52 protein-coding genes and 1 pseudogene are annotated in these 53,129 nt (G+C 72.5%); 22 read left to right on the forward strand and 31 right to left on the reverse strand.

Annotated features, from left to right (window positions below):
- Positions 1 to 192, reverse strand: a 192-nt coding sequence (locus tag AAT21_RS38845) for a hypothetical protein (RefSeq protein WP_235438760.1), incomplete at its 3' end; no start/stop codon positions are given.
- Positions 193 to 517: 325 nt separating this feature from the next.
- Here AAT21_RS38845 and AAT21_RS12295 point away from each other — a divergent pair.
- Entirely contained in the window at positions 518 to 1,348 is an 831-nt protein-coding gene (locus AAT21_RS12295; protein WP_046777303.1) for an SAM-dependent methyltransferase, read from the forward strand.
- Positions 1,349 to 1,446: 98 nt separating this feature from the next.
- A complete protein-coding gene (locus AAT21_RS12300; RefSeq protein ID WP_046777304.1) occupies positions 1,447 to 3,588 on the forward strand; it encodes a putative bifunctional diguanylate cyclase/phosphodiesterase in 2,142 nt (713 codons plus the stop codon).
- An 87-nt stretch (positions 3,589 to 3,675) separates the two neighbouring features.
- Here the strand turns inward: AAT21_RS12300 and AAT21_RS12305 are convergent, their stop codons facing one another.
- A complete protein-coding gene (locus AAT21_RS12305; protein ID WP_046776653.1) occupies positions 3,676 to 4,554 on the reverse strand; it encodes a LysR family transcriptional regulator in 879 nt (292 codons plus the stop codon).
- A gap of 72 nt (positions 4,555 to 4,626) precedes the next feature.
- On the opposite strand from AAT21_RS12305, the gene AAT21_RS12310 reads away from it, so the two are divergent.
- From AAT21_RS12310 to AAT21_RS12325, 4 genes are all read left to right on the forward strand, one after another.
- Positions 4,627 to 5,361, forward strand: a complete 735-nt coding sequence (locus tag AAT21_RS12310; protein WP_046776654.1) for a succinate dehydrogenase — start codon at positions 4,627 to 4,629, stop codon at positions 5,359 to 5,361.
- A 2-nt stretch (positions 5,362 to 5,363) separates the two neighbouring features.
- Positions 5,364 to 7,313 (forward strand): fumarate reductase/succinate dehydrogenase flavoprotein subunit, encoded by a 1,950-nt coding sequence (locus AAT21_RS12315; protein ID WP_046776655.1) that lies wholly within the window; start codon positions 5,364 to 5,366, stop codon positions 7,311 to 7,313.
- Complete coding sequence (locus AAT21_RS12320; RefSeq protein WP_030840231.1) at positions 7,310 to 8,056, forward strand: succinate dehydrogenase/fumarate reductase iron-sulfur subunit; 747 nt, start codon at positions 7,310 to 7,312, stop codon at positions 8,054 to 8,056. The genes AAT21_RS12315 and AAT21_RS12320 overlap by 4 nt, the downstream gene beginning before the upstream one ends.
- A 172-nt stretch (positions 8,057 to 8,228) precedes the next feature.
- Positions 8,229 to 8,879 carry a hypothetical protein gene (locus AAT21_RS12325; protein ID WP_235438761.1) on the forward strand — a complete coding sequence of 217 codons (651 nt, stop codon included), beginning with the start codon at positions 8,229 to 8,231 and terminating at the stop codon, positions 8,877 to 8,879.
- A gap of 54 nt (positions 8,880 to 8,933) precedes the next feature.
- Here the strand turns inward: AAT21_RS12325 and AAT21_RS12330 are convergent, their stop codons facing one another.
- Together AAT21_RS12330 and AAT21_RS12335 are read right to left on the reverse strand one after the other, a co-directional pair.
- Positions 8,934 to 11,357 carry an excinuclease ABC subunit UvrA gene (locus AAT21_RS12330; protein WP_046776656.1) on the reverse strand — a complete coding sequence of 808 codons (2,424 nt, stop codon included), beginning with the start codon at positions 11,355 to 11,357 and terminating at the stop codon, positions 8,934 to 8,936.
- 33 nt (positions 11,358 to 11,390) lie between these two features.
- Positions 11,391 to 12,386 (reverse strand): MsnO8 family LLM class oxidoreductase, encoded by a 996-nt coding sequence (locus tag AAT21_RS12335; protein WP_046776657.1) that lies wholly within the window; start codon positions 12,384 to 12,386, stop codon positions 11,391 to 11,393.
- Positions 12,387 to 12,502: 116 nt separating this feature from the next.
- On the opposite strand from AAT21_RS12335, the gene AAT21_RS12340 reads away from it, so the two are divergent.
- Positions 12,503 to 13,000 (forward strand): phosphatase domain-containing protein, encoded by a 498-nt coding sequence (locus tag AAT21_RS12340; protein ID WP_046776658.1) that lies wholly within the window; start codon positions 12,503 to 12,505, stop codon positions 12,998 to 13,000.
- A gap of 47 nt (positions 13,001 to 13,047) precedes the next feature.
- Here AAT21_RS12340 and AAT21_RS12345 read toward each other — a convergent pair whose 3' ends face one another.
- Positions 13,048 to 13,263: a dodecin gene (locus AAT21_RS12345; RefSeq protein ID WP_046776659.1), complete on the reverse strand. Its 216-nt coding sequence runs from the start codon at positions 13,261 to 13,263 to the stop codon at positions 13,048 to 13,050.
- Positions 13,264 to 13,426: 163 nt separating this feature from the next.
- Here AAT21_RS12345 and AAT21_RS12350 point away from each other — a divergent pair, with 163 nt between their 5' ends.
- The 3 genes from AAT21_RS12350 to AAT21_RS35400 all read left to right on the forward strand — a co-directional run bounded on the left by AAT21_RS12350 (position 13,427) and on the right by AAT21_RS35400 (position 16,736).
- Positions 13,427 to 14,689: an extracellular solute-binding protein gene (locus tag AAT21_RS12350; RefSeq protein WP_046776660.1), complete on the forward strand. Its 1,263-nt coding sequence runs from the start codon at positions 13,427 to 13,429 to the stop codon at positions 14,687 to 14,689.
- A gap of 290 nt (positions 14,690 to 14,979) precedes the next feature.
- Positions 14,980 to 15,798 (forward strand): GNAT family N-acetyltransferase, encoded by an 819-nt coding sequence (locus tag AAT21_RS12355; protein WP_046777306.1) that lies wholly within the window; start codon positions 14,980 to 14,982, stop codon positions 15,796 to 15,798.
- Positions 15,795 to 16,736 carry a lysophospholipid acyltransferase family protein gene (locus AAT21_RS35400; protein ID WP_157879670.1) on the forward strand — a complete coding sequence of 314 codons (942 nt, stop codon included), beginning with the start codon at positions 15,795 to 15,797 and terminating at the stop codon, positions 16,734 to 16,736. Before AAT21_RS12355 ends, AAT21_RS35400 begins: the two co-directional genes overlap by 4 nt.
- Here the strand turns inward: AAT21_RS35400 and egtD are convergent.
- From egtD to egtA, 4 genes are read right to left on the reverse strand one after another with little or no spacing between them, the layout of a single operon-like run.
- Complete coding sequence (gene egtD / locus AAT21_RS12365; protein WP_046776661.1) at positions 16,619 to 17,593, reverse strand: L-histidine N(alpha)-methyltransferase; 975 nt, start codon at positions 17,591 to 17,593, stop codon at positions 16,619 to 16,621. The two genes, AAT21_RS35400 and egtD, sit on opposite strands and share 118 nt — an antisense overlap.
- Positions 17,590 to 18,348 (reverse strand): ergothioneine biosynthesis protein EgtC, encoded by a 759-nt coding sequence (gene egtC, locus AAT21_RS12370; protein WP_046776662.1) that lies wholly within the window; start codon positions 18,346 to 18,348, stop codon positions 17,590 to 17,592. Before egtC ends, egtD begins: the two co-directional genes overlap by 4 nt.
- Positions 18,348 to 19,652 carry an ergothioneine biosynthesis protein EgtB gene (gene egtB / locus AAT21_RS12375; protein WP_046776663.1) on the reverse strand — a complete coding sequence of 435 codons (1,305 nt, stop codon included), beginning with the start codon at positions 19,650 to 19,652 and terminating at the stop codon, positions 18,348 to 18,350. Before egtB ends, egtC begins: the two co-directional genes overlap by 1 nt.
- Positions 19,649 to 21,019: an ergothioneine biosynthesis glutamate--cysteine ligase EgtA gene (gene egtA, locus AAT21_RS12380; protein ID WP_079025582.1), complete on the reverse strand. Its 1,371-nt coding sequence runs from the start codon at positions 21,017 to 21,019 to the stop codon at positions 19,649 to 19,651. Before egtA ends, egtB begins: the two co-directional genes overlap by 4 nt.
- Before the next feature lie 107 nt (positions 21,020 to 21,126).
- Here egtA and AAT21_RS12385 point away from each other — a divergent pair, with 107 nt between their 5' ends.
- Entirely contained in the window at positions 21,127 to 21,981 is an 855-nt protein-coding gene (locus tag AAT21_RS12385) for a TIGR02452 family protein (protein ID WP_046776664.1), read from the forward strand.
- A gap of 36 nt (positions 21,982 to 22,017) precedes the next feature.
- On the opposite strand, the gene AAT21_RS12390 is transcribed toward AAT21_RS12385, so the two are convergent.
- The 4 genes from AAT21_RS12390 to AAT21_RS12405 all read right to left on the reverse strand — a co-directional run bounded on the left by AAT21_RS12390 (position 22,018) and on the right by AAT21_RS12405 (position 25,287).
- Positions 22,018 to 22,482, reverse strand: coding sequence for a type II toxin-antitoxin system PemK/MazF family toxin (locus tag AAT21_RS12390; protein WP_046776665.1), 465 nt, complete (start codon positions 22,480 to 22,482; stop codon positions 22,018 to 22,020).
- Positions 22,483 to 22,678: 196 nt separating this feature from the next.
- On the reverse strand, positions 22,679 to 23,995 hold the full coding sequence (locus AAT21_RS12395) for an AI-2E family transporter (protein ID WP_046776666.1): 1,317 nt from the start codon (positions 23,993 to 23,995) through the stop codon (positions 22,679 to 22,681).
- A 522-nt stretch (positions 23,996 to 24,517) separates the two neighbouring features.
- Positions 24,518 to 24,706, reverse strand: a complete 189-nt coding sequence (locus AAT21_RS12400) for a hypothetical protein (RefSeq protein WP_046776667.1) — start codon at positions 24,704 to 24,706, stop codon at positions 24,518 to 24,520.
- 5 nt (positions 24,707 to 24,711) lie between these two features.
- The gene (locus tag AAT21_RS12405) at positions 24,712 to 25,287 is read right to left on the reverse strand and encodes a DUF5994 family protein (RefSeq protein ID WP_046776668.1); all 576 of its coding nucleotides are present in this window, start codon (positions 25,285 to 25,287) and stop codon (positions 24,712 to 24,714) included.
- Between the two features lie 347 nt (positions 25,288 to 25,634).
- Between AAT21_RS12405 and AAT21_RS12410 the strand changes: the two genes are divergently transcribed.
- The gene (locus AAT21_RS12410) at positions 25,635 to 26,051 is read left to right on the forward strand and encodes a DUF5994 family protein (RefSeq protein ID WP_327152732.1); all 417 of its coding nucleotides are present in this window, start codon (positions 25,635 to 25,637) and stop codon (positions 26,049 to 26,051) included.
- A 197-nt stretch (positions 26,052 to 26,248) separates the two neighbouring features.
- Here the strand turns inward: AAT21_RS12410 and AAT21_RS35405 are convergent, their stop codons facing one another.
- Complete coding sequence (locus AAT21_RS35405) at positions 26,249 to 26,455, reverse strand: hypothetical protein (RefSeq protein ID WP_079025583.1); 207 nt, start codon at positions 26,453 to 26,455, stop codon at positions 26,249 to 26,251.
- 306 nt (positions 26,456 to 26,761) lie between these two features.
- On the opposite strand from AAT21_RS35405, the gene AAT21_RS12420 reads away from it, so the two are divergent.
- Positions 26,762 to 27,664 carry a helix-turn-helix domain-containing protein gene (locus tag AAT21_RS12420; RefSeq protein ID WP_046776670.1) on the forward strand — a complete coding sequence of 301 codons (903 nt, stop codon included), beginning with the start codon at positions 26,762 to 26,764 and terminating at the stop codon, positions 27,662 to 27,664.
- Positions 27,665 to 27,690: 26 nt separating this feature from the next.
- On the opposite strand, the gene AAT21_RS12425 is transcribed toward AAT21_RS12420, so the two are convergent.
- The 8 genes and pseudogenes from AAT21_RS12425 to AAT21_RS12460 form a co-directional block, all read right to left on the reverse strand.
- Positions 27,691 to 28,923 (reverse strand): HTTM domain-containing protein, encoded by a 1,233-nt coding sequence (locus AAT21_RS12425; protein WP_107081247.1) that lies wholly within the window; start codon positions 28,921 to 28,923, stop codon positions 27,691 to 27,693.
- On the reverse strand, positions 28,913 to 29,653 hold the full coding sequence (locus AAT21_RS12430) for a DUF5819 family protein (protein ID WP_046776671.1): 741 nt from the start codon (positions 29,651 to 29,653) through the stop codon (positions 28,913 to 28,915). The genes AAT21_RS12425 and AAT21_RS12430 overlap by 11 nt, the downstream gene beginning before the upstream one ends.
- Positions 29,654 to 29,763: 110 nt before the next feature.
- Positions 29,764 to 31,065 carry an ice-binding family protein gene (locus AAT21_RS12435; protein ID WP_046776672.1) on the reverse strand — a complete coding sequence of 434 codons (1,302 nt, stop codon included), beginning with the start codon at positions 31,063 to 31,065 and terminating at the stop codon, positions 29,764 to 29,766.
- A 503-nt stretch (positions 31,066 to 31,568) separates the two neighbouring features.
- Positions 31,569 to 32,152, reverse strand: a pseudogene (locus tag AAT21_RS12440) (O-methyltransferase); the annotation flags it as partial.
- Between the two features lie 27 nt (positions 32,153 to 32,179).
- On the reverse strand, positions 32,180 to 32,620 hold the full coding sequence (locus tag AAT21_RS12445) for a DUF7144 family membrane protein (RefSeq protein ID WP_046776673.1): 441 nt from the start codon (positions 32,618 to 32,620) through the stop codon (positions 32,180 to 32,182).
- A gap of 163 nt (positions 32,621 to 32,783) precedes the next feature.
- A complete protein-coding gene (locus AAT21_RS12450) occupies positions 32,784 to 34,229 on the reverse strand; it encodes an amidase (protein ID WP_079025584.1) in 1,446 nt (481 codons plus the stop codon).
- Between the two features lie 68 nt (positions 34,230 to 34,297).
- Positions 34,298 to 34,966 carry a hypothetical protein gene (locus AAT21_RS34415; protein ID WP_157879671.1) on the reverse strand — a complete coding sequence of 223 codons (669 nt, stop codon included), beginning with the start codon at positions 34,964 to 34,966 and terminating at the stop codon, positions 34,298 to 34,300.
- A 321-nt stretch (positions 34,967 to 35,287) separates the two neighbouring features.
- Positions 35,288 to 36,070, reverse strand: coding sequence for a DUF4190 domain-containing protein (locus AAT21_RS12460; protein ID WP_046777312.1), 783 nt, complete (start codon positions 36,068 to 36,070; stop codon positions 35,288 to 35,290).
- Positions 36,071 to 36,502: 432 nt separating this feature from the next.
- On the opposite strand from AAT21_RS12460, the gene AAT21_RS12465 reads away from it, so the two are divergent.
- The 5 genes from AAT21_RS12465 (at position 36,503) to AAT21_RS12485 (ending at position 42,693) form a co-directional block, all read left to right on the forward strand.
- Complete coding sequence (locus AAT21_RS12465) at positions 36,503 to 37,522, forward strand: LacI family DNA-binding transcriptional regulator (protein ID WP_046776675.1); 1,020 nt, start codon at positions 36,503 to 36,505, stop codon at positions 37,520 to 37,522.
- Between the two features lie 304 nt (positions 37,523 to 37,826).
- Positions 37,827 to 39,026: a thiolase family protein gene (locus AAT21_RS12470; protein WP_046776676.1), complete on the forward strand. Its 1,200-nt coding sequence runs from the start codon at positions 37,827 to 37,829 to the stop codon at positions 39,024 to 39,026.
- A gap of 188 nt (positions 39,027 to 39,214) precedes the next feature.
- Complete coding sequence (locus AAT21_RS12475) at positions 39,215 to 40,654, forward strand: aldehyde dehydrogenase family protein (RefSeq protein WP_046776677.1); 1,440 nt, start codon at positions 39,215 to 39,217, stop codon at positions 40,652 to 40,654.
- Between the two features lie 156 nt (positions 40,655 to 40,810).
- A complete protein-coding gene (locus AAT21_RS12480) occupies positions 40,811 to 41,218 on the forward strand; it encodes a thioredoxin family protein (protein ID WP_046776678.1) in 408 nt (135 codons plus the stop codon).
- 41 nt (positions 41,219 to 41,259) lie between these two features.
- Positions 41,260 to 42,693, forward strand: coding sequence for a dihydrolipoyl dehydrogenase family protein (locus AAT21_RS12485; protein WP_046776679.1), 1,434 nt, complete (start codon positions 41,260 to 41,262; stop codon positions 42,691 to 42,693).
- A 150-nt stretch (positions 42,694 to 42,843) separates the two neighbouring features.
- On the opposite strand, the gene AAT21_RS12490 is transcribed toward AAT21_RS12485, so the two are convergent.
- Positions 42,844 to 43,044: a DUF5988 family protein gene (locus tag AAT21_RS12490; protein ID WP_046776680.1), complete on the reverse strand. Its 201-nt coding sequence runs from the start codon at positions 43,042 to 43,044 to the stop codon at positions 42,844 to 42,846.
- A gap of 176 nt (positions 43,045 to 43,220) precedes the next feature.
- Here AAT21_RS12490 and AAT21_RS38330 point away from each other — a divergent pair, with 176 nt between their 5' ends.
- From AAT21_RS38330 to AAT21_RS39655, 3 genes are all read left to right on the forward strand, one after another.
- Positions 43,221 to 43,760, forward strand: a complete 540-nt coding sequence (locus AAT21_RS38330) for a neocarzinostatin apoprotein domain-containing protein (RefSeq protein WP_046776681.1) — start codon at positions 43,221 to 43,223, stop codon at positions 43,758 to 43,760.
- A 73-nt stretch (positions 43,761 to 43,833) separates the two neighbouring features.
- A complete protein-coding gene (locus AAT21_RS12500) occupies positions 43,834 to 45,570 on the forward strand; it encodes an immunoglobulin domain-containing family protein (protein WP_052757733.1) in 1,737 nt (578 codons plus the stop codon).
- An 86-nt stretch (positions 45,571 to 45,656) separates the two neighbouring features.
- Positions 45,657 to 45,779, forward strand: coding sequence for a hypothetical protein (locus AAT21_RS39655; RefSeq protein ID WP_268768170.1), 123 nt, complete (start codon positions 45,657 to 45,659; stop codon positions 45,777 to 45,779).
- Here the strand turns inward: AAT21_RS39655 and AAT21_RS35410 are convergent.
- The 7 genes from AAT21_RS35410 to AAT21_RS12535 all read right to left on the reverse strand — a co-directional run bounded on the left by AAT21_RS35410 (position 45,752) and on the right by AAT21_RS12535 (position 50,576).
- On the reverse strand, positions 45,752 to 46,090 hold the full coding sequence (locus tag AAT21_RS35410) for a DUF2087 domain-containing protein (protein WP_079025699.1): 339 nt from the start codon (positions 46,088 to 46,090) through the stop codon (positions 45,752 to 45,754). The two genes, AAT21_RS39655 and AAT21_RS35410, sit on opposite strands and share 28 nt — an antisense overlap.
- Before the next feature lie 118 nt (positions 46,091 to 46,208).
- The gene (locus AAT21_RS12510) at positions 46,209 to 46,859 is read right to left on the reverse strand and encodes a hypothetical protein (protein ID WP_046776682.1); all 651 of its coding nucleotides are present in this window, start codon (positions 46,857 to 46,859) and stop codon (positions 46,209 to 46,211) included.
- On the reverse strand, positions 46,856 to 47,434 hold the full coding sequence (locus tag AAT21_RS39660) for a DUF6114 domain-containing protein (RefSeq protein WP_268768171.1): 579 nt from the start codon (positions 47,432 to 47,434) through the stop codon (positions 46,856 to 46,858). Before AAT21_RS39660 ends, AAT21_RS12510 begins: the two co-directional genes overlap by 4 nt.
- Entirely contained in the window at positions 47,425 to 48,054 is a 630-nt protein-coding gene (locus AAT21_RS12520; RefSeq protein WP_046776684.1) for a DUF6230 family protein, read from the reverse strand. The genes AAT21_RS39660 and AAT21_RS12520 overlap by 10 nt, the downstream gene beginning before the upstream one ends.
- 108 nt (positions 48,055 to 48,162) lie before the next feature.
- Complete coding sequence (locus tag AAT21_RS12525; protein ID WP_235438762.1) at positions 48,163 to 48,936, reverse strand: MerR family transcriptional regulator; 774 nt, start codon at positions 48,934 to 48,936, stop codon at positions 48,163 to 48,165.
- Between the two features lie 28 nt (positions 48,937 to 48,964).
- A complete protein-coding gene (locus tag AAT21_RS12530) occupies positions 48,965 to 50,176 on the reverse strand; it encodes a methyltransferase (RefSeq protein ID WP_046776686.1) in 1,212 nt (403 codons plus the stop codon).
- Between the two features lie 49 nt (positions 50,177 to 50,225).
- Entirely contained in the window at positions 50,226 to 50,576 is a 351-nt protein-coding gene (locus tag AAT21_RS12535; RefSeq protein WP_046776687.1) for a tetratricopeptide repeat protein, read from the reverse strand.
- Positions 50,577 to 50,680: 104 nt separating this feature from the next.
- Here AAT21_RS12535 and AAT21_RS12540 point away from each other — a divergent pair, with 104 nt between their 5' ends.
- Positions 50,681 to 51,646, forward strand: a complete 966-nt coding sequence (locus tag AAT21_RS12540; RefSeq protein ID WP_046776688.1) for a pirin family protein — start codon at positions 50,681 to 50,683, stop codon at positions 51,644 to 51,646.
- 580 nt (positions 51,647 to 52,226) lie between these two features.
- On the opposite strand, the gene AAT21_RS12545 is transcribed toward AAT21_RS12540, so the two are convergent.
- Positions 52,227 to 52,658 (reverse strand): NUDIX hydrolase, encoded by a 432-nt coding sequence (locus tag AAT21_RS12545; protein ID WP_235438763.1) that lies wholly within the window; start codon positions 52,656 to 52,658, stop codon positions 52,227 to 52,229.
- Between the last annotated feature and the right edge of the window lie 471 nt (positions 52,659 to 53,129).

Raw genomic sequence — 53,129 nt, forward strand, 5'->3', positions numbered from 1 at the left:
GTGATGTCCCCCCCCCCGGCCGCGTCCGCGGCCGTCGCCGGAGGCCGCCGCGACCACGGCGGCGACGTTCACGCCGTCACCGGGATCGGTCGTCGCGTAGGCGCTGCTATCAGCCACGGCCGGCGTGACGGACAGCGCCGCCCACAGCAGGACCGGGACCGCCAGCAGGCGCCTGGCACAGGCTCTGTTCACCCGGGGAGCATGGAGCCGTGCGCCCCCGCGCACGCGAGGCTCGGCCCCGGTTCGCCTGAACGGGTGGAGTGCCCACCGGATAGGTTTGAGCCAGCAGCGGAGCGGTTGCGATGCGGTCCGATCACCCACCGGTCAATTCCCAAAAGGGATTTGTCGGTACCGGTCTTTTGCTGCGCCGGGCCGCCGGGCGCCTTTGGTGTGTGACGAAGAACGGATCACCAATTTCCGCTTTTGCTCGCCCTGTTGGTCAATGATCAGTACATTCGGCTCGGACAGGAGTCCGACCCCGCGCGGACCGCCGCCGGAACAACGCTTGGAGATCCCGATGGAGCGCCCCGCCTGGGCCCCGCCAGGCATCGACATATCGGTGCCGAGCGTGTCCCGCATCTACGATTACTACCTCGGCGGGTCCCACAATTTCGAGGTCGACCGCCAGGCGGCCCGACGCGCCATGGAATTCATGCCGGGCCTGCCCAAGATCATGCAGGCCAACCGGGCGTTCATGCGCCGCGCCGTCCGGCACGCCGTCGCCGAGGGCGTCACGCAGTTCCTCGACATCGGCTCCGGCATCCCCACCTTCGGCAACGTCCACGAGATCGCCCAGGCCGCCAGCCCCGCCGCCCGCGTCGTCTACGTCGACCACGACCCGGTGGCCGTGGCGCACAGCCATGCCGTCCTCGTGGACGACGAGTACACCGGCGTCGTCGCCGCGGACCTCCGCAAGCCCAAGGAGATCCTGGCCGCCCCCGAGGTCGGACAGCTCCTCGACCTCGACCGCCCGGTCGCCCTGCTGCTCGTCGCCGTCCTGCACTTCCTCGAGGACGCCGACCGCCCGTACGAGGCCGTGGCCGAACTGCGCGACGCGCTGGCCCCCGGCAGCCTGCTGATCCTCACGCACGCCTCCTACGAGGGCATCCCGCTCACGGAGGAGGTCGCGAGCGGCACTGTCGGCGTCTACCGCAACATCCGCAACCCCCTGGTCATGCGGACCGGGGAACAGATCAGCGGCTTCTTCGAAGGGTTCGAGATGGTGGAGCCCGGGCTGGTCTCCATGCCCGACTGGCGCCCGGACCGCGCCGAGGGCGGGGAGGACGGCGAGGCACCGGAGGATCCCTACGCGTTCTCGGGCTACGCAGGTGTGGGACGCAAGGCGTGAGACTTCCGGCACAGACGGCGGGCGCGCCGAACACCGTCGCGGCGCCCGCAGCCGCGCCCGCACCGCACGCGCAACCCGCGGCGGGGCCCGACGGCGGCATCGAGGACCGGATCGCCCGCTTCGCGACGATCTGGGGCCGGGCGATCTTCCCGGTCACCGCGACCTCGCTGACCCGGCCGGAGTTCGAACGGCACCTGGTGCCGCTCACCCGGACGCTCACCGAGGCGCTGCACGCCCGGCCCTTCGACGCCGCCGTCGCCCAGCGGGTGGGGGCGGATCTGGTCGCCGTGCACTGCACCGACCCCGAGGCCCTCGCCGGCACCCTCGGCGTGATCGAGTCCTACCTGGTCCTCTACTGCGGACCGGACGGGCTCAAGGGCTCCGGCGTGGAGGCCACCGCCGAATACCACTCGCGCTGCGCCCGGCTCCAGCACGCGATCGCCGCCGGATACGCCCGGGCCCTGCGCGAGCGCACCCTCAGCGAGCAGGAGGCCATCGCGCGCTCCGCGCTGACCGCCCGAACCGACGCCCAGCAGGCCCTGCACGCCAGCGAGGAACGCTTCCGGGCGGTCTTCGAGGGCGCGGCCGTCGGCATCGGCATCGCCGACCTCGACGGGAACGTCCTGGAGGTCAACGACACGCTGCTGCAGATGTTCGGCGGCCTGGAGGGGCACGTCCGCAGCCGCAACGTCAGCGAGTGGGGCCACCCCGACGACACCCCGCACGTGTGGCGGATGTACGGCGAGCTGGTGCGCGGCGAACGCGAGAGCTACCGCGTGGAGAAGCCGTACTACCGCCACGACGGGACCGTGCTCTGGACCAACCTGACGGTGTCGCTGCTGCGCGACGCCGAGGGCAAGCCGCAGTACCAGCTGGCGCTGATGGAGGACACCACCGAACGCCGGCTGCTGAACCTGCGCCTGCGCTACGAGGCCACCCACGACGCCCTCACCGGACTGCCGAACCGGACGCTGTTCTTCGAGCGCCTGGAGAAGGCCCTCAGCGGGTCCGGGGGCGACCGCTACGGCCTGTGCTACCTGGACCTCGACGGCTTCAAGGCGGTCAACGACAGCCTCGGGCACTCGGCGGGGGACCGGCTCCTGGTGGAGGTCGCCGACCGGCTGCAGAGCTGCGCGACCGGCCCCGGCGAGGTCGTCGCCCGGCTCGGCGGCGACGAGTTCGTCGCGCTGACCACCGGCCCCGACACCGAGCAGCAGGTCACCGATCTCGCGGTCCGCATCCTGACGGCCCTGTCGACGCCGATCCGGCTGGAGGGCCGGGAGCTGTCGGTACGGGGCAGCATCGGCATCGTCGAGGGCCGGGCCAAGGAGCGCACCCCGGCCGAGGTCCTGCGCAGCGCCGACATCACGATGTACCGGGCCAAGGCGGCGGGCGGCAACCGCTTCGAGTTCGCCGACGCCGAGGCCGACGCCCGCGCGATCACCCGGCACGGCCTGACCAACGCCCTGCCGGCGGCGCTGGAGCGCGGCGAGTTCTTCATCGAGTACCAGCCGCTGGTCCACATGCGCGACGGCACCGTGCACGGTGCCGAGGCGCTGGTGCGCTGGTCCCACCCGCAGTACGGGGTGCTCGGCCCCGACCGCTTCATCCCGCTCGCCGAACGGACCGGGCTGATCGTGCCCCTCGGCCGGTGGGTCCTGGAGGAGGCCGTCCGCCAGGCCCGCGTCTGGCAGCGCGAGCACGGAGGCGCGGCTCTGCGGATCAACGTCAACCTCTCGCCGACCCAGCTGCACCACCCGGGCCTGGTCGCCGACACCGTGGCGGTGCTGGAGAAGTCCGGCCTCGCCCCGGGCGCGCTGTGCCTGGAAGTCACCGAATCGGCCCTGATCGGCGCGGACGACGAACTGCTGGAGCCGCTGCGCCGCCTGGCCGAACTCGGCGTGGACATCGCCCTCGACGATTTCGGCACCGGCTACTCCAACCTGGCCAATCTGCGGCGCCTGCCGGTCAGCGTCCTCAAGCTCGACCGCTCCTTCACCCGGGGGATGCAGCAGCAGCCCGCGGACCCGGTCGACGTGAAGATCGTGGAGGGGATCGTCGCGCTGGCCCACAGCCTCGAACTCGCCGTCACCGTCGAGGGCGTGGAGACCGGGGCACAGGCCGCCCAGCTGCGCGCGCTCGGCTGCGACACCGCCCAGGGCTGGTACTACGCCCGCCCCGGGGCCCCGGACCGCATCCACGCCCTGTCCCTCTCGGACGCGGTGCCCACCCCTTCCTGACGCTGCCCGGGCTCGTGGCGGCCCGGGCCGGGCCGTCCCGGCGGCGCCCGCCTGCGGGGCTCCCGGGTGCGCAGCCCCGGGGCCCGGTCAGGCCATCAGCATCCGCTGCAGCTCGCGCGCCGCGCGCGGGGGAGCGACGTCGGTGCGGTGGGCCAGCGCGATCGTCCGGCGCAGCGGCGATCCGGCCAGCGGCGTCGTCCGCAGCCCCGGGCCCGCGCCCGCCACCACCATCGCCGGGACCACCGCGACGCCCAGCCCCGCCCGCGCGAAGCCGAGCACCGCGTCCATCTCGCCGCCCTCCACCGTGAACGCCGGCTCGAAGCCCTCCGCCCGGCAGGCCGCCACGGTCAGCTCCCGCAGGTCGTAGCCGTGCCGGAACATCACCATCGGCTCGTCGCGCAGCCCCGCGATGGTCAGCTCCCGGCCGCCGCCGGGCGCCGGGAGCCGCGTCGAGGACACCACGACCAGGTCCTCCGTCAGCAGCTCCACCGTTGTCAGGGCCGGCGCCGAGGGCGGGAGCGGCAGGGCGATCAGCGCCAGGTCCAGCGCCCCGCGCGCCAGCTCCCGCACGAGGTCGAGCGAACCGCTCTCCTCGATCAGCAGCTCGATCCCCGGATGCGCCGTGTGGAAGGCCCGCAGCACGCCGGGCAGCAGGCCCGTGCACACGCTCGGGGTCGCCCCCAGCCGGATCCGCCCGCGCCGCAGCTGCGCCAGCTCCTGCACCTCCAGACGCGCCGTGTCCGCGTCCGCCAGGATCCGCCGGGCCAGCGGCAGCAGCGCCTCACCCGCGTCGGTCAGCGTGATGTTGCCGCGGGCGCGGCTGAAGAGCTCGGCCCCCAGCTCCCGCTCCAGCGCCTTGATCTGCTGGGAGAGCGACGGCTGGGCCACATGCACCCGCTCCGCGGCCCGGGTGAAGTGCCGGGTCTCGGCGACGGCGACGAAATAGAGGAGCTGCTGGAACTGCATAGGTCATGTCTATCAAGATGACCGACATCATGTCTTGGACCTTTCGGGTCCTCCGTCCCTACCGTCGATGCCATGGCTCTGGCAACGCGCACCCGGACGAGCGCCCCCTCGCACGGCCCCCACGGCCCCCAAGGCTCCCGCAGTCCCTCGTTCTGGCGCTCCACCATCGGAAAGAAGACCGTCATGGCGGTCTCCGGGCTGATCATGCTCGGTTACCTCGTCGTGCACATGCTCGGCAACCTCAAGATCTTCTTCGGGGCGGACGAGTTCAACGGCTACGCGCACTGGCTGCGCACCCTCGGCTCGCCCTTCCTCCACTACGAGTGGGCCCTCTGGCTCGTCCGGGTGCTCCTCCTCGCCGCCGTCGTCGCCCACGCCGTCTCCGCCTACCAGCTCAGCCGGCTCGACATCAAGGCCCGCCCGGTCAAGTACGTCCACAAGCGCCGCCGTGCGAGCTACGCCACCCGCACCATGCGCTGGGGCGGCATCATCCTCGGCCTGTTCATCGTCTGGCACCTGCTCGACCTCACCACGCTCACCGTCAACGAGCGTGCCTGGGCCGGCCACCCGTACGAGAACGTCCTCGCCACCTTCTCCACCTGGTACGGGAACACGATCTACATCGTGGCGATGGCCGCACTCGGCCTGCACGTCCGGCACGGCTTCTGGAGCGCCGCCCAGACCCTCGGCGCGGGCAGCGCCCGTCGCGAGCGGACGCTGAAGGCCTTCGCGAACGGCCTGGCCGTCGTCCTCTTCGCGGGCTTCGTGTCCGTCCCCGTCGCCGTCATGACCGGAATGGTGAACTGACCGTGAGCAGCTACGCGCACCACACCACCGGCGAGCCCATCGCCGACACCAAGGCCCCCGAGGGCCCCATCGCGGACCGCTGGGACCGGCGCCGCTTCGAGGCGAAGCTCGTCAACCCCGCCAACCGCCGCAAGCACACCGTCATCGTCGTCGGTACCGGCCTGGCGGGCGGATCGGCCGGCGCGACCCTCGCCGAGCAGGGTTACCACGTCGTCCAGTTCTGCTTCTCCGACTCCCCGCGCCGGGCCCACTCCATCGCCGCGCAGGGCGGCATCAACGCCGCCAAGAACTACCGCAACGACGGCGACTCGGTGCACCGCCTCTTCTACGACACCGTCAAGGGCGGCGACTTCCGCGCCCGCGAGTCCAACGTGCACCGCCTCGCCCAGATCTCCGTCGAGATCATCGACCAGTGCGTGGCCCAGGGCGTCCCCTTCGCCCGCGAGTACGGCGGTCTCCTCGACACCCGCTCCTTCGGCGGCGTCCAGGTCTCCCGCACCTTCTACGCCCGCGGTCAGACCGGGCAGCAGCTCCTCCTCGGCGCCTACCAGGCCCTCTCCCGGCAGATCGCCGCGGGCAACGTCGAGATGCACGCCCGCACCGAGATGCTCGACCTGATCGTCGTCGACGGCGTGGCCCGCGGCATCGTCGCCCGCGACCTGATCACCGGCGAGCTCTCCACCCACTACGCCGACGCCGTCGTCCTGGCGAGCGGCGGCTACGGCAACGTCTTCTACCTCTCCACCAACGCCATGAACTCCAACGCCACCGCCGTCTGGCGGGCGCACCGGCGCGGCGCCTGGTTCGCCAACCCCTGCTTCACCCAGATCCACCCCACCTGCATCCCGCGCACCGGCGACCACCAGTCCAAACTCACCCTGATGAGCGAGTCCCTGCGCAACGACGGCCGCATCTGGGTCCCCAGGGCCAAGGGCGACACCCGCCCCGCCGCCGACATCCCCGAGGCGGAGCGCGACTACTACCTGGAGCGGATCTACCCCTCCTTCGGCAACCTCGTGCCCCGCGACATCGCCTCCCGCGCCGCCAAGAACGTCTGCGACGAGGGCCGCGGCGTCGGCCCCGGCGGGCAGGGCGTCTACCTCGACTTCGCAGACGCCATCCGCCGCATGGGCCGCGACAAGGTCGCCGAGAAGTACGGCAACCTCTTCGAGATGTACGAGCGGATCACCGCGGAGAACCCGTACGAGGTCCCCATGCGGATCTACCCCGCCGTGCACTACACGATGGGCGGACTCTGGGTCGACTACGACCTCCAGACCACCGTCCCCGGCCTGTTCGCGATCGGCGAGGCCAACTTCTCCGACCACGGCGCCAACCGCCTCGGCGCCTCCGCCCTCATGCAGGGCCTCGCCGACGGCTACTTCGTGCTCCCCTCCACCATCAACGACTACCTCGCCCGCCACCCGCACCGGGACACCGTCGACGACGCCCACCCCGAGGCACAGGCCGTCGTAGGCGAGACCCGCGAGCGGCTGGAGAAGCTGCTCGCCGTCGACGGCGACCGCACCCCCGACTCCTTCCACCGCGAGATCGGCGAACTCATGTGGGAGTACTGCGGGATGGCCCGCAGCGAGCAGGGCCTGCGCAAGGCGCTGGACCGCATCCCGCAGATCCGCGAGGAGTTCTGGCGCCGCATCAAGGTCCCCGGCACCGGCGACGAGTTCAACCAGTCGCTGGAGAAGGCCAACCGCATCGTCGACTACCTCGAACTCGCCGAACTGATGTGTCTCGACGCGCTCCACCGCTCCGAGTCCTGCGGCGGCCACTTCCGCGAGGAGTCCCAGACCCCGGACGGCGAGGCGGCACGCCGGGACGAGGCCTTCGCCTACGCCGCGGCCTGGGAGTTCACCGCCACCGGCACCGCCCCCGTCCTGCACAAGGAAGACCTCGTCTTCGAGTACGTCCACCCCACCCAGCGGAGCTACGCATGAAGCTCACCCTGCGCGTCTGGCGCCAGCGCGGCGCCGACGCCCCCGGCCACATGGCCTCGTACGAGGTCGACGGGATCTCCGAGGACATGTCCTTCCTGGAGATGCTCGACACCCTCAACGAGGACCTCATCCTGCGCGGTGAGGACCCGGTCGCCTTTGACCACGACTGCCGCGAGGGCATCTGCGGAGCCTGCAGCCTCGTCATCAACGGCGACGCCCACGGCCCCGAGCGCACCACCACCTGCCAGCTCCACATGCGGTCCTTCGCCGACGGCGACACCATCGACGTCGAGCCCTGGCGGGCCGCAGCCTTCCCCGTGGTCAAGGACCTGGTCGTCGACCGGGGTGCCTTCGACCGGATCATCCAGGCCGGCGGCTACATCACCGCACCCACCGGTTCGGCCCCCGAGGCGCACGCCACCGCCGTACCCAAGGCCGACGCCGACTTCGCCTTCGAGCACGCCGAGTGCATCGGCTGTGGCGCGTGCGTGGCGGCCTGCCCCAACGGCTCGGCGATGCTCTTCACCTCGGCCAAGGTCAACCACCTCAACGTCCTCCCGCAGGGCTCGCCCGAGCGCGAGACCCGCGTGCTGGACATGGTGGCCCGCATGGACGAGGAGGGCTTCGGCGGCTGCACCCTGACCGGCGAATGCGCCACGGCCTGCCCGAAGGGCATCCCGCTGCCGTCGATCGCCGCGATGAACAAGGAATGGCTGCGGGCGGTCCGCAAGGGCCCCCGCTGACCCGCCCGCCCAGCAGCCCGCGGCACAGCCCGCCCCACAGCCCGGCACAGCCCGCCCCACAGCCCGGCGCAGGGCCCCGCCGTCCCGGGGCCCCTGCGCCGATCGGCTGACCGGCCCCGGCGCCGCCGTGCCGCGCCCCGGCGGCGCCCGGGCCATGGGAGACAGTGGCCCCATGCCAGCACTCCCCGCCGGGACCGGACCACGCCGCAGAGCCGTACTGGCCGCCGCCCTCGCGCCCCTGGCCGCGGCGGGCTGCTCCGGCGGGGAAGACCCCCGCCCGCCGGCGCCCGGGCAGCAGCCCGCCGCCAAGGACGCCCTGATCATGGTGGTCCGGCACGCGGAGAAGCCGTACGCCGGGGACACCGGCCGGGACGAGGACGGCGAGGACGACCCCGGCTCGCTCGCCGGGCGCGGCTGGCGCCGGGCCGAGGAACTCCCGAGGCTCTTCCCGCCGGCGAAACGGTCCTCCCTGCCCCGCCCCGCGGCCGTGTTCGCCGCCGGAGGCAAGGCCCCCGCCCCCGCCCGGTGCCGCCAGACCGTGAAAGCCCTGGCCGCCGCCCTGCGCACCCCGGTACGCGCCGAGTTCGCCGTCGGCGCCGAAGCGGCCCTCGCCCACGCCCTGCTCGCCGGGCCCATGCCCGTGCTCGTCTGCTGGGAGCACACCGGGATCCCCCGCCTGGTGCGCGCCCTCGGCGCCGACCGGGTCCTCGGCCTCCCCGCGGCCTGGCCGGACCGCTACGACCTGGTCTGGCAGTTCACGCGCCGCGGCGGGCAGTGGAGCTTCCGCGAGCTGCCCCAGCAGCTCCTGTCCGGCGACGCCTGACCCTCACGGGTACCGGTACAGCGCGTTCCCGGCGGCGTCCAGGACGCACGCACCCTATCCGGCCGCCGCGGGGCCGTTCGCGAGAGCCCGGGCCAGATACGGCGCCGTACGGCTCACCGGCGACCCGGCCACCTCCTGCGGCGTGCCCGCGGCCACGATCCGGCCGCCGTCCGCACCGCCGCCCGGACCCAGGTCGATCACCCAGTCCGCGCCCGCCACCACGTCCATGTCGTGCTCGACGACCACCACCGAGTGCCCGGCGTCCACCAGCCCGTGCAACTGCCGCAAAAGCACCCGCACATCGGCCGGGTGCAGACCCGTCGTCGGCTCGTCCAGCAGGTACAGCGTGTGGTCCCGGCGCACCCGCTGCAGCTCCGTCGCCAGCTTGATCCGCTGCGCCTCCCCGCCCGACAGCTCGGTGGCCGGCTGCCCCAGCCGCAGGTAGCCCAGCCCGATCTCCTCCAGCGCCCGCAGGCTGCGGGCCGCCGCCGGGACGTCCGCGAAGAACCGGGCCGCGGACTCCACGGTCAGTGCCAGCACCTCCGCGATGTCCAGGCCCCGGTACCGGACCTCCAGCGTCCCGGCGTTGTACCGCGCGCCGCCGCAGTCCGGGCACGGCGCGTACGTACTGGGCAGGAACAGCAGCTCCACCGAGACGAAGCCCTCGCCCTGGCACGTCTCGCACCGGCCGCCCGCCACGTTGAAGGAGAACCGGCCCGCCTTCCAGCCGCGCGCCCTCGCCTCCGGAGCCTGCGTGAAGAGCCTGCGCACCACGTCGAACAGCCCCGTGTACGTCGCCAGGTTGGACCGGGGCGTCCGGCCGATCGGTTTCTGGTCCACCTCCACGAGCCGCCGTACGGGGAATCCCGGGCCGGCGATCCACTCGTCCACCTGCCGGGCGAGCACCTGACCCACCAGCGTGGACTTGCCCGACCCGGACACCCCGGTCACCGCGGTGAACACCCCGAGCGGGAACCGTGCGTCGAGATCCCGCAGGTTGTGGCGGTCCACCCCGCCCAGATGCACCTCCCCGGCCGGTGTGCGCACCGTCCGGGCGGGGCCCGCCGGCTCCCGCGCCGCGAACAGGTACCGGGCCGTCGCCGAGTCCGTGACATCGGCCAGGGCCGCGGGCGGCCCGCTGTGCAGCACCCGCCCGCCGCGCTCGCCGGCCAGCGGCCCCACATCCACCAGCCAGTCCGCGTGCCGCACCACGTCCAGATGGTGCTCGACGACGAAGACGGTGTTCCCGGCCTCCTTCAGCCGGTCCAGTACGCCGAGCAGCGCCTCGGTGTCGGCCGGATGCAGCCCCGCCGACGGCTCGTCCAGCACGTACACCACCCCGAACAGCCCCGAGCGCAGCTGCGTCGCCAGCCGCAGCCGCTGCAGCTCGCCCGTGGACAGGGTCGGCGCGGTCCGGTCCAGGCTCAGGTAGCCGAGTCCCAGCTCCGTGACGGGCGCGATCCGCGCGCGCAGGTCGTCGGCGAGGACCCGTGCCGCCTCACCGTCCGGGGGAGTGGCGGCGAGGACGGCGTCCAGGTCCGTCAGCGCCAGCGCCGCCAGCTCCGCGACGGTCCGCCCGGCGAAGGTGACGGCGAGGGCCTCGGGGCGCAGCCGGCGCCCCTCGCACACCGGGCACGGCGCATCGGCGAGGAACTTCTCGGCGCGCGCCCGCAGGGTGGCGCTCTTGCTGTCGGAGAACGTCCGCATCACGTAGCGGTGGGCGCTCATGTACGTGCCCTGGTAGGGCCGTTGGATCCGGTCCGCGTCGCGTACCGGGTGCACGGTGACGACCGGCTGCTCCTCGGTGAACAGGATCCACTCGCGGTCCTTCGCGGGCAGCTCCCGCCACGGCCGGTCCATGTCGTGGCCGAGCGTCTCCAGGATGTCGCGCAGGTTCTTGCCCTGCCAGGCGCCCGGCCAGGCGGCGATCGCGCCCTCGCGGATCGACAGACCGGGGTCGGGGACCAGGAGTTCCTCGCTGGTGCGGTGGATCCGGCCGAGTCCGTGGCAGGAAGGGCAGGCGCCCGCGGCGGTGTTGGGTGAGAAGGCGTCCGAGTCCAGCCGCGGCGCGCCGGGCGGATACGTGCCGGCCCGGGAGAACAGCATCCGCAGGGAGTTGGACAGCAGGGTCACCGTGCCGACCGAGGAGCGCGAGCCGGGGGAGGAGCGCCGCTGCTCCAGCGAGACCGCCGGCGGCAGACCGGTGACGGAATCCACCTTCGGTGCGCCGACCTGGTGAATCAGACGGCGGGCGTACGGGGCCACCGACTCGAAGTAGCGGCGCTGGGCCTCGGCGTACAGCGTGCCGAAGGCGAGCGAGCTCTTCCCGGAACCGGACACTCCGGTGAACACGGTGAGCGCGTCGCGCGGGATGTCCACGTCCACACCGCGCAGATTGTGCTCGCGGGCGCCGCGCACCCGTACGTACGGGTCGTGGCCGTGGCCGTGGTCGGTCCGGGGTTCGGTGGACTGGTGCATTCGTCCCACTTTACGGCCCGCCGTGGGTCCTCCTCACGGCCGCAGGCCCGTGATCCGGGCCAGCCGGGCATAGGAGTCCAGCAGGGCGGCCCGGTCGTACGTCGAGGTGGTGACCAGCAGTTCGTCCGCGCCGGTCTGCTCCGCGACCCGGGACAGTTCCGCGGCCACCTGCTCCTGCGTCCCGTGGATGTGGCCCGTGAGGGCGCCCTCGTACAGTTCCCGCTCCTTCGGGCTCATCTCCAGGGCCTCGACCTCCTCGGCCGGGCGGAGCGGCGGGAAGCTGCCCCGGGTGCGGGAGTACGCGAGGGACCAGGCCTCCGGGAGCAGGATGCGCCGGGCCTCCTCGGCGGTGGCCGCGACGGCCACCGTCCCCGAGACCACGACGTACGGGTCCGTGCCCGCGGCGGAGGGCCGGAACTCCTCGCGGTACCTCTCCACGATCCCGGCGACACGGTCGCGGCTGCGCAGGTCGCCCACCACCAGCGGCAGTCCCGCCCGGGCGGCGATGGCGGCGCCCTCGCCGGTGGCCAGCACGTATGCCGGTATCCGCAGGCCTTCGGCGGGGCGGGCGTGCACCTCGGGATGCGCCTGCTGGGTGCCGTCGAGCCAGCCGAGGAGCTCGGCCAGCTGTTCCTCGAAGCGGTCGGCGTCCCCGGTGTCCCGGCCCAGAGCCCGGCGGATGCCGTTCGTGAAGCCGACCGAGCGGCCGAGCCCCATGTCGATCCGGCCGGGGAAGAGCGATTCCAGCACCCCGAACTGCTCCGCGACCACGAGGGGCCGGTGGTTGGGCAGCATGACCCCGCCCGTGCCGACCCGGATCCGGTCCGTCGCCCCGGCCACGGCCGCGGCCAGTACGACCGGGGCCGAGCCCGCGACACCGGGCACGCTGTGGTGCTCGGAGACCCAGAAGCGGTGGTAGCCGAGCTCCTCGGCCGTCCGGGCGAGCGCCACGGTGTCGCGCAGGGCCTGCGGGGCCGGGTGGCCCTCGCGGGTGCGCGACCGGTCGAGTATCGACAGTGTTCGGATCACACAGGAGTCAACGTCCGGCGCGCCGGGGGATTCCCGCAAGGGCCCGAGCGCCCCCGCGACCGCGTCCGGGCTCCCGCGTCCGGATCGGTGTCGGTGCGCGGCCCTAGGCTGGCCGGATGAGTGAGAAGCGCACCTCGCGGCCGCCGCTGGCCGTCTTCGACATCGACAACACCCTGTCCGACACGGCCCACCGCCAGCACTTCCTGGAGCGCCGCCCCAGGGACTGGGCCGGATTCTTCGGCGCGGCGCCGGCCGATCCGCCGCTCGCCCGCGGGATCGCCCTGGCGGTGGAGAGCTCGGCCGACTGCGAGGTGGTGTATCTGACCGGGCGGCCCGAGCGGTGCCGGGCGGACACGGTGGAGTGGCTCACCCGGCACGGCCTGCCCGAGGGGCGGTTGTGGATGCGCGGCAACCAGGACCGGCGGCCGGCCCGGACGACCAAGCTGGAGGTGCTGGGCCGGATCGCCCGGGGCCGGGAGGTGCGCATGCTCGTGGACGACGACGAGCTGGTCTGCCAGGCCGCGCGGGCGGCCGGTTTCCGGGTCGTCGTCGCCGACTGGGCGGCGGACGCGCCCGAGCTCATGTCCGGCCAGGAGGTCGAGGGCCGGACCTGAGCGGCTTCGCGGCCCGGGCCCGAGCGGGCCCGGTTTCCGCCCCGGTGTCAGTCCTCGCCCTCCAGCCGGAAGCCGACCTTCAGTCCCACCTGGTAGTGGGCGATCTCCCCGTTCTCCAGGTGGCCGCGGATCTGGACCACCTCGAACCAGTCCAGGTTGCGTACGGTCTGGCCCGCCCGGGCGATCCCGTTACGGATGGCCTGATCGATGCCCTCTTGGGAGGTGCCGACGATCTCGGTCACCCGGTACGTGTGGTTGGACATGGGGTCTCCCGACAGTGGGTCGCTTTTGCCTGGTTCTACGGTGCCCCAGTAAGTCCTGCTCCGCGAACTTTGCGCCAACAATCCCGAGCGAAAGACCCTTGACCGGCCTATTGGTCTATGCCAATTTCGAGCCATCTGAGACCGAGCCCCAGAAGGTGACCTCTTGAAGATGCGCTTCCTCGCCGTGTGCACGGCGCTCGCGGCCGCGACCGCCCTGACGGGCTGCAGCCAGTTGGCCGATCAGGCCGCGGGGCGACAGAAGGTGACGCTGTGGCTGATGAAGGGCAGCGCCTCCGAGGACTTCATCGACAGGTTCACCACGTCGTTCGAGCAGGAGCACCCCGACCTCGACCTGGACGTCAGGATCCAGGAGTGGACGGGCATCGGCGACAAGGTCAACGCCGTCCTGGACGGCACGAGCAAGGAACCAGCCGACGTCATCGAGGTCGGCAACACCCAGGTCGCGCAGTACATCGAGACCGGAGGCCTCTCCGAACTCACCCTCGAAGGGCTGCGCGAGTGGGGCAGCAGGGACTGGCTCAAGGGCCTCGCCGAGCCGGGCAGCGTCAACGGCGCCCAGTACGGCGTCCCCTGGTACGCCGCCAACCGCGTGGTCGTCTACAACAAGGACCTCTTCGCGAACGCCGGGATCAAGACCCTGCCCAGGAACCGCCAGGAGTGGATCCAGGCCACCCAGAAGCTCGACAAGGGCGACCAGCAGGGCATCTACCTCGCCGGACAGAACTGGTACGTCCTCGCCGGCTTCGTCTGGGACGAGGGCGGGGAGCTCGCCGTCGAGACGGGCGGCAGGTGGGTCGGCACCCTCGACGACGAGAAGGCCCTGGCCGGCATGGAGTTCTACAAGCAGCTCCAGGCCCTCGGCGACGGTCCCAAGGCTGCCGACGAGGAGACACCCCCGCAGTCACAGGTCTTCGCCCGCGGCCAGGTCGCCCAGATCATCGCCCCGCCCGGCCAGGCCGCCGAGATCGAGGCGGCCAACCCCGCGCTGAAGGGCAGACTCGGCTTCTTCCCCATCCCCGGCAAGACTTCCGACAAGGCCGGCTCCGTCTTCACCGGCGGCTCCGACCTGATCATTCCGGAGCGGACCGGGCACCGGAAGGGCGCGGTGTCCGTGATCACGGCCCTGGTCAGCGAGAAGTGGCAGACCGAACTCGCCCGCACCATGAGCTACGTACCCAACAAGAGCACCCTCGCCCACCTCGTCGAGGGCAACGAGGGCGCCGCCAACATGGCCCCCGGCGCCGCCCAGGGCCGGGCCACCCCCGCCTCCGCCCGCTGGGCCGAGGTCGAGGCGAAGAACCCGATCAAGCCCTACATGACGGCCGTGCTCACCGGACAGGACCCCAAGCAGGCCGCGCGTGCGGCCTCCGAGGAGATCGGCCGGGTGCTCAGCTCCGACCGCTGACACCCCCGCCGGCTCCGAGAGGGTACGGGGGTACCGGCGAGTTCGCCGTCCGCACACCCGCGGGCCGCAGAGCGGTCATGTCGAATCCAGCCGGTCACGGAAGAAGTAGAGGAGCCAGGCCACCACCTGCCGGCCTGGCCCTCCGTGCCCGGATCAGGAGCCGCCATGACCATCGCACCCCTGTCCCCGTCCCTCTCCACGGCCCCCCCCCCCCCCCCCCCCCCCCCCCCCCCCCCCCCCCCCCCCCCCCCCCCCCCCCCCCCCCCCCCCCCCCCCCCCCCCCCCCNCCCCTGTCCCCGTCCCTCTCCACGGCCCCCGCCCCCGCCCCCACCTCCCCCCTCCTCGCCCCCGCGCCCGCCCCCGCCAAGGCCGCCGCCCCCGGGCCCCACTACACCGTGCGCCTCGCCCGTGACGAGGACGAGGTACGGGCCGCCCAGCGCCTGCGCCACCAGGTCTTCGCCGGTGAACTCGGCGCCCGCCTCGACGGCCCCGAGCCCGGCCTCGACGCCGACGCCTTCGACGCCTACTGCGACCACCTCCTCGTCATCGACGAGCAGAGCGGACAGGTCGTCGGCACCTACCGGCTGCTGCCCCCGGAGCGCGCCGCTGTCGCGGGCCGCCTGTACTCCGAGGGCGAGTTCGACCTCTCCGCGCTTGCCCCGATCCGCCCCGACCTCGTCGAGGTCGGCCGCTCCTGCGTCCACCCCGACCACCGCAACGGCGCCGTCATCGCCCTCATCTGGGCAGGCCTCGCCCACTACATGGACCGCACCGGTCACAACTGGCTCGCCGGCTGCTGCTCCATACCGCTCGCCGACGGCGGCGTCCTCGCCGCGGCCACCCGCGAGCGCGCCCTGACCCGCAGCCTCGCACCCGAGGAGTACCGGGTCACCCCGCACATCCCCTGGAACCCCGAAGGCATCGACTTCCCCGACGGCATGGAACTGCCCCCGCTGCTGCGCGGCTACCTGCGCCTGGGCGCCTGGGTCTGCGGAGAGCCCGCCCTCGACGCCGAGTTCGGCTGCACCGACCTGTACGTGCTGCTCTCCCTGCGCCGGACCAACCCGCGCTACCTCAAGCACTTCCGCGCGCTCATCCCGGGCGCATGAGCGTCTGGCTGCCCACCTCGCCCTGTACCCCCGTGGCCTGCTCCGGCCACGAGGGGCGCACCGCGAGCGTCCCCCACGCGGTCCTGCGGCTCACCGGCGCCGTCGCCCTGATCCTGCTCGGGATCCTCGGTGCCCCACCGGTCCGGCTGCTGCCGGCGGGCCCCCGGCACGCGGTGGTACGCGCCTGGTCGGCCGCACTGGTACGCGCCTTCGGCCTGCGGATCACCGTGCACGGCAGCCCGGGCCCGTCCGGCGGCCACCTGCTCGTCGCCAACCACATCTCCTGGCTCGACATCCCGCTCGTCGCCACCGTCCTGCCCAGCCGGATGCTCGCCAAGAGCGACATCCGCGCCTGGCCCGTCCTCGGCCGCCTCGCCGCACGGGCCGGAACCCTGTTCATCGAGCGCGACCGCATCCGCGCCCTGCCCGCCACCGTCACCGCCATGACCCGCGCCCTGCTCGCCGGCCACCGGGTCACCGTCTTCCCCGAAGGCTCCACCTGGTGCGGGCGCGCCCGTGGCACCTTCCGCAGGGCCGCCTTCCAGTCCGCCCTGGACGCGCGGGTCCCCGTACAGCCCCTGCACCTGGCGTACCTGCGGGCCGACGGGGAAACGGCCGGGGCGCCCGCCTTCGTCGGGGACGACCCGCTGACCGCCTCGCTGTGGCGGATCGCCCGGGCCCGCGGGATACGGGCCGAGGTCACGCTGCTGCCGCGGATCCCGCCGGGCCGCTACACGGACCGGCGGGACCTCGCGGCCGCCGCGCAGCGGGCCGTGGCCGACCGCGCGTCGGAGCGGACGACGCGGCCGGCCCCGTCCGATCAGCCCACCGGGCCCTCGGCGACCGACAGGGACAGCGCGAAGCGGCCCGCCGTGTCCGTCCACCACCGGGTCAGCTCCAGCCCGGCCGCGGCCAGCTCCTTCCGTACGCCCTCCTGACGGAACTTCGCGGACACCTCCGTCAGGATCTCCTCACCTTCCGCGAACGGCACCACCAGGTCCAGGGCCCGGACCTTCACCGTCACCTCGGACCGGGCTCGCAGTCGCATCTCGATCCACTCCTGCTCCCTGTTCCACACCGCCACGTGCTCGAAGTCGGCGGTGTGGAAGTCGGCGTCCAGCTCCCGGTTGATGACGGCCAGCACGTTCTTGTTGAACTCGGCCGTCACCCCCCGGGCGTCGTCGTACGCCGTCACCAGCACGGCCTCGTCCTTCACCAGGTCCGTGCCCATCAGCAGCGCGTCCCCGGGCGACAGCATCGACCGTACGGCCGCCAGGAACACCGCCCGCTCCGGCGGCAGCAGGTTCCCGATCGTGCCGCCCAGGAACACCACCAGCCGGGGACCGGGGGAGTCCGGCAGCTGCAGCGCCCGGGTGAAGTCGGCCAGCAGGGCGTGCACCCGCAGCCCCGGATGGTCGGCGAGCAGCGCGGTGGCCGCTCCCCGCAGGGCGCTCTCGCTCACGTCCACCGGCACGTACGTGTCCAGCGCCGGCATCGCCTCGATCAGATGGCGGGTCTTCTCCGAGGAACCGGAACCCAGCTCCACCAGGGTGCGGGCCCCGCTCACCGCGGCGATCTCCCGCGCCCGCTCCAGCAGGATCTCCCGCTCCGCCCGCGTCGGGTAGTACTCGGGCAGCCGGGTGATCTCCTCGAAGAGTTCACTGCCCCGCGCGTCGTAGAACCACTTGGGCGGCAGCACCTTGGGCGTGTGCGTCAGCCCGTGCAGCACGTCTGCACGCAGGGCGGTCTCCGCCGCGTCCTCGTCGAGGGTCCGGGTCAACTGAAAGCTGGTCACGTGCGGTTCTCCTTGAGCGGGGTCAGGCGGACCCGCGTACGGGTGGCGGTCAGCAGGGTCCGGTCGGGCACTTCGCACCACCGGGTGTCGTCGTCGTACGGCTCGGACGCCACCACGGTGCGCCCGCCCCCCGGATCGGTCAGGTACCAGAGCGAATCGCCCCAGGCCGTCGCGGCGATCGCCGCGCCGTCCGTGAGCAGCAGGTTCAGCCGGGAGCCGGGCGCCGCCGAGGACAGCTCCCGCACGGGCTCGGCGAGCGCCGTGCCCAGGTCGTCCCCGGCCCGCAGCCGGCGCCGTACCAGTGCCCAGATCAGCGCCGAATCGGTGCGGGCCGCCAGTTGCAGCAGCTCCTCCGGCGGCAGCGCCGCGGCGAGCGGCGCCGCCGACTCCGGCCAGTTGCGCACCGCGCCGTTGTGGCTGAACAGCCACGGCCCGTCCGTGAAGGGTGCGGCCGCGGCCTCGCCGTCGGCCCCGGCCAGCGTGGCGTCGCGTACGGCGGCCAGCACGGCCCCGCTGCGCACCACGCGGGAGAGGTCGGTGAAGGTCAGGTCGCCCCAGATCGGCCCGGCGCGACGGTAGCGGGCGGGCACCGGGTCGCCCTCGGCGTACCAGCCGACGCCGAAGCCGTCGGCGTTGACCGTGCCGTGCTGCTGGCGGCGCGGCTCCCAGGACTGGCGCACCAGCGAGTGCTCGGGCTCGCTCAGCAGCCTCCCGAGCGGCACCTCCGGGCCCAGATAGGCGAGATGACGGCACATCAGAGGTCCCTCGCGGTGCGGAAGCCGGAGAAGATCTGCCGCCGCACCGGCAGGTCCCAGTTGCGGAAGGTGCCCCGGCAGGCCACCGGGTCCACCGCGAAGGAACCGCCCCGCAGCACCTTGTGCTCCGGGCCGAAGAACACCTCCGAGTACTCCCGGTAGGGGAAGGCCCGGAAACCCGGGTACGGCAGGAAGTCGGACGCCGTCCACTCCCACACGTCGCCGATCAGCTGGCGCACCCCGAGCGGGGACGCCCCGGCCGGGTAGCTGCCCGCGCGGGACGGGCGCAGGTGCCGCTGCCCAAGGTTGGCGTGGGCCGGGGTCGGGTCCGCGTCGCCCCACGGGTAGCGGGCCGAGCGGCCGGTCGCGGGATCGAAGCGGGCGGCCTTCTCCCACTCGGTCTCCGTGGGCAGCCGCCGCCCCGCCCAGCGGGCGTAGGCGTCCGCCTCGTACCAACTGACGTGCAGAACCGGTTCTTCATCGGGGACGGGCTCGGTCACCCCGAAGCGGCGGCGCAGCCATTCGCCGCCCTCCCGGTGCCAGAACAGCGGCGCCTCGATCGAGTGCCGGCGGATCTGGTCCCAGCCGGCCGGCGCCCACCAGCGCGGTTCGTGGTATCCGCCGTCCGCCATGAAGGCGCGGTACGCGGCGTTCGTCACGGGCAGCGTGTCCATCCAGAACGCCTCGGTGTCCCTCCGGTGCGCCGGCCGTTCGTTGTCCAGCGACCACGGCTCGGTGGAGGTGCCCATGGTGAACGGGCCCGCGGGTATGAGGACCTCGGCGGCGCCCGGCGGGTCGTAGGGCGCGTCCGGCTCCGGTGCGGTCAGCACGGGGGCACCGCGCCGCAGCTGATGGGTGATCAGCATGGTCTCGTCGTGCTGCTGCTCGTGCTGGGCGATCATCCCGAAGGCGAAGCCGTCGTCGAGGAGCGCGCTGCCCTCCAGCGGGGTCTCCTCGAGGAGGTCGAAGACCCGGCCGCGGACCTCGGCGGCGTACCGGCGGGCCTCCTCGGGCCCCAGCAGCGGCAGCTTCGGCCGTTCGGCACGCGGATGCTCGAAGGCGTCGTAGAGGGGGTCGATATCGGGGCGCATCGACTCGCGTCCGGCGACCCGCCGGAGCAGCCAGAGCTCCTCCTGGTTGCCGATGTGCGCCAGGTCCCAGACCAGCGGGGACATCAGGGGGGAGTGCTGGGCGGTGAGGTCGGCGTCGGTCACCGCGTCCGTGAGGGCCGCCGTCCGGGCCCGCGCGGCGGTCAGCGAGGCCGCCGCCCGTTCCCGCAGCCCGGGGTGGGATTCGGTGGTCATCGCAGGGCCTCCTTCCCGTCGGGCCGCAGCTGCGGCGGTTCGTCCCCCGGACATCGGCCACGCAGGACGAAGCGCTCGGTGAACGCGCCGACGGTGTCCCGGACGTGCGTGGTCGCACCGAGCCGGGGCAGGGCCTCCGTGGCCGCGCGGAAGCAGGTCTTGGCGGCCGCCCGCAGCTCGGGATCGGTCAGACCGTGGCGGGCGGCGGACCGCCAGAGCGGATTGCGGGGGGCGGGCTGCGCGCCGTAGGCGTCGGCCAGGGCCTTGGTCACCCGGTAGGCGGTCTCGGCGGCTTCCGGGTCGTCGAACAGCGCGTGCACGATGGCCACCGGGACCAGCCAGCCGTCGTCGCCGGGCTGCGCGTCGATCATGCGCAACTCCATGTGGCCGCGCGGCCGCACGGGCGGGAACAGCGTCGTGAGGTGGTAGTCCAGATCCTCGGCGGTGGGCGCCCGCAGAGCCTGCCCGTCGTCGCCCGCGCGCAGCCAGTCGCGGAAGGTCGTGCCGCGCGGGACGTCCCAGGCCTCGCCCTCGTACGACCGTACGCACATCACCTCGGTGTCCAGGGCCTGGCGGACCCAGCCGTCCCGCGGCTCCGCGTCCAGCGGCGGGGCGAGGGTGCGCCGGGCGTCCAGGTCGTCCCAGATCCCCTGGCGGGAGCACCGCCAGCCGGCGTACGGTCCCTCGTCCGCGGGGGAGTTGGCGAAGGCGGCCACCAGGACCGCACCGAGCAGGTGGGCGAGGCGCCAGCGCCGGCCGTGGCCGAGCCCGCCCGGCTCCTCGTACCCGGCGTCCACGCAGACCTGCACGGAGGCGGAGGCACACATCATGGTGCGGCCGGCCGGGCCGGTGCGGTCGAAGTATGCCTCCATCGCGTCGTAGCGCGGGCTGTTGAGCAGCCGGCGGTAGGGGAGGCGGGGATCACGGCCGAGGCCGCGCAGGACCAGTCCCTGCTCGCGCAGGGCGGCGCGGACGGCGGTCAGGTCGTCCTGGAGCCCGTCCACGCAGCCCGTGAGGGAGGTGGCGGGGGCCGAGCTGAGTTCGAGCTGTCCGCCCGGTTCGACGGTCACCCGGGAGTGCAGGGGCAGCGCACGGGCCGCGGCGTGCGCCGCCCGGAGCCGCTCGGGGGCCACGGCCAGTCCGGGCCGCTCGGCGTCCACGACCAGCCATTCGAGTTCGGCACCGAGAAGGCGGGGCGGGCCGGTCTTGAAACAGATCCCGTGGATCAGATGCTCCGCCTGTTTCTCGCTGATCGCGGGGGAGGGCGGGGCGTCGGATGGGGGATCGGCGGAGGCGGGCGCGTCCTGCGCGGGAGCGTCCGGCGCAGGCGGGGGAAAGGGCGGGGGAACGGGTGGGTCGAGGGGCATGACCGGGTCCTCTTCTCCTGTCGTCGGCCGGGACATCACCCGTGCCTACCCCTCCCTCGGGCACAAAATCCTTTGCCGCCGGGAAAGGAGGTGCACAGGATGGCGGCGTGAGCAGCAGATTGCGCGAGATCGCGCGGGAGAACGCGGAAATCCTGGCGGCCGGGGGGTACCGGACGCGGTCGGGACGGCAGGTGTCCCTTGCCGCCGCCCTGGCGGACGCCAAGGCAGGAACCAGAATATATGGGCCAAACCAGGTCATTCCAGGCGAGCAACCCGTGGGTGGGGCGCGTACGACGGTCGTCGAGGTCACGGGGGAGAGCAGTACGGTCGCTGCCCGTAGGCTCGCGACGGACCCTTCGGCGGGTCCGGGGGTGGGTCCGGCGGGGACGTCGGTGGCGGTCCTGAACTTCGCCTCGGCCCGGAATCCCGGGGGCGGCTACGTCCGCGGGGCCAAGGCGCAGGAGGAGGCCCTGTGCCGTGCCTCCGCCCTGTACGAGACGCTGCTGGAGGCTCGGGAGTACTACGAGGTGCACCGCGCGGAAGTCAGCACCTTCTACACCGACCGGGTGATTCACTCGCCCGGCGTGCCGGTTTTCCGCGACGACCGGGGCGAGCTGATGGAGTCGCCGTTCCGGGCCGGTTTCCTGACCTCGCCCGCGCCGAACGCGGGCACGATCCTGCGGCAGGAACCGGAGCGGGCCGCGGAGATCCCGGGGGCGCTGGCCCGGCGCGCGGAGCTGGTCCTGGAGGTGGCGGCGCTGCACGAGTACCGGCAGCTGGTGCTGGGGGCCTGGGGGTGCGGGGTGTTCCGCAACGACCCGGCGGTGGTGGCCGAGGCCTTCAGGGCCCTGCTGGCGACCCGCTTCGCGGGCACCTTCGAGCGAGTGGTGTTCGCGATCCTGGATCCCGCACCACACTCCCGCCAGGCCTTCGAACGAACCTTCGCCACCCCCACCCCCTGACGCGGCCGGCCGGAGCGAGGCGGCCGGCGGGTGCGGTCAGTGCCAGCCGTAGCGTTCGCGCAGACGGTCGACCACCAGCCCGAAGCGTCCCCGGTCCAGCGCGCAGGCCTCGCGCCGCATCCCCGACTCGTGCACGCGCAGCACCCGGTCGACGTCCACCCACGACTCCCGGCCCGCGCTGTCCCACGGGCCCGTCCCGATCGGCACCCATGCGCGGTCGTGGTTGTGCCGCTTGCTGGACAGCTGTACCGCGAGCAGCGTCCGGCCGCCCGCCTCGCGGGCGACGACCAGCACCGGACGGTCCTTGCCGCGGCCGTCGTTCTCCTCGAACGGGACCCAGGTCCACACGATCTCGCCCGGGTCGGGGTCGCCGTCGGGATCCGGGGCGTACTCGGTCCGCACCGGCCCGATGGCGTGCGGATCGGCCTCCGTGGTGGCCGTGGCGCCGTCGCGGCCCGGTTGCTCCGTGTAGCCGCTGCTGTGCTGCGAAAGTGCCGTCATTGCGGGGAGATTACTGGCTTCTCGGCGCGAAGGACAGCCGCGGCGGTCACGCTCCGCATCCGGCGGGCGTACCGGCGATACCGCCGTACCGCTGCGGGCGCCTGTGGCGGGAAGCGCGCCGTCCAGGTGGTGCTGCCTCGGCCGGGCGCCCGCACCAAGGTTCGCAGAAGGACCAGGACCGGGTTCCCGTCCGGTCTCACTCCACCGCATCGGGTGGCCGCTCCGGGGGCTGCTCCGGCGAACCGTCCGGTTCCGGGTCCGGTGCCGCGCCCGGGTCGGCTCCCGGTTCCGGCGCCGGCTCTTCGTCCTCGTCCGTGTAGGACCGGAGGTGCACGATCACCGTGTTCGCCACGGCCACGAAGGGGACGGCGACCACTGCGCCGCCGATACCTGCGACAAGCCCTCCGGTGGTGACGGCCAGGACCACGGCCAGCGGATGGATCCGGACCGCGCGCCCGAGTATGAACGGTTGGAGGATGTGCCCCTCGATCTGTTGAACGAGGAGCACCACCAGCAGGGCCATCAAGGCGGTGAAGACGCCCTGGGTGACGAGCGCGACGATCACGGCGAGCGCGCCGGAGGCGATGGCGCCGATCAGCGGCACGAAGGAGGCCAGGAAGATCACCACGGCAATGGGGATGGCGAGGGGGACGCCGAGGAAGTAGATCCCGACACCGATGAACACCGCGTCGATCAGGGCGACGATCAGCGTTCCGCGGATGTAGGCGGTGAGGGTCCGCCAGGCCGGCGGGCCCGCTCCGGCAACTCGGGGCCGCACGGTGACTGGCAGCAGCCTCAGTATCCACTCCCAGACCTTCCTGCCGTCGTACAGCAGGAAGAGCGTGATGAACATCGCCAGGAGCATGCCGGTGATGACCTCGATCAGAACGGTCACTCCCTGGAGACCGGTCGAGGTGATCTCGCTGGTGCTCGTGCCGATGGCGTCACTCAGGCGCTCGGTGATGTCGTTGATCTGCTGCTCGGTCACGTGGAACGGGCTGTCGAGGAGCCACCGTTTCAATTCCGCGATGCCTTCTTGGAGCCGCTCGGACAGACTGTCGAGGTTGTCGAGCACCTGCCATACGACGAACCAGCCGATCAGCCCGAGGGCGAGGAACCCGCAGAGCGCCGTGACGACGGTGGCGAGCCCCTGAGGCAGCCCCCGGCGGTGCAGACGGGCGACCGTCGGCTGGAGCAGCGCGGTGATCAGCAACGCGGCGACGAAGGCCAGGGCGACCAGCCGCACGGAGTCGATCACCCGCATCAGGACCCACACGGTGGCCGCGAGGACCAGGAACCGCCAGGCGACCTCGGCCGCGACCCGCATGCCCCAGGGCGCCGCACGGACCGCGTCCGGAGCGCGATCGCGGGCCTGGGCACGGCGGAGGCGGACCGTTCGTTCCCGCTCGGCCGCTTCCTCGGCGTCGTGGCGGGCCAGCGCCCGCGCGCGCCGCTCACCGGCCGCGGTCGCGGCGCCCTTCGCGCGGCTGTAGATGGCACGGATCCCGGACATCCGGACCTCCCTCCGCCCTCTATGTCCGTCTGCCCCCGTTTTGTGGTGATCAGGCGGTCGAGTGGGGATCCGGGTGCGATGGTGAGCGACCGGTGCCGGACAGAGCTGTCCCGTCCCGAGAGCAGGTCCCTGGCCAGGACCCCGGTAGCGATCCACGGCAGCGCCGATTCGTCGCTGCGACGGCAGGACATCAGAACCGGCGCGCGCTCGCGCACGCTGCGAGCAGCGCCGCAGAGGAGTGCCGACCAGCCCCGTCCTTCGCGACGCGCTGCGCATCACCTCGAAGTCGATTTCACGCGCGTGGTCCTCTGTGGCTGCGCCGGGCTGAATGCCCTCCTTCGGAGGGCGGCCCGTCGATCACGTCGATCACGCCGGGCTGGCGGCCCCCGGCACTGCCTGGGTGTTCCCTTACTCTCACCCACGAGGGAATCCGGCGCATGGAGGCCGAGGAGCCTCTCGGAGCGGTCGGGGCGCCGGGGCCCCCGGCCCGCCGATGCCCCCCGTCGGAGAAAAGTCCGTTCCTCAGTGGTCGGCATCCGTGGGGTGGGCTCGACGACCGGTGTCGTCGGGCAGGCCCGGCGGCCTCGGCAGAGGGTCGCTGAAGCGGTAGGCCGCGATCCGCGCGTCGTGCTGGGCGTTGAGCAGGTGGATCCAGCGCATGCCGACGGCGGTCGCGATGATGATCACGGCGATGAGGACGAGGGTTTCCACCGAACTCACCTCCAGCCGTTCGCGGACAGCGGGAGGGCGCTTCGTCCGAAGGGGTCCCCGAGGGTGGGCATGCAGGCCCCGCCCTCGTCTTCCCAAGCGGCTTCCCGGCGGCGCGCGGCGCGGGCGCCGCGTCCGATGACGGCTTCGTTGGCCATCAGGACGCCTGCGGTGAGGACGCTGCCCGGAATCGCCGCTGCCGTCATCAGGCGGGCCGCAGCTGCGGGTGCGGTCTCGGGCGGGACGACGAGGAGGTCCCAGCGGCCGACGGTGTAGGAGAGCAGGATGAGCTTGTCGGGGTCCTGTTCGGTGAACCAGCCCACGTGCAGGACGCGCCCGGCCATGGCGACCGTGCGCGGGACGGCGGGCCAGCGGGCGGGGTTCACGGTGAGGCGGGTGATGCGTCCCCAGGTTTCGTCCAGGGCGGCGGCGAGAGCGGGGAGCTCGGCTTCGAGGTCGCGGGAGTAGGGCCACCAGGCACCGTCCAGCTGGCCGGCGAGCGCGGTGGCAGGGGTGAGGGACAAACGGGCCGCGGGCTCTGTGGCGGGGTCGCGGGGCGCGGTCCGGTCGAGGGTGGTGGTCATGGTGTGGACCTGCCCCCGGACTGCCTGTCGGCAGTCCGGTTTTTAGGCGATCGCCGGAAATGACACCCGCGTGAAAGCCGGTGTGCGAAGTACTCCCGGTGCTTTCACTGTACGCCTGTTCGGGGTGGTAAAGCTGATCTGACCAGGTATTTTCCGGTGGGCGGGGTTGCCGGGAGCGTGAGTACCGTGAAAGGACGACAGGTCGCGCACCTCGCCCGGCCGGCACCGCACCGGTGCCGGCCTGCGACGCGGTACGGCCCCACCCCTGGGCGGGCGACACCACATGGCTGATTCCGACGTCCCCCCACGCCCACGCCCCGCTGCTCCTGCCGGATGCGATCCACTCGGTGATCAACCCGGGTACGGCCCTGCTGCGACTGGAGACCACGAGCTCCCGGGAGGGGCTCCTGGACGGCGCCTGGTGGCCGCGGACCCGTGACATCGCAACCGAGCTGCCTGCGCTGATCAGTGTCCTGACCACGCACCTCGGCCCGATCACCCGGGTGGGCGTGGAGGCGTCCGCCTGGAACGACCTGCCGTCCCGCCTGGTCGTCGACGGCCGGGTCGTGCACCTCGACTCCGACCCGGTCGGCGACGACACCGTCCTCGTTACCCGCGGCCACAACGACCACTTCGGCCTGCTGGTGGTTCCGCCCGGCACCACCGACGACGCGGCCCGTGAAGCGATGGCCCGCGCGGTCCGTGCCGACAACGTCACGCAGGCCGCTCAGATCCTCATCGCCACCACGCCCGAACCCGAGTAGAGGAAAGCCCTTCCTCCGGCACGGACGACATCGCGGCAGCGGCCAGGCCCTCCCTCGTCCGAGGAGGTGCCCACATCGTGAAGGTCTCCGGGATCCTGATCCTCGTGGCGGCCCTGGTGCACCTGGGCATGCACGGGCCGCGTTCCGGACGCCAGCACATCCGCTGAACAGGCCGTTCGGGGCCAGGACAGCGACCCTCAGAGGTTCTCGTCGTGCAGGTCCTCTTCACGCAGCAGGTCGTCCTCGCGGCGGCGCTCGGTTTCCTCCTTGCCCCGGCCCTGCTTCTGTGCCTGCTCACGCGACGGCCTGCCCGGCTGGGGGTGCGCGGGATCCCCGGGGCGCTGATGGCCATGCGCCTCGCTGCCCCTGCCCGGCTCCTGACGCTTGTGCTGCTTACCACCCATGACGACGACTCCTCGTGATGCGGGGGTTCGGATCCTTATCGGACCACGCTGACACGCAGCGTCACGCTCGGCATCACGTCGCCCACGAAACGAGGCATCCGGGTGAAACGGGTGGTCATCCGCCGGACCCGCCTTCCTGCGCGTCAGGGAAGGGCGCCGCCCGCACGTGCGCGGGGACGGCACCGCATGACCGCGAGAAGTGCCGACACGGCAGCGCGACACGACCCCGAGGCGGATCCCGCTGCACCTTCGGCGTGGCATCCTGCTCGCCGGAAAAAGGGTTCACGGAGCGGAGGAACACACCCCGTGGGTGTCGACACGAATCCCACCGTCAGCAGGCGCCGGTTGGGATCGGAGCTGCGCCGGCTCCGGAAGGCCAGTGGTCTGACGACGCTGCAGGTCGCGGAGCAACTGCTGATCTCCCAACCGAAGATCAGCCTCCTGGAGAACGGCCGCCGCCACATCAAGCCGCGCGACGTGCGCGACCTCTGCCGCCTGTACGGAGTCCAGGACCAGCAGCTCCTCGACGACCTGATGCGGCTGGCCCGGGAATCGGGCCGACAGGGCTGGTGGAACTCCTACGGCGACATCCCGTACGGCGCCTACATCGGCCTGGAGGCCGAGGCCGCGGCGATCCGGACCTACGAGCCTTTCGTGGTCCCGGGCCTGCTGCAGACTCCCGCCTACGCCCGGTCGGTCATCGCAGGAACGATCCCGCACACCACCGCCGAACAGGCCGCCGCACGCCTCCAGGTACGGCTGCGGCGCCAGAGCCGACTCGCCGCCCCCGGGGCCCCGATGCGCTTATGGGTCGTGCTGGACGAGTCGGCTGTGCGGCGCGTCGTGGGCAGCCGTGAGGTGATGCGCGAGCAGCTCGAGCATCTGACCCACCTCGGCTCCCAGCCGCACATCACCCTGCAGGTCCTTCCCCACGAGGCAGGGGCGCACCCCGGTGTCTCGGGGCAGTTCTCCTTGCTCGAGTTCGCCGGCACCACCGACGCGAGCGTGGTGTATCTGGAGAGGTTCACCAGCGACCTCTACGTGGAGAAACGATCAGACGTGAGGCTCTACGCAGACATGTACGCGCACCTGCAGGCCCGGGCGCTGAGCCCGGTCAGCACCCGGCAGTTCATCGCGGAGGCCATCAAGGGGTACATCGACACGGAATCCCCCTCGGCCGGCTGCCTGTTGCCCGCACCGCACCCGTGACGACCGTGGGGTGTCGGCCGAGCCGGCTACGCGCGCCCGGACCGAGGGCGCACCTTCGGTGTGGTGGTGTCCTGCTGCGCAGGAGCAGCCGGCTGCTCGGAGGCGGGTGCGCCGGGCCTGGCGGGCCTGCCCTGCAGGGGCACGAATCCGGATCCCGTCGCTCGGCCGGGTGCCGACGGCCCCGTTTCCGTGCGTCGGGCCGCGCGTCGCCACAGGCGGGGCAGGAAGGCGTAGAAGCGGTCGGGAAGGAACACGGCGTCCGCCACGATCATCGCCCCGGAGAACACGGGCAGTCCCAGGAGCACTGCGATACCGATGTGCATGCCCAGCAGCACCGTCAGGACGGGGTACTTGAGCCTGCCGAAGAGCACGAACGGGAAGGCGACCTGCAGGAGCACCGTCAGGTAGCTGGCGATCGCGATCACGAGCGGGTACTCGTCCACGAGGTGGGAGAGTGCGGGCCAGGGCTGGAACAGTTCGAGGTTCAGCGCGTAGTGGAGAGCGGTGCCGCCGCCCCAGGTAGGGCCCTGGATCTTGTACAGGCCGGCCGATCCGTAGAGGAAGCAGACCTGTGCCCCGATGACGAGGATGCCGCAGTTGTGCACCACCGTGATCAAGGTGGTCCGAGCGTCCAGGAGCGGCTGTGCGCGGAAGCTCCTCGCCGGCTCCGGGGCGCTGCCCGCACGGGCTGCCTTGAGCCGGTCTCGGCGTGCGTCGAGGGACCAGCGCCGACCGCACGCGGTGAGGACGAGGTAGAGGGACATCAGCAGGATCAGGTTGTCGCCCCCGTCCGTCATGAAGATCGATCGGGCGTGGAAGGAGGTCACCACGACGGCGAAGAGGACGGACATGGCCCGGGTCCGCCAGCCCAGCATGAACAGCGCGGAGGTGACGAGGGCCGTCACGTAGCAGAGTTCGAAGTAGGCGCGGCTGTCGGACAGGATCAGGATGCTGTTCCAGCCCGTCTGGTCGAAGAGCTGCTGTGCCAGCGCCGGTGTCCAGGGGGAGCCCGGGCCCCAGATCTCGTCACGGTGCGGGAACTCGCGCAGCAGGAAGACCAGATAGAGCAGCCCGTAGCCGATGCGCAGGACCGACGCGGCGTACAGGGAGATCGGCCGGTCGGTGAGAAGCGCCCACAGGTCGCAGATCCGGTCGCGGAGCCACCGGTGGGCCGTGCCGGCGATGGACGGCTCATGGGCCGCAGCCCGGTGCGGCGTGGCGGCCGTGGAAGGGGGCTCGGGGATCTGTTCACTTCCCATGGGAGGTCACCTTCCACCAGGGCAGGAGCCGGTCCTCGGTGGGTGCCGGCGGGCGGGTCCCGGCCGCTGTGCCGGGCGCAGCGACGGGCAGCGTGACGACCCGGAGCTGAATGAACTCGAAAGTGCGACCGTCGCTGTGGGAGGCGACGCGGTCCACGGCGATGTTGCGCAGGTACGTCTGCAGCATCAAGGCGCGTTCCGAGCGTGCCGTGTCGCTCCCTCCGTGCGTCTCGACATAAGAGGTCCAGGCGCGGCGCAGGAGGTTCTGGGATGTATGGCTCGGAAATACGCTGTGGTCGACGGCGGAATGGTCGACGGCAGCCAGGTCGAACCAGGGGGTCACCTGCACTGCCCCCTTGGGATCGGTGTGTGCGGTCCTCGCCAGGATTTTCCGGTTGAAGGAGTCGGGGTCCGGGGCGAAGAGCCGCCAGTTCTGTTCGAACAGCGGGAATACCCATCCATTGACCTGTGAGGCGTACCGCTTCGATACAGGGTTGGGCGGAGCCACATGAAGGAACACCAGGACGACGTGAACCAGAGCCGTTGCCAGACAGAGGACTACGGCCGTGCGCAGCCCTGCTTTCACCGTGCGAGCGCCAAGGGGCGGCTTGCCCGTTCTGGCCGCTTCGTCATGGCGCTGCTGGGGGACCGGACCGGGAGCGGACTGCTGAAGTTCCCTCACGTCCGCAGATTCAATTCCGCTCGACACCGCCCACCCGGTCTTTCTCATGTCTGCTGCTTCGCCTGGGGTCTCCGCGACCCTCACCCGCGGCGCGCGGCGGATTCGATGAGGATTCCGCCGCGCGCCGTCATCCGATGAACGGGCTTCGTACCGCCTGCCTAGCCCTCGTGGCCTTCGTGGCCCTCGTGGCCCGCGGGCTTGTTGCCGTAGCCGTAGTGGTCACCGGGCTTCCCGTCGGGGCCGTGGCCGTGGTGGTGGTCCGGCTTGCCGGGTCCCTCGTCGTGCCCGTTGCCCGGCCCGCCGTGCTCCGGACCGTGGTGCTCCAGGCCGTGGTCCGGGCCACCGGGTCCGCCGTGGCCGGGGCCGCCGGGCCGACCGCCGTGCCCGCCGGTGACGTTGCCCCCGGTGATGGTGCCGCCGGTCGTGTTGCCGCCGGTCGTGTTGCCACCGGTGCTGTTCCCGGCCGTGTTGCCCGAGGTGTTCCCGGAGGTGTTGCCGGCGATGTTCCCCGAGGTGCCGCCCGACACGAGGTCGACGATCGGTCCGCCCAGGAGACCACCACCGATCAGACCCACGGTCGTGCCGGTCGTCGTTCCGGCGGTCGGCGTTCCGGTGGTTCCGGTGGTCGTGCCGGTCGTCGTTCCGGTGGTCGTGCCAGTCGTCGTACCAGTGGTCGTGCCGGTCGTCGTACCGGTGGTCGTGCCCGTGGTCGTTCCGCCGGTGGCGCACCCGCCGAGGAAGATCCTGTTGGTGTCGAGCGTCACGGCACCGTTACGGGCCAGCGCCCGGCCCTCGATGTTCGTCCCCGTGGTGACGCTGATCGAGGTCAGAGCCATGATGGTGCCCACGAAGGTGGAGGTGGTGCCGAGGGTGGCCGAACTCCCGATCTGCCAGTACACGTTGCACGCCGACGCGCCGTTCGTGAGGAGCACCCGGCTGTTGGACGCCGTCGTCAGGGCTTCGGGGATCTGGAACACCCAGACGGCGTTGGGGTCGCCCCCGGCGTCCAGGATCAGGTCGCCGGTGAGTCCGACACCGGCGACAGCGGTGTGGACGCCTGGAAGCAGTGTCTGGCCGGCGCCGATTCCCGCCGGGAGCGCGAAGTCCGTGGCCTGGCCCGCAGCGTTGTTGTACGCCTGGACCAGGTCGGACTTGGCCTGGAGCGCCACGGCGTCCGCAGCGTGCACGGCGCCGAGCACCAAGCCGGGCGGGAATCCGGAGATGGCCGGGTTCGGGTGTGTCCCGAGGTCGTGACCGATGACGGAGGGTCCGGTGTTGGTCACTCCCTGACCTGCCAGAACAGAGTAGCTGGCGGCTGTGGCCAGGGGCACCGGCGTAGCGATAGCCAAGGCCGGCGTGGGCAATCCGGCGACCATGACAGCGGCAACCGTTCCGGCGACGGCCGTGGCCAGCCAGCCGGACAGGGCGCGACGCTGAGCCGCTTGGAACTTCAGCTTCATCAAGAGCCATTTCCTGTGGAGGCGGTGGCGTCCCGGGTCCTACCGCCGGCCCGGGACGCCGTGGTGTGTCGCCGCCGCATATCACGCAGGAAATTTCGCGCACCAATCACGGGTAAGGCGGGAAGGGGGGATTAATACAAAAGCATTCCAGGGTCGAAATTGCGATTAAAGTAATCGAACTGGGGTTGTCGATCATCCGACATTCCCCCGAATGGGTAGAGCTGAATTAACTCACATGAGGCAGCACCGCACACTTGCCCAAATGGACTCCGCCCCCGCACACGGGGACGTACCGCCAGTCAGGCGATCTCGCGAATTCCGCGGGACGGGCGTGGCGGCAGTCCGTCGCCACATCCGCAACGTTGGGCACAGAGAACGCCCCCGGTGCGGGCGCAGTTCGCGATGCCCTGAGGGTGCCAGGCGGCTGGGGAAGGGCCCGGCCCGCGATGACCGGGCGGAGGGGATGGCCTGGGCTGTCGCACGAGCGGATCGGGCAGCGGGGCTCAGCCCGTGACCAGGGCCATGACGAAGCCGTCGTACCCCTTGCCGCCGACGGTCTGCAGGGCGGTGGAGGTGAGCCGGGGGTGCTCGGCGATGAGTTCGGTGAAGCGGCGCACGCCCCGGACCCGGGGGTCGGTACAGGCGGGGGCGACGGCGCCGTCCCGGACGACGTTGTCGCCGATGATGACGCTGCCGGGCCGGGTGGGCCGGAGGGCCCACTCCAGGTACGCGGGGTTGGACGGCTTGTCCGCGTCGATGAACACGAGGTCGAAGGGGGCCAGGCCGGTCAGCTCCGGCAGCTGGTCGACGGCCCTGCCACGACGGATCTCGACCCTGTCCTCCAGCCCGCCACGGGCGATGTCGGCGGCGGCGGTGTCGGCGCAGCGCGCGTCGACCTCCAGCGTGACCAGCCGCCCGCCCTCGGGCAGCGCTCTGGCCGGCCAGTGGTGCTGTAGCCGCCGAGGGTGCCGATCTCCAGGATGGTGCGGGCGCCGCGGATCCGGGCCAGGAGGTTCAGCAACTTGCCCTGGTTCGGTGCGACCTGATGGGCGGGAAGCCCCGCGGCCTCGCTGTCCGCGGCGGCGGCCCTCGGTGCATGTGAAGGATGGTCCGGTCAGGGTGCGTCCGCCTCGTGGTGCGCGCCCGTGCACAGCGCCCAGACGACCAGGATGTTGACGGCGATGAGCACCAGCGCCCACAAGGGGTAGTACGGCAGCCACAGGAAGTTCGCGAAGGCGCCCAGTCCGGCGACGGTGATACCCAGATAACGCGCCCACAGGGCGCCGCTGAAGAGGACGGCGCAGCCGGCGGCGACGAGGACGATGCCCAGGATCAGGTGGACCCAGCCCCAGCCGGTCAGGCTGAACTCGAAGAGGTAGTGACGCGTCACGACGAACAGGTCGTCGCTTGCGAGCGCGGCGATCCCTTCGAAGAACGCCATCGCTCCACCGAAGATCATCAGGACTGCCGCCATGACGGTTCTGCCCGACGTGGCCGCGTGCCACGGGTCCGGGTGCGTGCGGGCCGCCTGGGGCCTGCTGGCGTCAGTGGCCATTTCGGTCTCCTTGGGTGGCAGGGCCGGGCCGGGCAGGGCCGGGACCGGCGAGATCCCCCCTTCAGCGTGTCACGGGGGCCTACCCTCTGCATTCCGGCCTGTCCGCCCCCCTGCATATCCGCATCACCTCGCCGCGACCGCCCGCCCTGGCGGCGGCTTCCCCTCAGCCCGGGCGCCGTGCCGCCCAGCCCTCGACCGCCTCCACCTGCGCCGCCAGCCCCAGCAGCAACGGCTCCGAGTCCGCGGGCCCGAGCAACTGGGCTCCCATGGGCAGCCCGTCGTCCGTCAACCCGGCCGGGATGTTCACTCCGGGCCAGCCCAGGACGTTCCAGGTCCAGGCGTACGGGCAGGCGGCGATCATCGCCCGGTCCGTGGCCATGGCCCCCAGCCCCGCCAGCGCCCCGACGCGCAGCGGCGCAGTGGCCGTCGTCGGGGTCAGGACCACGTCGTAGCGACCGAAGATCTCGCCGACCCGCCGGCGCAGCAGGGCCTCCGCCCGACGGGACACCCGCAGCGGCAGGCCTCCCAGCAGCCGGCCCGTCCGTACGGCCTCGTGCGTCCGCGGGTCCAGCAGCGCCGGATCCGGCATCCGCGCCGCCCAGTCCCGTACGCCGCTGGTCGCACGGGGTACGAAGGTCAGGCCGATCGGGCCGTAGCGGGGGTCCTCCAGGATCACCTCGTGCCCCAGCGACTCCAGCCGGGCCGCCAGCCGCTCCACCGCGGAACGGACTTCCGGGTCGAGCGACTTGGGCGTCGCCGTGAACGCCATCTTGAAGGACAGCGCGATCCGCAGCCGGCGCGGGGTGCGCCGGGCCGCCTCGACCGCGCAGATGCGCGCCGGGCGGTGCAGGTCCTCGGGGTGCGGGCCGCTCGCCGCGTCCAGCAGGAGCGCCGCGTCGGCCACGGTCCGGGCGAGCACACCGTTGACCGTGAGCCCGTTGAACGACTCCGGCTCCGGCCAGGTGGAGATGCGGCCGCGCTGCGGTTTCACTCCGACCAGATGGGTCCAGGCGGCGGGGATCCGCACCGACCCGGCGCCGTCCGAACCGAGCGCGGCCGGGACCAGGCCCGCCGCCACGGCGGCCGCCGAGCCGCCGGAGGAACCGCCCGGTGTGTAGGACCGGTTCCACGGATTGCGGGTCTCGCCGAAGGCCCCGCCCTCGGTGAAGGGCCACTGGCCCAGTTCCGGCGTCTGGGTCTTGCCGACGATGACCGCACCGGCGGCCCGCAGTCGCCGCACGGCCTCGCTGTCGGCGGTCTTCGGGGCGAAGGAGCCGGCGCAGCCGAACGCCGTCGGCTCGCCGGCCACGTCCATGTCGTCCTTCACCGCGAGCGGCACGCCCAGCAACGGCAGCCGCTCGCCCGCGGCGAGCCTGCGGTCGGCCGCGTCCGCCTCGGCGAGCGCGGCTTCGGCGCGCACGGTCCGGAAGGCGTTCAGCTCGGGCTGCGATGCCGCGATCCGGCCCAACGCCTGCTCGGTCAACTGCACTGCCGAAACGCTCCCTTCGGCAAGGGCGGCGGCCATCCCGACCAGTCCGCCGGCCGTCGCCGACTCCGCTCCCGACCGAGCCGGGACCGCTGCCGTGGCAGGACCCGAGGACTGCGACATCGTGAACCACTCCCCCCATTACCGATCGGTAGGAAGACGGTAACGGGGAGGGGGAGCCACGTCATCCGTCAGAGCAGATGCGACACCTCCTCGCCCCAGGACGCGAGCGTGTCGACGGCGCGCAGGCGGTGGGGACCCTCGCGGAGGGCGGTGGCGCGGACGCGGTCCTGGTGGCCCGGTATCCGGTCGGCGAGGGCGGGCAGCCGGAGAACGGCCAGGACGAGACCCAGAGCCGCCGCGCGGACCTCGGCCGACCCGGCGTCGAGGAAGGGCAGCGCGGCCGCGTGGAACTCCGGGGCGAGGTCGAGGAACGCCTCGAGGTCCTCCGCTTCGCCGTAGGGCCGCTCCCGCTGGGCGATCGCCTCGACGACCGAGTCCCCCAGCCAGGTCAGCAGACCGGCCCGCAGGAGGAAGGGGGCCTGCGGACCGAACTCGACCTCCTCCTGCGCGACACGGTCGGTGACCGGTGCGAGCGTCCGCGGATCCCCCAGGACGGCGGCCACGAACCGGGCGGCGGGAGCCGTGGCCGTGTAGAACACCTGCTGGCGCGTGTGCGCCTCGACCAGGGCACGGAAGGCCCAGCCCTGGACGGCGGGGTCGTCGTCCAGCAGCTCCAGCAGCATCACGGGCGTGGCCGGCGCCACCTCGGGGCAGCAGTGCTCCACCGCGTTCCAGTCGGTCCGCAGCAGGAGGTCCCGCGGATCCACCCGGCCTTCGTTCGCTCTCTCGTCGCTCATGGGGCCAGTGTCGCAACCACCACTGACACCGGCCCGGGTGCACCACGGCCCGCCGAACGGGGCAGCAGAGCAGGCACGTTCGAGTACGCGGCCTGCGTCGGCAGGCCGAGTTGCACATCACGCTCCCCCTCCCGGAGAGCCTGCGCAAGTGGTCGCGGCCCCGTCGGCGGGAGAGGGAGGCCGCGCGCCCGTGTGGCGCCGCGCCGCGGTCGACGCGAGGAGGTCCGTATCCGCGTCGGGCGGGCAAGAGGGCGGGGCCGCCACCGGGTTCGGTGGCGGCCCCGCGCAGGGGTGATGCGGTACGGCGTCGGTGACCGGGGGTCAGGAGCCGGTGGCGCGGGCCGAGCCGGTGCTGGCGCCGCTGGTGTCGCCCAGGAAGCAGGTGACCTCGCGGTCACCGAGGGCCCAGGTGGTGGCCTGCGGGAAGTAGTAGAAGACCTCGAGCTTCTCCGAGAGCTTGGGGTTCTTGCCCACGTAGTCCGTCAGCAGCGTGCCGGAGCACTTCTCCTCGGCGAGCGCGGTGACCTTCTCCGTGCCCGGGTACGCCCCGTCGTCCAGGTTGAAGACCGCGTACGCCTCGCCCTCGTGCGGCTGGTCGCAGGGCAGCACGCGCACCGAGAAGGAGGCCTGGCCGCCGTCCTCGTCCTGGTACTCCGCCAGGTCGCCGCCCGTGTTGAAGCAGTCGCCCTTGCGGATGTCGCTCACCTTGCTGGAACCCGAGTCGGTGACCTGGCCGCCGGCATCGCGCTTCGGCGACGGGCCGTCGTCCAGCGCGCCGGAGATGCCGAGGACCAGGAGGATTCCGTAGAAGGCGATCGTCACGCAGTGGATGACGATCGCCGCCACGGCGAAGCCCTTGCCCTTCTCGCCGCGCTTGCGGATCTGGGAGAGGGCCACGATGCCGAGGACCAGGGGGACCAGCGGCAGGGCGCACGCGAGCGACATGACGAACGCGACGATGGCCAGCGCGTTGTTCTTCTGCGGCGCCGGCGGCACGTACCAGCCCTGCGGGCCGCCGTACGGCGCGGGCTGCCCCGGCTGTCCGTACGGTCCCGGCTGCGGGTACGGCTCGGGGGACGACGGGGGACCGGGCGGTATGGACATGCGAGGGGAGCTCCTTGCTCAGAGGGTGAGCTCGATGGTCGCACGGGGCACCGACATCCCGAGCCCCGGTATCTCCAGCCCCTGACGCGACGGCGCGTCCAGGACCCACCCTCCCAGGGAGGCCGTGCCCCGTCGAAGTCGTCGCGGTGAACGGAGAATTCCGGTCGAAAGTACGGGCCAATGAGGCTCGGCGCACGCCACACCAGGGGTGCGCGCCGCCATGTCGCGACGGCGAGGGTGCGACGGAGCACGACAGGGTGGCGGCACGACGGGGCACGCGCCACGTGCGGGTACGCACGGGTCGAGGGGGGTGCGATGAGGATGCACGGCTGCAGTAACACGTGCCAATGACTCGTGTCATCACGGTGTGGCACCTGATTTCGGCCATCCGCCAGACCTGGGGTGCATGCGTTCTGGAAAGATGCCTCGGCAATGTCTGAGTCATCGAAGTCGCCGAAGCCGCTGCCGCTCCCCGTCCCGACCAGCGCGGACGTGGCCCGGCGCGCGGGCGTGTCCCGCGCCACGGTCTCGTACGTGCTGAACAACGCCGAGGCCGTCCGGATCAGCGAGCCCACCCGCCGCAGGGTCCGCGAGGCCGCCGAGGAACTCGGGTACGTCCCGCACGCCGCCGCCCGCAGTCTGCGCGCCGGACACACCAGGATCGTGCTGCTGCCCACCCCGCACGTGCCGATCGGGCCCCTGTACAGCACCTTCCTCAACGAACTCCAGTGGGCGCTGCGCCGACTCGACTACACCGTCGTGCAGTACGGGAGCCTCGGACTCAGCGGGGACGAGGCCGCGCGGGCATGGGCGGAACTGCGTCCCGTGGCGGTCATATCCCTCGGCGGGACCACGCTCTCCTCGCACGACGTCGCCACCCTCAAGCGGGCCGGTGCACGCGCCGTGATCACCATGGGGCCGGTCGGCGTTCCCGGGGCGCACGCCCTGGTCATGGACCAGCAGGAGGTCGGCGCCCGGGCCGCCGCGCACCTGGTCGGGCGGGGCCGCCGCAGGATCGGCGTGGTGGTTCCCCGGGAGGAGGGCATGGAGCTGTTCTCCGCACCCCGGCTGGCGGGTGCCCGGCGGGTGGAGGGTGCGGAGGTCGAGGCCCTCCCGATGGCCTACTCGGAGGAGTCGGCGGCGGAACTCGCCGCCCGATGGCGCGGACTGCGGCTGGACGCGGTGTTCGCCTACAACGACGAGTACGCGATGCTGCTCATGCGGGCCCTGCAGGACGAAGGGCTGCGCGTTCCCGAGGAGGTCGCCGTGATCGGCGCCGACGACCTGCTCATCGGACGGCTGCTGCGGCCCCGGCTGAGTACGGTGCGGATCGAGATGCCGACGGGCGACCACCTGGCGTCGCTGGTGGACCGCGCGGTGCGCGAACCGTCGGAGGTCACCGAGCGGCACGACCTGATGACCGCCGAGGCCGTCCGCCGCGAGTCGACCTGACGTCACCCGGATCCGGCCCACCCGAGCCGCACACTCCGACCCGCCCAGGTCCGGCGCACCCGCCCAGGTCCGACCCCCGTTGCCCCACGCCCCACGCCCCACGCCCCACGGCCCGCCGCCACCCGGCCGGACCGGTCGTGCGGGGCCGTCCGGCGGCCCGCATCCCCAGGGGGCCGTTGACAGGCGGTGACCTGCGGACGGAGACTGCGGGCGCGCCCCACCGGGCGTGCCCGGTGGCGTGCCCCGGTGCCGACACCGGCACCGATGCGCCCGCGCCCGTACGGATCCGCCCAGGAGAGACCCCATGAGCATCCGCACCGTCCGCGACGTCTACGTCGTCGACGCCGTCCGCACCCCGATCGGCAAGTTCGGCGGCGCCCTCGCCGGGGTCCGGCCGGACGACCTGGCCGCGCACGTGGTGCGCGCGCTGGTGGACCGTACGCCCGACCTCGATCCGGCCCGTATCGACGACGTCGTCTTCGGCGACGCCAACGGCGCGGGCGAGGACAACCGCGACGTGGCCCGCATGGCGGTACTGCTCGCCGGTCTGCCCGTCACCGTCCCCGGGGTCACCGTCAACCGGCTCTGCGGATCCGGCCTGGAGGCCGTGATCCAGGCCGCCCGGTCCATCGCGCTCGGCGACGCCTCGGTGGCCATCGCGGGCGGCGTCGAGTCGATGAGCCGCGCCCCCTGGGTGGTCCAGAAGCCCGAACGGGCCTTCCCCGCCGGGCACCAGCAGATGTGGTCCACGACGCTGGGCTGGCGGATGACGAACCCGCGGATGCCCGCCGAGTGGACCGCCTCCCTCGGCGAGGGCGCCGAACTGATCGCCGACAAGTACGCCGTCACCCGCGAGGCGCAGGACGCCTTCGCGCTGGAGAGCCACCGCAAGGCCGCCGCCGCCTGGGCCGCCGGTCTGTACGACGGGGAGGTCGTGCCCTACGAGGGCGTGGACCTGGCCCGGGACGAATGCATCCGTGAGGGCTCCACGCCCGAGGCGCTCGCCAGGCTCAAGCCCGCCTTCCGGACGGACGGCCGGGGCACGGTCACGGCCGGCAACGCCTCCCCGCTCAACGACGGCGCCGCCGCCCTGCTGCTGACCGACGAGGCGGGCCTGGCCGCCACCGGCCGCGAGCCGCTCGCCCGTATCAGCGTCTCCGCCGTCACCGGCATCGAGCCCCAGCTCTTCGGCCTCGGCCCGGTGGAGGCCGTGCAGCGCGCCCTCGACAAGGCCGGACGCGGCTTCGGCGACATCTCCGTCCTCGAACTCAACGAGGCTTTCGCGGCACAGGCGTTGGGCTGTCTGGCGGCCTGGCCCGAGCTGGACCCGGCCGTGGTCAACCCGCGTGGCGGCGCCATCGCGATCGGCCACCCGCTCGGAGCCTCGGGCGCCCGGCTGGCCGGCTCGGTCGCGCACCAGCTGGCCGCGGCCGGCTCCGGTACGGGCATGGCGGCGCTGTGCATCGGCGTCGGGCAGGGCATCGCGCTCGTCCTGGAGCGCTGACCCGGCGCTGACTCGGCGCGGACCGGCCCCGACCCCACCCCCACCCGGGCGTCGATCGTTTCCGGTCAGCGTTCGTCGTCAACTGCCCAATAACTGAACAGAAGTGGCGCCTCCGGTCTGGCACGATGGCGCGTGCTGCCGCCCCCCCGCCCGGCATCCCGCCCATCCCCACCCGGAGGCCCCGCGCCATGCCGCTCCTCGACCCGACGCTCTGGCAGGACGGACCCACACTCACCGGCGGCGCGGCCCCGGTCGTCGAACCGGCGACCGGCCGCACCCTCGCCACCCTCGACCTGGCCGCGCCCGCCGACATCGCGGAGGCCGCCCTGCGCGCCCGGGCTGCACAGCGCGACTGGGCGCGCACCACCCACCCGGACCGGGCGGCCGTGCTGCGCCGCGCCGGGGACCTCTTCACCGCCCACGCCGACGAGCTGCGGCAGTGGCTGGTGCGCGAGTCCGGGTCGATACCCGGCAAGGCCGACTTCGAGCTGCACGTCGCCGCGCAGGAGTGCTACGAGGCCGCCGCGCTGGCCTCGCGCCCCACCGGCCAGGTGTTGCCGAGCGAGGCCCCGCGGCTGTCGTTCACCCGCCGGGTGCCGGCCGGTGTGGTCGGTGTCGTGGCCCCCTTCAACGCCCCGCTCATCCTGGCGATCCGCTCGGTCGCGCCCGCGCTGGCGCTCGGCAACGCGGTGCTGCTCAAGCCGGACCGGCGCACGGCGGTCTGCGGCGGACTCGCGCTCGCCGCGGTCCTCGCCGCCGCCGGACTCCCGGACGGGCTGCTGCACGTCCTGCCCGGCGGCGCCGCGACGGGCGCCGCGGTCGTCGCCGACCCGCTGGTGCGGGTGGTGTCCTTCACCGGATCCACCGCCGCCGGCCGTACCGTCGGGGAACTGGCCGGCCGCCACCTCAAGCGCGCACACCTGGAGTTGGGCGGGAACTCGGCTCTCGTGGTGCTCCGCGACGCCGACGTCGGGGACGCCGTCGCCCAGGCGTCCTGGGGCTCCTTCTTCCACCAGGGCCAGATCTGCATGACGGCCGGCCGCCACCTGGTGCACGCCTCGCTCTACGACGAGTACGTCGAGCGGCTCGCCGCCCGCGCGGAGGAACTGGCCGTGGGGGACCCGTACCGCGAGCAGGTCCACCTGGGCCCGCTGATCGACCGCGCCCAGGTGGACCGCGTGCACGGCCTGGTGGAGGCCAGCACCGGGGCGGGCGCCAAGCTCGTCGCGGGCGGCACGCACCGGGACCTCTTCTACCGGCCGACCGTACTGGCGGGCGTCGCCGACGACACCCCCGCCTACGCCGAGGAGGTCTTCGGCCCTGTTGCGCCGGTACGGTCCTTCGCGACGGAGGACGAGGCGGTGGAACTGGCCTCGGCGGGACCGTACGGCCTGTCGCTCGGGATCGTGACCCGCGACATGGGGCGCGGCCTCGACCTGGCCGAGCGGATCCCGACCGGGATCGCGCACGTCAACGACCAGACGGTGGGAGACGAGGCGGTCGCCCCGTTCGGCGGTGTCGGCGCCTCCGGAACCGGCGCCCGCTTCGGCGGGGAGGCCAACCTGGACGCCTTCACGGAACTGCGCTGGACCACGGCCCGCAGCACCCCGGCGGGCCACCCGTTCTGAGGGGCGTCCCGCCGGTCCGTCCGGTGCCCGCCGCACGCCCCGGACGCACGCCCCGGACGCACGCCCCGGACGCACGCGCCGGACGGAACCGCGGAATGCCGGGGGCAGGTCGTTCGTTCCATCAGCAGACGCCAGACATCAGGAGGTCCGGACACCGTGGCTACAGTCGAGCTCACCAAGGAAAACTTCGACCGGACGGTCAGCGAGAACCCGTTCGTGCTGATCGACTTCTGGGCGGGCTGGTGCCGGCCGTGCCTGCAGTTCGCGCCCGTCTACGAGCGTGCCTCGCAGGCCCACCCCGACCTGGTCTTCGCCAAGGTGGACACCGAGGCCCAGCAGGAGCTGGCCGGTGCCTTCCAGATCACCTCGATCCCGACACTGATGATCGTCCGGGACCAGGTGGCCATCTTCGCCCAGCCCGGTGCCCTGCCCGAGGCGGCCCTGACCGACCTCATCGGGCAGGCCCGTGCCCTTGACATGGACGAGGTACGCGCCAAGATCGCCGCCTCGCAGCAGGGCGCGCAGGATCCAGGCGGCCAGGGCACCGGCACGCCGGAGGCCTGAGTGCGTGACGCGGCCGCCGCTCAGCGGTGAGACTGGGCCGCATGACTGAAGCCGTGGAGTACGACGTCGTGGTGCTCGGCGGGGGACCGGCCGGCGAGAACATCGTCGACCGGACCCGCGCCGCCGGGCTGAGCACGGCCCTCGTGGAGAACGAACTCGTCGGCGGGGAGTGCTCGTACTGGGCCTGCGTCCCCAGCAAGGCACTGCTGCGCCCGGTGCTGGCGCGGGCCGACGCCCGCCGGGTGCCGGGTCTGGCGGGCGCCGTCGAGGGCCCCCTGGACACGGCGGCGGTGTACGCCCACCGCGACTACTGGACGGGCGACTGGAAGGACCAGGGCCAGATCGACTGGCTCGACTCCATCGGCGCCGACATCCACCGCGGCCACGGCCGCCTCGTCGGGGACCGCACGGTGGCCGTCACCGGCCCCGACGGCGAGCAGCGCACGCTGTCGGCCCGGCACGCGGTGGTCGTCGCGACCGGGACCCGGGCCGTGGTCCCGGACCTCCCGGGGATCGCGGGAGCCCGCCCGTGGACGAGCCGGGAGGCGACCTCCGCGCGGCAGGCGCCCGGCCGGCTGGTCATCGTGGGCGGCTCGGTGGTGGCGTCCGAGATGGCCACGGCCTGGCAGGGACTCGGATCGCGGGTGACCGTCCTGGTGCGCGGCTCCCGGCTGCTGCCGCGGATGGAGCCCTTCGCGGGGGAACTCGTCGCCGACGCCCTGCGCGAGGCCGGGGCGGACGTCCGTACGGGTGTGGCCGTCGAGTCGGTCGTACGGGAGAACCCGACCGGGCCGGTCCGCGTGGTGCTGGAGGGCGGGGAGGCCGTGGAGGGCGACGAACTGCTGATGGCGACGGGCCGGGCGCCGCGGACCGAGGACATCGGGCTGGACGCCGTCGGACTGGCCCCCGGTGGCTGGATCGGGGTCGACGAGACCTGCCGGGTGCCGGGCTTCGACTGGCTGTACGCCGTCGGGGACGTCAACCACCGGGCTCTTCTCACCCATCAGGGGAAGTACCAGGCCCGTATCGCGGGCGCCGCCATCGCCGCCCGTGCGGCGGGCACCCCGCTGGACACCGCACCCTGGGGCGCCCACACGGCCACCGCCGACACCCGCGCCCTGCCGCAGGCCGTCTTCACCGACCCGGAGGCGGCCGCGGTGGGCCTGACCCTGGCCGAGGCCGGACAGGCGGGTCACAGGGTGCGCGCCGTCGACTACGACCTGGGCCGGGTCTCCGGTGCCGGGCTGTACGCCGACGGCTACCGTGGCCGGGCCCGGATGATCGTCGACCTCGACCGGGAGGTCCTGCTGGGAGCCACCTTCGTCGGTCCCGGCGCCGCCGAGCTGGTGCACGCGGCCACCATCGCCGTCGCCGGTGAGGTCCCGGTCGCGCGCCTGTGGCACGCCGTACCGGCCTTCCCGACCGTCAGCGAGATCTGGCTGCGCCTGCTGGAGGCCTACCGCGACCAGGGCTAGTGCTGTGACCCGGTGAACCCTTCCGGTCGCAGCACTAGCCAGGTACTGCCGAAGTAGCGCCGGTCAGGCCCGTGCCGGGCGCCGCGGGCCAGGCGGGACTTCGACGACAGGGCCTGGCCCGCCGGCCGTCCCGGCCGGCGGCGTCCGGCCTCATTCGGCGATCTCTGTGCGTTCCCACCACTCGTAGACCGGGAGCGGTCCTTCGGGCCCCTCCTGGGTCCGCGACGTGCTCCGGAAGTGCTCGTATCCGCCGCGGTGCGCAATCTTGAGGTCTTCGCCGGGAGGGGCGGCCTCGACGATCCGTTCCTGCAGATCGTCCGGGCCGCCCTCCAGGGCTGCCTTGTTCGCCATGCCCCCAGTGTTCCCATCCGCGCGCTCGCCCGCATCACGAGAGAGCCGCCCGCGGGGGCCCGTGACCTGTTCCGACGGGTGGTCACGTGGCGTGAATCAGCCGTACACCCTTGATCGAAATTAGGTTAGCCTTACCTCAGTTTCGCTGATTCCCGCACCCGAAAGGTGTTCCCGTGATGCGTGCTTCCTCCCTGCCCCGAACCGCCGCCCGCGCGGCCGTCGCCGCCTCCGCCGCCGTCGCGCTCGCCGTCGGCGCGGCCGGCTCCGCCGCGGCCGCCACCTCGACGCGTACGGTCACCGACGGCTCGACCACCTACAACCTCAGCGTCACGGCGCCCTCCTCGGCCGCCGCGGCCGGACAGAACGTCACCGTCAGCGGCAGCGGTTTCAACCCCGGCAGGGGCATATACGTAGGACTCTGCGCGGTGAACGGGGCGCAGGGCGCGAGCAAGCCCACCCCCTGCCTGGGCGGTTCGGACCAGGCCGGTACCACCGGCGCCTCGCACTGGGTCAACAACGTCTTCGGCGGCACCCTCGCCAACACCTCGAAGTTCTCTCCGGGCGGAACCTTCAGCGTCACCATCCACGTGAAGGCCGACCTGGGTGGCGGCCAGATCTGCGGCGAGACGGTCGAATGCGCCGTCGTCACCCGCGCGGACCACTTCAACTCCTCGAACCGCACGTACGACGTCCACGTCCCGGTGACCTTCAACTGACGCTCCGGCGCGCCCCGTTCGTTCCACAGCCGGTCGTCGTTCCGCAGCAGGTCCGCCCGTCGACGAGGAAGCCATGACACCCCGACACCCGCTCACCCCCGGCCGCGCCGGAGCCGCCTCCGCGGCGCTCGCGCTCGTGCTGGCCTCGGCTGCCGCCGGCAGCCCCGTCCAGGCCGCCGGGGGTGAGGGAGGCGAGGTGCCGCAGGGCACCGTCGTGTACCGGGCGACCGCGCAGTTCACGACGGCCGGCCGGGCCCGCGACCTGCTCCTGCACCCCGACTCGAAGAAGCTGTACGTCGGTTCGGAGGACCTGCCCGAGACCACCGGGTCCAACGAGAGCGGTCTGCACGTCCTCGAACCCGCCGACGGCACGGTCCGCAGCACCGTCAGCCAGGCCCCGGGCCCCACGGGCACGCTCGGCCGCCGGGCCGTGCGGCAGCTCGTCGCGCCGCTGCCCGGGGACGGGGCCGTCTTCGTCTATCCGCTGCGCGGTATCGGCACCGCCAAGGACGGGGACGCCGCGGCGGCCGGGGCCTGGGTGCCGGGCGGTTCCGTCACCGACGCGGCTCCGGGCCCCGACCCCTCGACGGTGCTGGTGGCGCAGGGCTCCGTACTGTCGGAGGTCGACCTCGCCACCGCGGTCGTCAGGCGCTCCCTCACGCTGGAGGGCGGCGACCGGTTCGCCTACGACCGGGCGCGCGGCACGCTGTGGTTCACCGACCTCGGCAACCGCCGGATGTACCGCGTGGACCTCGCCGCCTTCCAGGTCGCGGCGACCGTCGAACTCCCGGCGGGCGACGGCTTCGGGGGCTTCACCGAGGTCGATCCCGAGACCGGCGCCGTGTGGGTCGGACTGGACACCTCTGTCGTCGTCCACGACGCGGCAGGCCGGCGGATCGGTGTCATCGAGGGCGGCGGCGGGGCGGACATGCCCCGCGCGGCCGGGTTCGACGCCGCCACGCACGAGGCCTTCGTGGTGTGGCAGGACCCCGGGGACACCTCCCAGCCGGGCAGCGACGACAACGGTGCGCTCACCGTCCACCGCACGCGCGACCTCAAGGAGGCCGCGAAGCCAGTCGTACTGCCCGGCAACCATGCCCAGTCGGGCAGTGCCGCCGTCGCCGTCCAGCCCGGTGGCGCCACCGTCTTCGTGTCGGATCCGGCCGCCGGCCGGATCACCCGGCTGGAGCGCTCCATGTCCCCCCGGGTCACCCGGAGCCCCGAGGACCGGACCGTAGGCGCGGGCGCCGAGGTCTCGCTGACCGCGCAGGCCGAGGGGACCCCGGCGCCCACCGTCGCCTGGCAGGTCAGCACGGACACCGGCCGGACCTGGCAGGCCGTTCCGGGAGCGACCTCCGCCACGTACGCCTTCAAGGCCACGACCGCCGACAACGGCCGCCGCTACCGGGCGGAGTTCACCAACGACGCCGGTACCGGCCGCACCGACCCGGCCGTGCTCACCGTCACCGCAGCGGACACCACGACGGACGGAGGCGGCGGTACGGCGGGCACCTCGAACGGGGCAGGCGGCTCCGGCGGGTCCGGTGGCCCGGCCGCCTCGGCAGGCCCGGACGGATCCGCGGCCACCGTCGGCGGGGCCGGTGCGGCAAGCGGTTCGACCGGGGGTCCGGCCGGCGGTACGGCCGGCGGGGCGTCCGGCACCACGGTCGGCGGTACGGGCACCACCCCCGCCGGCGGCGCGCTCGCCTCCACCGGAACGGCCGTGGCCTCCCTCGCGGGCGCCGCACTCGTGCTCACGGCGGCGGGGTGGGTACTGCTACGCCGCACCCGCCCGAGCCGTACAGGCTGAGGTCCGCGACGGGAACGACCGGGCGATCAGCTCTCGTTGAAGGTGTCGACCGCCTCTCCCGACCAGAGACCCAGGAGAGACCGCACGTGATCGTGATCGCCCGCCTCGGCGACGTCCACCTCGGCGAACCGCCGGCCGTCGCCTTCCATGTGCTCGGTGACGACGGCCGGCTGACCACGCACTACAGGGTGGTCGTCGGCCGCCGGTAGTTGCGCCCGTCGCGGGTCCGCGTGAGCAGGCCCGAGGTGATCAGGTAGCGCCGCAGCGCCGAGCAGTCCTCGTGCACGGTGCGCAGGGCCTCGTTCACCTCGGGCTCCGTGTACGTGCGGTCCGCCGGGAAGAGGGTCTGCGCCAGGTGGAGGAGCAACTGCTCGCGCCGGGCGGCCTTGCGCGGGATCGCGACGAGGCGCCCGCCGGAGAAGAGGTCGCTGACGTCCCGGCGGACCGGGCGCGGTTCGGACTGCTGCTGGTCGGACTGCTGCTGGTCGGACTGCTTGGGGGTTCGGGTGCTCTGCGACATGCCGTCGACCCTCTCGCGGCCGATACGGCCGGGCAACCCGATTTCCCGTCCGGCCCCGGAGCGCTCCGGGGCCGGACGGGTTCTCGTACGGGCCTGTTCTCGTACGGGTGAGGCGCGGTCAGGGGCCGACGGTGATGTCCTGCGCCGGGTCGGTGACGTCGGAGACCTGGTAGACGGCGTTGAAGACGGACGCGGACGCGCTCGTCGGGCAGCCGAACCCACCGGTGACCTTGACCGGTACGGAGGCGTTGGTGAAGGTCAGGCTCGACGGACTGCCGTTCGCCCAGGTACCGGCGACACTCGCCGGGGCCGTGGGCGCCGCCGTGACCGTACAGGAGGCGAGCCCGGTCGTCTTCAGCACCAGCCCGCCGGCCGGCACGGTCATGGTGGCCGTGATCGGCGCGCCGTCCTGCATGGACACCGCCCACGCACCGCTGGTGGTGATGGTCGGGGTCACCCCCGGCATGCTGGAGGTGCAGGAGCTGTACGTCGGCGGCGAGATCGGCGAGGACACCGGTCCGGCCGGGTTGCTGTTGCCGGGGGCGGCCGGCACCGTTCCGGTGGAGACGGAGACCGTGCAGGTCACCGTGACCGAACCGGCCTTGAGGGTGGCCTTCCCGCTCAGGACGGCCTTGAAGTCGTGGCCGGCCGGGGTGACCGTGGTCGACCCGGCCACGGGCACGGGAGCGGCGGAGGCGGTGACCGAGGCGAGCGCTATGGCTCCGGCGGCGGCCGTCCCGAGGGCGAGCGCGGTGCGCGTGCGGCTCATGGCTGTGCTCCTTGGGGATCGGAGTGCGGGGTGGGGGGAGTTGTCGCGCTCCGGGGCGGAGCCGGAGCGGGGACCGCGGTCCGGGGCGGGGACGGAGCGTGGACCGGGGTGAGAGGGGGAGAGGGGATGGGAGCAGGGGCGGGTTCCGCCCCCTCTCCCGCGCCGCCCGAGGTGTCGGCGCCGCCCGAGGCGCCGGCTGCGTCCGAGTCCCCGGCGCGCCGGGCGGCGTACGGCTGCCAGGCGAACATCAGGCCGCCGCCGAGGATGCCGAGGAGGGTGCCGATCAGGAACCCGCCCAGGTTCGACAGGACCAGCGCGGCCGTGGCGATCACGGTGGTGAGGACACCCGCGAGGCCGCGCTGGGGCGGCGAGAACCAGGCGGTGAGACCGAGGACGACCATCACGATGCCCATCAGGACGGACGGGATTCCCGCCACGCCTTGCTGGAGCATGATCTTCAACGGCGCCAGTGGGAGGACGCAGATCCACGTCCCGGCCAGGATCGCGAACAGCCCGCCCCAGAAGGGCCTGCTGCGCCGCCACCGACGCCATCGCTGACGGCGGCTCAGAAGCATTCCTTCTTGCCCTTGCTGACGTTCATGCTGAGGCCGGAGAGCTTGAAGGTGCCGGCGTTCGTCGCCCACGCCGTCTGCTGGAGGCCGGTGATGCGGACCGTGTCGGCCTGCTGGGCGAAGAGGTCCTGCATGCCCTGCGCGTCGGCCGGCCCCTTGTCGAGGGTGGAGGCGTCCCGCCCGATCTCTATGTTGCTGAACACGGCGTCGCCGGCGAGCTGGGTCGCGTCGACGAAGAGGTTGCTCGCCTCCACGGGGGTCTTCCTGCCCGCGGTGAGGTTGAGCGAGATGTCCCCGATCACCGGGAGCGTGGTGACCACGGACTGGCAGAGATTGCTGAGTTTCGCCTCCCGGATGGCGGTGACGGCCACCGGGATGAGCTCCTCGCGGGCGTTGACGTCGACGCCGCCGTACTGGGCGAAGCCCTCGCCCTCCAGGCTGCTCGCCGACACCTTGAACTGCTGTCCCGACACGGCGAACGAGGCGGCCAGTGCGCCCTGGGCGAGGGCGATGCCGAGGCCCGCGGTCACCGCGACGGCGGGAACGGTCAGGACGGCGAACCGGCGCCAGCGGACGCGGCCGGAGTCGCTGCGATCGTCGGATAAGTGGGGGGAACCGGTCATGGGAACGTCCCTTGTTTTCGGCTGTGCACCGTTGTTACCGACGAGTTGAATGTAAGAGTGCCAATGGTGGTTGGCAAGGTTGTGCGAGTGCGCCCTTTGAGCCGTCTCCTACTGCTCCGTACGCAGCAGTTCGGCGACCTCCGCGTCCACCCGCCGGGCCATCGCCCGGGCGAACTCCGTGGCCACGACCTCGCCCGCCACCGGCCGCAGGGCCGTCACCGCCGCCGTGATGTGCTGGATCTGGGTGGCCGAAAGCAACTCCAGTCCCTCCGCGCCGATCACGTGCAGCCGGAACAGTCCGACGAACCGGTCGGCGAGCGCGGCCGCCTGCGCCTGCACGAACTCCCCGGCGTCCAGGATCTCCGTCAGCGGCACCCCCTGCCGCACCAGCGCCAGCGTCGCCTCCAGCAGTCGCCGGCTCGGGTAGGTGACCAGCTCCCCGTCGACGGTGACGTAGCCGAGCTCCGCGGCCCGCCGGGTGTCCGCCGCTGTGGCTGTCGGGCCGAACAGCTCGCGCAGCTCGGCCCGGGTCAGCGTCACCGGCTCCTCCTGCACCCAGTCGCGGGTCATCTCCCGCTCCAGGCCCAGAAGTTGCGACAGTCCGCCGCCTTCCTCCCAGGCGTTCAGCAGCTCTGCGATGCCGTTGACCGTGTAGCCGCGGCCCAGCAGGTCGCTGATCAGCCGCAGCCGGGTCAGGTGGTCGTCGGAGTACCAGGCGATCCGGCCCTCCCGGCGCGGCGGCGGGAGCAGCCCGCGCTCCTGGTAGTAGCGCAGGTTGCGCACCTTGACGCCGGCCGCCCGGGCCACGTCCTCCCGGCGGTAGCGCCCGCCACCGCTCGCGTCCCCCACCTGACCGCTTCCGTCCCCCACCTGGCTGCTCACGCGCCAGAGTGTAGGACGTACCGGCAGGTCACATGGGGCGTGTGCCGCGCGGACGATCCTGCTTGACCGCCCGGAGGACCACGAACTTCGGCTCGCTCGCGACGACTTCGCTGTTGCCGAAGAGCCGGCGCAGGTGGGTGTGGTAGCCCATGTGCCGGTTGGCGACCACCCACAGCTCGCCGTGGGTCCGCAGCGCCTTGCGGGACTGGGCGAACATGCGCAGCGCCGTCGCGTCCGTCGTGGCCTGGTGGGAGTGGAAGGGCGGGTTGCACAGGATCAGGTCGACCGAGCCCGGATCCAGCATCGCGACGCCGTCGCCCACGAGGAAGTCGGCCCGCTCGCGCTCGCGGTGCACGTTGGCGCGGAAGGTGGCCTTCGCGGAGGCGACCGCCTGGTACGACTCGTCGGTGAACACGATCTCCGCGCGCGGGTCCGCGACGGCGACGGCGGTGCCGACGATGCCGTTGCCGCATCCCAGGTCCACGACCCGGGCGCCGTTCGTGTTGGTCGGGATGCTCTGCAGGAAGAAGCGCGTGCCGACGTCGAGCCGGTCCGCGCAGAAGATCCCGGCGTGGTTGACGGCCGTCAGCCCGGCGCCCGAGCCCGCTTCCTGGTCCAGCTTGTACGTCACCGGCCACGGGTCCTCGCCCTCGCTCCGCGCCGCGGTGGTGGCGCCGGGCGTGCAGAAGATCAGCCGGGCCTTCTTCTCGGCGAGCGAGGTCCTGGTCGGGCCGAGGATCTTCTCGAAGAGGCTCAGCGTGGAGGTGTGGATCTCCTTGACCATGCCCGTGCCGACGATGACGGTGCCCGCGTGCACGTGCGGGGCCAGCCGGTACAGCTGGTCCTCCAGCAGCGCCAGGCTCTTGGGCACCCGTACGAGGAGTACGTCGATCCGCTCGGGCGGCGGGTCCTGCGTGGTCAGGAGCCGCACCGTCGACTTGGCCGTACCGATCCCGGCCCGGTCCAGATTGGCCGCGGTACCGGCCCGGGAGAGGTACGAATCGGTGATCTGGGTCGGGTGGTAGGCGGCCAGTGCCGTCGTCAGCGCACCCCAGCGGTCACCGAGGATGGTGATCTGCCCGGCGCCGGCCAGATCCACCGGGCCGCGTTCCCCCGTACCGGAGTCGAGGTGGCGCAGCAGGTATTCGTCGGCGGCGTCCCAGGCACGGAGCCGGTCGCGTGGGTCCTCGGGGAAGCGGGTGAGCTCGTAGGAGCCGAAAGGCGTGGTCAGACGGTTCATCGTGCCCCCAGGCTAACCGAGGCGGCCGCCCGGCCCCGCACACGCGCGGCTACTCGGGGAAGTCCCCGGCCATCGCGGCGGCCATCCGCAGATGGGGGCGGGCCTCGTCGGACCGCCCCAGGCGCTCCAGGGTGCGGCCGAGCATCAGCCGGGCGTAGTCCTCCACCGGCCAGCGCTCCAGCACGGAGCGCAGCTCGCGCTCGGCGCGGGAGAGCTGCGCGGAGTGGTAGTAGGCGCGGGCCAGCAGCAGCCGCGGAGCCAGCTGCTCGGGGACCTCGCCGGCCAGCGGCTCCAGGATCCGGGCGGCCGTCGCGTACTCCCGCGCCTCGAAGAAGAGCTGGGCACGCGCCCAGCGCTCGGCCGCCGTCCCGTGCTCGTAGTACTCCGTCGGCGCGTTCATCGCGTCCCTTCCGCCGTTCAGGTGGCCCGTTCGCTGCTCCAACACGCGTGGCCGCCGGAACATTCCACTCAACACGACCGCCCCCTCGCGGCTAGGTTGTGCGCATGAGCAATCTCGATCGCCAGCCCGCTCTCTCCGCCTGCGGCGGCCGCGGATTCGTCGTGGCCGAACCGGTGCGCGAGCTCCTCAGCCCGCGCACGGTCAAGCTGGGGGAGTCCACCGAGGTACGCCGACTCCTGCCGAACCTGGGCCGCCGCATGGTGGGCGCCTGGTGCTTCGTGGACCACTACGGTCCGGACGACATCGCCGACGAGCCCGGCATGCAGGTCGCACCGCACCCCCACTCCGGACTCCAGACGGTGAGCTGGCTCCACCAGGGCGAGGTGCTGCACCGCGACAGCGTCGGCAGCCTGGAGACGATCCGGCCGCGCGAGCTGGGCCTGATGACCTCCGGCCGGGGCATCAGCCACTCCGAGGAGAGCCCGCGCCCGCACGCGCGCTTCCTGCACGGCGCCCAGCTGTGGGTGGCCCTGCCGGACGCCCACCGCAACGTGGAACCGCACTTTCAGCACCACGCCGACCTGCCGACGGTGACGGCCCCGGGCCTGACGGCGACGGTCATCCTGGGCACCCTGGACACGGCGACCTCGCCCGGCACGGCGTACACCCCGATCGTGGGCGCGGACCTGGCCCTGGCGGCGGGCACCGAGACCCGCCTCCCGCTCGACCCGGACTTCGAGTACGCCGTCCTGTCCATGTCCGGCGAGGCCCACGTCGACGGCGTCCCGGTCCTCCCGGGCTCGATGCTCTACCTGGGCTGCGGCCGCACGGAACTCCCCGTGCGCGCGGCCTCGGACGCGGGCCTGATGCTCCTGGGCGGGGAACCGTTCGAGGAGGAGATCGTGATGTTCTGGAACTGGATCGGACGCTCCCACGATGATATCGCGCAGGCCCGCGAAGACTGGATGAGCGGGTCGCGATACGGAGAGGTGAAGGGCTACGACGGACCTCCGATTCCGGCTCCTGAACTCCCGCCGACGCACCTGAAAGCCAGGGGAAGAGTGCGCTGAACTGCTGGTCTGTGTGGGGCGAGGGTCGGGTGCGGTGCTTGCTCCGGGCCCTCCGCTTTTGGCTGCGCAGGGGAGGCCGCCGGGCTTGGTGCGAGAGCCTTCGACGCCGACGGTCGAGTCTCATGTGTTGCAGGCTGTTACCAAGTTTGGTCGAACGAATGCTGACCTTTTGCTGACTTTACTGACGAGTAGTTAGATATGGCGGCTGGCTGGCCGAGTCCGGTTGCCTGCGAAGGGCAGTGGGGGTCGCCGCTGCGCCGTCGGCTCCTACGATCGTTCCGCCGGACCCGGCCAGGGCGTTCGATCCGTGGATGAAGCATGAGTGGCGGAACTTGTGCGCAAGTGACAACGCCCTTGCCTGTCCAGCCCCCTCCGCCAGGCTGTGACGGAGCGTCGTGCGCGCGCCGGAGGCCTACGGATCCGAGGTGACTGGCTGCTTCAGCGGCCTGCCCTCTCCCGGGAATCGGGCGGCCGCATTCGGCCGCCTGCAACCCACCGGGTGCGGGGCCGCTATGAGAGGCCGCCACGCCCGTGGGCTGCTGTTGCGGGGGTCGAGGCCTTCTCGTCCTGGTTGCCGTGGTCAAGATCGAAGGGCAACGTCCAGGTGTTGCTGGACCGGCTTGAAGAGTCCGTACGGGATGGACTGCGGGATCTCCGGCAGGGTCACCCAGGCGACCTCAGCGATTTCGTCGGCGTCCGCCACGTGCGCGGTCCCGCCGACCACCTTGCAGGCCGTGTACGACACTTGCCGACTGGTGATGGGATGGACCCGCTCGCCCAGCCGAATAACGGCGACCACGTCCAGGCCGGCTTCCTCCTTCGTCTCGCGGACGGCGGCTTCGTCGCATGACTCGCCCGGTTCGACTTTGCCCGCCGGGAACTGCCATGAGAGTTGGCCCTCCTCAACTCGTCGCCGTACGAGTAGTACTCGACCCTCATGAACCACAACGGCCCCGGCAACCCGACGCTGAGGTGGAGCGTTGTCATTCAGCGACGTCTCTCGGTCACTCACGGCAGCCACTGCCGTTTGGGGTGAGGAGGGTTTTGGGCGTCGGAGGGACGTCGGGGCCTGGTGGCTGTCGCGAGCCCCTCGTCGTTGCTGCGGTGAGTTGCATGCGGTGTGGCTTTCCGATCCTCATCCCTCGAAGAGCATTTCTTCCACTGCGGTCGGCGCCGCTGCCTCCTGCTGTGCGCGCTCGAACTCGAGCTGCCATGCCCGCGCCTCTGCGTAAGCGACGTGGACCATACTGCCCGGACACAGCACCAGTGCCCGGGGTTCGATCTTGTGGTCCTTGACCGATCCGTACCCGATCCGTTTTGTAGGCAGTAAGGCGTGCGGAACGGAGCAAGAGGGGCATGGAGCCTGCGGGAGGGTCGCCATGCCACCAGGATGGCCTAACCTCGCCGTTTCACTTGGGGTTGCTGGGCGGCTGAGCGAGGTTGTTGGAGGTCGTGTCGGCCGGTGGGCATGGTGAGGGCCCGA

Origin of the sequence: Streptomyces yangpuensis, from assembly GCF_001005295.1 — a bacterium.
Lineage (GTDB): Bacteria > Actinomycetota > Actinomycetes > Streptomycetales > Streptomycetaceae > Streptomyces > Streptomyces yangpuensis.

Coding starts and splice junctions, on each gene's coding strand:
- AAT21_RS12295 (WP_046777303.1), top strand. CDS start 518: ATGGAGCGCCCCGCCTGGGCCCCGCCAGGCATCGACATATCGGTGCCG.
- AAT21_RS12305 (WP_046776653.1), bottom strand. CDS start 4,554: ATGCAGTTCCAGCAGCTCCTCTATTTCGTCGCCGTCGCCGAGACCCGG.
- AAT21_RS12310 (WP_046776654.1), top strand. CDS start 4,627: ATGGCTCTGGCAACGCGCACCCGGACGAGCGCCCCCTCGCACGGCCCC.
- AAT21_RS12320 (WP_030840231.1), top strand. CDS start 7,310: ATGAAGCTCACCCTGCGCGTCTGGCGCCAGCGCGGCGCCGACGCCCCC.
- AAT21_RS12325 (WP_235438761.1), top strand. CDS start 8,229: ATGCCAGCACTCCCCGCCGGGACCGGACCACGCCGCAGAGCCGTACTG.
- AAT21_RS12330 (WP_046776656.1), bottom strand. CDS start 11,357: ATGCACCAGTCCACCGAACCCCGGACCGACCACGGCCACGGCCACGAC.
- AAT21_RS12340 (WP_046776658.1), top strand. CDS start 12,503: ATGAGTGAGAAGCGCACCTCGCGGCCGCCGCTGGCCGTCTTCGACATC.
- AAT21_RS12345 (WP_046776659.1), bottom strand. CDS start 13,263: ATGTCCAACCACACGTACCGGGTGACCGAGATCGTCGGCACCTCCCAA.
- AAT21_RS35400 (WP_157879670.1), top strand. CDS start 15,795: ATGAGCGTCTGGCTGCCCACCTCGCCCTGTACCCCCGTGGCCTGCTCC.
- egtC (WP_046776662.1), bottom strand. CDS start 18,348: ATGTGCCGTCATCTCGCCTATCTGGGCCCGGAGGTGCCGCTCGGGAGG.
- egtB (WP_046776663.1), bottom strand. CDS start 19,652: ATGACCACCGAATCCCACCCCGGGCTGCGGGAACGGGCGGCGGCCTCG.
- egtA (WP_079025582.1), bottom strand. CDS start 21,019: ATGCCCCTCGACCCACCCGTTCCCCCGCCCTTTCCCCCGCCTGCGCCG.
- AAT21_RS12390 (WP_046776665.1), bottom strand. CDS start 22,482: ATGACGGCACTTTCGCAGCACAGCAGCGGCTACACGGAGCAACCGGGC.
- AAT21_RS12395 (WP_046776666.1), bottom strand. CDS start 23,995: ATGTCCGGGATCCGTGCCATCTACAGCCGCGCGAAGGGCGCCGCGACC.
- AAT21_RS12405 (WP_046776668.1), bottom strand. CDS start 25,287: ATGACCACCACCCTCGACCGGACCGCGCCCCGCGACCCCGCCACAGAG.
- AAT21_RS35405 (WP_079025583.1), bottom strand. CDS start 26,455: ATGGGTGGTAAGCAGCACAAGCGTCAGGAGCCGGGCAGGGGCAGCGAG.
- AAT21_RS12425 (WP_107081247.1), bottom strand. CDS start 28,923: ATGGGAAGTGAACAGATCCCCGAGCCCCCTTCCACGGCCGCCACGCCG.
- AAT21_RS12430 (WP_046776671.1), bottom strand. CDS start 29,653: ATGAGAAAGACCGGGTGGGCGGTGTCGAGCGGAATTGAATCTGCGGAC.
- AAT21_RS12435 (WP_046776672.1), bottom strand. CDS start 31,065: ATGAAGCTGAAGTTCCAAGCGGCTCAGCGTCGCGCCCTGTCCGGCTGG.
- AAT21_RS12445 (WP_046776673.1), bottom strand. CDS start 32,620: ATGGCCACTGACGCCAGCAGGCCCCAGGCGGCCCGCACGCACCCGGAC.
- AAT21_RS12450 (WP_079025584.1), bottom strand. CDS start 34,229: ATGTCGCAGTCCTCGGGTCCTGCCACGGCAGCGGTCCCGGCTCGGTCG.
- AAT21_RS34415 (WP_157879671.1), bottom strand. CDS start 34,966: ATGAGCGACGAGAGAGCGAACGAAGGCCGGGTGGATCCGCGGGACCTC.
- AAT21_RS12460 (WP_046777312.1), bottom strand. CDS start 36,070: ATGTCCATACCGCCCGGTCCCCCGTCGTCCCCCGAGCCGTACCCGCAG.
- AAT21_RS12465 (WP_046776675.1), top strand. CDS start 36,503: ATGTCTGAGTCATCGAAGTCGCCGAAGCCGCTGCCGCTCCCCGTCCCG.
- AAT21_RS12470 (WP_046776676.1), top strand. CDS start 37,827: ATGAGCATCCGCACCGTCCGCGACGTCTACGTCGTCGACGCCGTCCGC.
- AAT21_RS12475 (WP_046776677.1), top strand. CDS start 39,215: ATGCCGCTCCTCGACCCGACGCTCTGGCAGGACGGACCCACACTCACC.
- AAT21_RS12485 (WP_046776679.1), top strand. CDS start 41,260: ATGACTGAAGCCGTGGAGTACGACGTCGTGGTGCTCGGCGGGGGACCG.
- AAT21_RS12490 (WP_046776680.1), bottom strand. CDS start 43,044: ATGGCGAACAAGGCAGCCCTGGAGGGCGGCCCGGACGATCTGCAGGAA.
- AAT21_RS38330 (WP_046776681.1), top strand. CDS start 43,221: ATGCGTGCTTCCTCCCTGCCCCGAACCGCCGCCCGCGCGGCCGTCGCC.
- AAT21_RS12500 (WP_052757733.1), top strand. CDS start 43,834: ATGACACCCCGACACCCGCTCACCCCCGGCCGCGCCGGAGCCGCCTCC.
- AAT21_RS35410 (WP_079025699.1), bottom strand. CDS start 46,090: ATGTCGCAGAGCACCCGAACCCCCAAGCAGTCCGACCAGCAGCAGTCC.
- AAT21_RS12510 (WP_046776682.1), bottom strand. CDS start 46,859: ATGAGCCGCACGCGCACCGCGCTCGCCCTCGGGACGGCCGCCGCCGGA.
- AAT21_RS39660 (WP_268768171.1), bottom strand. CDS start 47,434: ATGCTTCTGAGCCGCCGTCAGCGATGGCGTCGGTGGCGGCGCAGCAGG.
- AAT21_RS12520 (WP_046776684.1), bottom strand. CDS start 48,054: ATGACCGGTTCCCCCCACTTATCCGACGATCGCAGCGACTCCGGCCGC.
- AAT21_RS12530 (WP_046776686.1), bottom strand. CDS start 50,176: ATGAACCGTCTGACCACGCCTTTCGGCTCCTACGAGCTCACCCGCTTC.
- AAT21_RS12535 (WP_046776687.1), bottom strand. CDS start 50,576: ATGAACGCGCCGACGGAGTACTACGAGCACGGGACGGCGGCCGAGCGC.
- AAT21_RS12540 (WP_046776688.1), top strand. CDS start 50,681: ATGAGCAATCTCGATCGCCAGCCCGCTCTCTCCGCCTGCGGCGGCCGC.